The sequence below is a fragment of the Lentzea albidocapillata subsp. violacea genome (assembly GCF_900100275.1).
GTDB classification, from domain to species: Bacteria; Actinomycetota; Actinomycetes; order Mycobacteriales; family Pseudonocardiaceae; genus Lentzea; species Lentzea violacea.
On the sequence record NZ_FNET01000010.1, the window covers coordinates 1 to 56,122 of the forward strand.

The window sequence follows — 56,122 nt, forward strand, 5'->3', positions numbered from 1 at the left end:
GGGACCTCCTCCAGCGTCGCCACGATCACCTCTTCGACCTGATCGACCGTGATCGACGGCGGCCGGCCCGGCCGTTGTTCATCGACCAGGCCGTCCAGCCGATCCCGCAGAAACCGCCTGCGCCACTTCGTCACCGTCGTCGGATGCACCCGCAGATCCTCGGCGATCCGCGTGCCCGGCACACCATCCGCACACGCCAGCACGATCCTGCACCGCTGCGCCAGCACCTGCGAGGACTTCGCGCGCCGCGCCCACCGCTGCAACGTTTCCCGCTCCTGCTCGGTCAACGTCACCTCAGCAGGAGGACGTCCAATCCGCGCCATCACCCCACCATAGATTTACCCAGCGGATTTCAGGCGCAGGACACTAGTCGTCTCGCGCATGCATATTTCGGTGAAGACGTGGCCCTCGGGGATCGCGCGGAAGGACTCCTCGGTCCGGACGGTGGCGGAGAGCATGATCTTGCCGGTCCCGGTCCACTGGGACCCGGTGCCATGAAACGATCGTCGAGGTGAGTCTCATGACGCCCGAGTTGGTGCGGACGACGAGTGGGACGGTGAGGTGTCTGCGGTGCGTTCTCCTCACGAGTGGACCAGGATCTGTGTGCCGCCGGCTGGCATCCTGGACGGGCAGTGGATGTCACCGATTGGCGGGAGCAACTCGAGGCCAGCGGTGAGGTTCGAATGCACCGGGCCGCGGCGGAGTTCTTGGTCGAGTTCGGCGGGCCGAACGTGGAGATCGATGGTCCGGGTAGCTCGTCCGCTCGTGAGCCGTTCGAACTCGATCCCGGGCTCTGTGTCGGCGAGGAGGACCGCTTCGCCGGGTGGGGTGCGGACGTGGGATGTTCGTTGTTCCCGATCCGCGAACTCGATCAGGGGCGCTTTTTCCTCGGTATCTCTGAGGTCGGGGAGGTCTTCTTGGTGGAGACCTGGGTGGCCACCTTCGGGGTTGGTGACGCCGCGTTGGAGAGCCTCATCCTTGGTGTGGTGCCACAGAAGCGTCTTAGGGGTGTGCGAAGGTGACACCTGATCAGATCGGCAGCTAAGCGCTCAGTCATCGATTGTTGCAGCCATGTCCGTGCCAATAAGGGCATGGAGTTGAACGTCGTGAAGCTGCATGTAACTGCGCTGAACGGTAGTCAACTGCGCTTGTTTTTGTGCCCTTGTGTTTCCGCACTGGCAATGTGAGGGTCAGCGGTTCGAGTCCCCTCAGCTCCACTTGCAGGTAGAACCCGTTTGATCGAGCGAATTCGCTGGTCAGGCGGGTTTCTTGCCGTTCTGGGTGGATCTTGGGTGATCGTCTGTTGATCGTGTTGCGGTGATCCTATGGAGCAGTTCTGGAGCAGAATTCTCCGGCTTGATCGCGTTCGGCCGGATGGATCTCGGTGTTCGTGGTGCCCCATTGACTGATGGTGTGAGGGACACCGGCATTGGTTACGCTGCAAGTGGTCCGGAGACGTGGCGTTGTGATGGTTGCCCGGTTCGAGTCCTGGTACGCGCACAGCGAAAGGCCCCCTCCGGCGCGGCGCACGGAGGGGGCCTCGTCGTTCACTCGAATCAGGCCGGCACGAGGGTCCAGCGCTGGTTCGTCTGGCCGTGCACGCCGTGGACACCGATCCAGGCACCGTTCTGGACGGCGTTGTTCATCGCGTCCGCTGCCTTGCCGTTGAACACGTTCTCCAGCACGTAACTGCCATCGGGCTGGGCGACGAAGACGAACTGCTGCGAGCCGCCGTGGTGGCAGTCGTACTGGACGAGCGGCGTGCCGTTGATGTGGCCGGTGCCCTTGACGTCGAGGCACTTGCCGGACATCACGTTCTTGAGCGCGTACCGCTTGCCGCCCAAGCCGACGAGGTCCCACGCCATCTTGCCGCCACCGACACAGTCCCACAGCTCCTGGCCTGCGAAGTTCGCGAGCGCACCCTGGTTGGGCTGGTCCCACACGCCAGCGGTCTGCATGCAGCGACCGGACTGAACGCCCTTGAGCTGGTAACGGCCGACGGACACCGTGCTCACGTCGGAGCGGTGCACCGGGTTGATCAGGCGCCAGCGCTGGCTGCCGTCGTTGGTGTTGCCGTAGGTGACGACGTGGGTGGCGTTCTCCTTGCCGCCGTCCTTGGCCGTGGCGTACTTGCCGCTGCCGACGTTCTTGATCTGGTACGAGCCGTCGGTGTTCTCGACGAACGTCCAGCGGTGGTAACCGTTGTTGACGTCGCACGGGTACTGGCGCACGAGGTCGCTGTGGCCGTCCAGGCACTGCTGGGAGTTCAGGTTCTGCAGGAAGAACTCACCGTTCGACCAGGCCTTCAGGATCCACAGCTCCTTGGCGGCGGTGCGGTAGCAGTCCCACAGTTCGTTGTACTGGCCGTTCTCGACCGCCTGCGCGTCGGCACCGGCAATCTGGACGCAGCGGCCGGAGAGCTGGCCCTTCAGCTGGACCACCTGGTAGTGCGAGGGCTTGATCACGTCCTTCTTGGCGGCGTCGTACCGGCCGAGGTCTATGAACGCGTTGCGCGCGTTCAGATCTCCGGCGAGCGCGGCGGTGGCGGACGCGAGGAGGTTCGGCATGTAGCCATCGACGCGGGCGGCGTCGATGATCTCCTTGATCTTCTTCGCGGTCTCCGCGGCACGGGCGGCGTCCTGCTCCGCGACGTCCTTCTGGTGCGCGGTGTGGATGCCGGTGAAGATGTACGTCTTGATCTGCGCCAAGTCGTGCGTGCCCAGCGCTGCGTTGGCTGCGGCCTTGACGAACTTCCGCGCCAGCGGGGCGTTGTAGATCTCCCAGGTGAACTCGGAGTCGGTCAGGTTCGCGAGCACCGGGGTCAACGTCCCACCTGGCATCACGACCTGCCAGGCGTTGCCGCGCGCCTTGAGGTTCTTCTCCTTCTCCAACTGCTCCAGCTTCTCGCGCTCGGCAGCTTCCCGGCGGCGCTGGACGTCGACGTTGTACGCGGTCTCGATGCCGGTGACGACGAACGCCTGGCGCTGCTCGTCCGTGGATGTGCTGGACAGCACGGCGGAGGCCTGCGCCTTGATCTCCGGCCACTCGGTGCCGTTGGTCTTGATGAACAACTGGGTGACGAACTCGCTGAGGTTCGCGTCCAGGTAGTACGGCTCCACGACGGTCCAGCCGATGCGCTCCGCCGCGCGGACCCGCTGCCGGTGCCGTTCGTCGGTGACCGGGATCGCCCGGACGTCCTCGCGGAACGCGCGGTGGATGCCGGCGACGATGAAGTCGTAGCAGGCGTTCTCGTCGACCTCGTCGGAGAGCGCCTTCAGCGCCTCCTTCTTGATGTTGCTGTTGAACGGCGCCTTGTTGTAGATCCAGATGACGAAGTTCAGGTCCGCGAGCCGCGCTTCCCTGGACCCCACCGACTCACCGATCGTGCTCGCCGCGGCGACCCGCTGGTCGAAGTCCGACACCTGCGTCGCGCTGAAGCTGACCGTGGACACGCTGGCCGGCGCCGACGGGTCGACCCCTGGCGGAGCGGCGAGCGCGGGAGAGGCGAACAGGCCGCCCGCCAACGTGATGGTGACCGCGAGTGCGGCGACTGCCCGCACGCCGAGGCCACCCAGACTGCGTCTGGACAAGGTAAATCCCCCAGGATTCGTGGTGTCGGCATCTGCCCTAAGCGCGGCGTGGACCCCGCGGGCCCGCGTCACTCGACTCTCCAGTCGTCGGATGCCGGGTGGAACTTTGCACCCTCTCTGCCCGAATCGCAACGCGCCGCGATCTGGGTTGCACAACTGTCGGTGTCGCTGCGACCACAGCAGGTGCTAAGAACTCCCTGGGCAATTCGGCCCACTGGGTGAGTTCCTGGGGGAACACATGAGACGTCACACACTCATGCCTGCATTACTGGCCGCGGTCCTCGCGGCGGGCGTCACCGGAACCGTCCTCACCGCACCCGCAGTTGCACAGTCGGAGGTCATCAGCACGTCGACCTCCGCGCTGGCCGCGTCCATGCGCGAGCTCGTGTTCCAGATGTCGTACAACGCCGCTCTGCCGTCCGAGGTCCGCGACGCCGCCTACGTGGCCGTCGTCGCCAACGACGAGGCGAAGATCCGCGAGTTCATGCGCGTCGGCTACGGCAAGGCGATCAACCGGGCCAAGGCCAGGGAGGCGCTCAACCTGCAGGTGGTCAGGGAGATCAACCGGACCGCGATCCCCGGCAGCGACGTGCACGGCACGTCAGGAGAAGCTCTGCGCGGCTCGGACAACGCCAGGGAGTCGTACGTCCAAAGTGGCTATGACGAGGCCAGGGAACGGGACCGCGTCAACGACAACAAGCGGCAGGAACGCCTGGCGCGCCTCGCCGAGGAGGACCGCGACTACGTGATCTTCCTCGCCGCCAACGATCCTGGCCTCCAGGTCCGAGCGGCGGCACAGCGCGCGCTGCACGGCGGCGACGACCGGTCGATCGGCCTGTTCTTCTCCTACGAGTGGAAGATCGGTGCCGAGCTCGACGCCGAGCGGTTCGTCCGCACCGCCACCGAGCAGAGCCGGCTCTTCCACGACAAGATCCGCGCACTGACCGAGTCCGCGCAGGCCGCGGAAAAGGCCGAGCGCGAGTCGAGCGGCGAACTGGCGCGCAAGCACCGCCTGGAAGCCAAGGAGACCTGGGGACAGATCGACAGCGAAGCCGGGCAGTCTTCAGTGGACTGGCTGGCGGAGAAGGGAAAGGCGGACGCGCAGGCCGACGCGTGGGCCAGGGTCGCCGAGTACGCCCGCGGCGCGCAGTCGGAGCAGGACTGGGCCGAGATCATCGCCAGGGCCACGGCTTCCGGCTCCTCGTGGCGCGACACGGCCGACTCGTTCCGCGCGCAGGCCGCCAAGTGGCAGGAAATCGCGGAACAAGCTCGCAAGGCGGCGAAGGACGCCGCCGAACGCGATCTGGGGGATCGCTGACCATGAAAAGAAGAGCATCCAGCGCCACCTCGTTGTGGCGCAGATCAGTCGTGCCCATCTGCGCCGCGCTCGCTCTCACCCTCTTCGGTGGGACGGTGCACGCGACCGCCGCGCCCCAATCGGTTCCGGTGCTGCAGGCGGCCGCGAACAACGACCCTCCTCCACAGGAAGTGGACGAGGAGTACGAGTTCTACAAGATGCTCATCACCGACATCTCCGAACGCGCGGAGGATGTCGAGGTCCGTGACGCGGCCAAGGCGGCGCTGGCGGTCAACACCAAAGAGAAGCTGATCTGGTTCCTCGACCACGGCCAAGCGGAGGCACAGGCACGTGCCGACACGCGCAAAGCCGCTGAGAAGGCGGAGAACCGCCGCAAGGTCGAGGAGTGGGCGCGCACCGGTGGCCCGAACGTCCGCTCGGGGGCTCAGGCCGCGCTGAACGCGGGCGATCAGGCGATCAAGGACTTCGTGGCCTACGGCTACGAGATCGCCCTGAAGCGGGACAAGCAGCAGGCCGAGGACGACAAGGCCGAGCAGGACCGCATCATCGCCCGCGTCCGCGACATGGTCGCGATGGGCGGTCCGCAGGTGAAGATCGAGGGCGAGGCCGTCCTCGCGAGCAAGGACTACGCGCGGATCCGCCAGTTCTACCTCACCGACTACCACGAGGCGAACAAGCGCGACCACGCGTTCCGCGCGGTCATCCAGAAAGCCCTGGAAGACCGTAACAGGGCGATCACCGAACTCGACCAGCTCGCGCGCCGCGCGGCAGCGGTGGCAGCGGCACGGGCCGAGATCATCCGCGCCAACATCGACGCGGTCAAGCACCTCGAAGACGTCACCTACACCATGAAGCGGGCCGTGGAAGCCGCCCACCGCTCGGACCAGATCTTCCGTGACGACAAGCCCGGACGCGCGCACGGCCAGTTGGGGCGCAACGAGCTCCTCGACGTCGAACGCGCCAAGGCCGAGCGGGAGTCTGCTGACGCCGACCGCATCGCACTCGCGTCAGTCGACGCGACCGGACGGGCCCGTGCCGCCGGAGCCAAGCTCGTCGACCTCGGTGTGACCGACGGCCTCGACTGGGCCCGGGTCACCATCGGCATCGGCAACGCGGTGGACGCGGCCGCGCTCGCCGCGGAAACCTCGGCACACGCGACAGTGGCCACCCTGGCCGACAGCCGCGCGCTCGACGCCGACCGCAACGCCCAAGAACACGCCCAGAACGCGGCCAAGTACCGCGCGGAGGCCGAACGCCAGGCGGCCAAGGCGGCCGAACTCGCCGAGGCGGCGAAGAAGCAGCGGGACATCGCACTCGCCGCGCGTGACCGTGCCGAGCGGCAGAAGAACATCGCCAACGCGAAGGCGGCGGAAGCGCAGTCCCATGCCACCAACGCGCGCAACCACCGGGTCAACGCCCAGAGCGCCGCACGCAACGCGGCCGTCACGGCGGCCGCGGCCCACGCCGCGAACGCCGAGGCCGCACGCCTCGCCGGTGACCACGACGCCGCGATGGCCAAGATCCGCACCTCGGAGACCGAGGTCCGGGTCATCAACGGGATGCACCAGGCCCGGTTGATCAACCTGGAGAACTTCGAGCTCAGGCTCACGGACGCCGAGGCACGCGCCAGGGAACGCGGCGAGAACGTCGAGGAGGTCACCAGGGAGATCAGGGGGCAGCGCGACGCCGCCCGCGGTGCGGCGAACGAGTCGGCCGGCTGGGCCAGCAGGGCGGCCGCGTCGGCGAGCGCGGCCAGGGAGTCGGCACGACTGGCAGCGGCAGCCGCCCAGGGAGCGCGCACAGCGGCGAACAACGCGACCAGGGAAGCCGTCACCGCCCGCCAGGCCGCCGACGAGGCGTACCGGATCACGGTCGAGACGGTGAACGTCGCGCTGGGCGCCCAGGCGTCGGCCGAGATGACCCAGCAGGAGGCGGAAGCCGCTGTCCACGAGGCGAACCAGGCCGTCTACCAGTCCGTGATCGCGGACAGGGCAGCGTCGGCCGCGGCAGCGTCCGCCTCGCTCGTCATCGACTCCTCACGGGCGGCGGAGGCGGTCCTCAAGCCGTACGCCGCGATCAACGCCGACGCGCGCAGGGCACTGGAGACCGTCTCCGAAGCGTTGATCATCAGCGAGGAGCAGTCGCGCCTCGCCAGGGAGAAGGCCGACGAGGCCGCGGCGGCCGCCGTCAGGGCGACGAAGGCCGCCGACGACGCGCTCCTCGAAGTGAAGCCCGCGTACGAGGCGGCCGCCCGTGCCGCCCAGTCCGCGAACGACGCCACGCAGTACGCCCAGACCGCGAACGACGCGGCCAACCAGGCCGTGGCACACGCGACGGCGGCGCACAGCGCGGCCGGCACCGCGACCCGCTGGTCCAACACCGCGAGCGCGGACGCCACGCTGGCCGGCAACGCCGCGGCGGCAGCGAGTGCCTCTGCGGCGAGCGCCGAGCGGGCGGCAGTGTCGACCGAGCACATCTACAGCATGGCTCGGGCGAACGCGGACAAGGTGCAGGAGTTCCTGCAGCGGGTCGTCGACCAGATCGAGTCGATCCACGAGTACCGGGTCCGGCTCGACGCGGCGGAGCAGATCGCGCGGGAGGAGGCGGCCAAGAAGGCCGCCGAGATGAACCTGCAGCTGGCCAAGGGCATCTGGACCGTGGACCGGTGCCTGGACAACCCGTTCCTGCACTTCGAGGACTGCCAGCGCGCGGCAGGCAAGATCGAGGAGTTCGCCAAGTACAACGCCAGGGTCTACGCGGACGCCGCGGTGGCGACGTTGAACGCGGCCGCCCGCTGCGGTGCCGGTGACCAGGATGCCTGCAACCTGCTGCGCTCGGGGCAGGACAAGCTGTCCCAGTACTACAAGGGAATCGGCGAGGGCGTCATCGAGGGTGCCAAGGGCGCGCTCGACGGTCTGCTCACCGGCCTCACCTGCATCGGTGGCTCCGTCTTCGCGGCGGACTACCGCGCGTGTCAGGAGATCTCGAAGGGTCTGCAGTACACGCTCGAGCACCCCTACACGCTCATTCACCTGGAAGAGTGGCGCGACAACCCGGCCAAGGCCCTTGGTCTGACGTTCTGGGACCTCGGCACCGCGGTGGCCGGCGCGTTCAGCGGTGGTGCCGCCGCGTCGACCAGGGTGCTCGGTGCATTGAAGAACGTGCTCGGCAAGGGTGTCGGCAAGGTTCTCAACAACGTCGTCGACCTCAGAAGCGTCGCGGTGAAGCTCCACGACAGCGTTCCCGTCAAGCTGCCCGGTTCGGTCGCCGAGATTCTCTTCCCCAAGTTCAAGCTCGAGAACGGCATCGGCAAGCTCGAGAACGCGGTCGTCTCGATCGACGGACGGCTCTACCGCCTGGAGTCCTACTCCCAGCGGCTGGAGGGTGACCTCACCAACCTCAACGGCTCGGTCGTGCGTCTCGAAGGCGGCGTCATCCGGCTCGAGAACGGCATGGCGAAGCTCGATGACGCCAAGCTGAAGGTCGAGCCCTGTGGGCCGGCGGGCGGCTGCGAGGGGCTCTACAAGACGCCTCAGGTCGTGGACGGCGAGTACCGGCACGACATCGGCGCCCTGCAGATCCGGATCAAGGCAGAGAACCTCACCTGGGGCAGGGAGGAGCTGCGCAAGGCCAAGCTCAACGAGCCGGACATCACCAAGGACGTGAACGCGCTCGCGGAGATCACCGGGGGCAGGCGGGAAGGCATCGGCTACGAGCTCAAGAGCGAGTCGTCCTTCCTGCGCAAGCAATTCGAGGAGACCGAGGGCGACACGTTGCCGCCTGCCTCCATCAAGGCGAAGATGAACGACTCGGTCAGGTACACCTACGTCTTCGATCCGAAGGTGTACGCCGACTCGGTCAAGCGGGTGATCACCGAGTTCACGAAGAAGGGCTACACGAAGATTGCGCTGAAGAACTTCTGGCTCCGCAACCAGGAGGGCCTCCCGGAAGGCGCCCCGCCGAGAAACGGTTACCCCGGCATCAACATGACCTGGGAGTCGCCGAACGGGCAGCTGTTCGAGCTGCAGCTCCACACCCCGCACGGCTACGCGCAGAAGGTCAGGGAGACGTCCTTCTACGAGGACCGGCGCGCGTACCGAGCGGCCGCGGACGCGATCAGGTCCAAGGCTCACGCGGAGGGTCGCAACCTCACGCTCCACGAGTGGGCCCAAATACAGACCTATGAAAACATGATCGAGGACATCAAGGTGGAGTCGGCGAAGCTCTTCTCGTCGGTCGAGCCTCCGGAAGGCGCGATCAGGATTCCGCAGTTCCCGGCCAAGTGACAGTGCTGTGATGGTGTGTGTCCCTCGTGCTCGCGCGGGGGACACACCACCTCCTGATGAAACGAGACACAGGTGCAACGGCAGTACGAGTACTTCGCCATCGTCGACAGCGTTCATCCGTCACCGGAGGAGCCTGCGGCGATGTGCCGCCGGTGGGTGGACGACGACGGGCAGGTGCACGAGGAGGCGTTCCTGATCACCCTCACCTGGATGCCCAGCACCATGCTGACCGTGGCGAGGCCCGGCAGGGTGCACCGCGTTGACGCGGCGGCGGCGGACCGGTTCGAGCAGAACCTGCGCGACCGGGCACCACGCGGCGAGACCGAAGACGTGCGGTACACCTACCTCGCGTGGGTGGACGGAGAGTCCACTCAGGACGATCCCACCGGCCTGCTCAGGACGTGGCCGGCGCCGCGGGGCATCGAGAGGGAACAGCGGTACACGCCGGGCTCCGGCTGGGACACCAGCTACGTCCGGGATGACTGGCACCGCGGACGCTACGACGGCAGGTTCGACCGGATCGACCAGGAAACCGCCGAGCAGATCATCCAGATGTGGGAGCAGCGCCGCGCCGAGCAGGGCTGATCACTCCTGCGGGTCGAGCGGGGGGCGATCCGCGACACACCCTCCGCCGTGTTGCCGAACGCCGTCGTGGTCTCCCCCGTCTTCGGCTGGTGCGCGCTCAGGAACGACACCCCGCGTCCCTGCCGACGAGCTTCACCGCGTTGCCCGTCGGGCGCAGCCAGAACCCCAGCCCGTTACGTCGCGCCGCTTGCTGACCCGTTCCGCGATCAGGGCGAGGACAGCGAAACCGCCGTTGCAGTAGGAGAAACGTTCGCCGGGCGGGAACTGCTGCGGAACCCACCCAACACCGCAAGGTACTGCTGGGCGTCGCGCAGGTCCTGCACCGGCGCGGGCAGCAGGTACGCGGTGAATTCGGTGATGATGTCCTCGTCGAGGTAGTCGCCGATGCCGGAACGGTGCGCTAGCAGGTGTTCGACGGTGACGGCGTCACCGATCGACGGCAGGTCGGCGCCGAAGATCTCGCAGACGGGCGTCGACAGGACGAGTTCGCCTTCTCGATCAGGGTCACACAGCCAGCGCGGTCAAACCCTTGCCGCCGTTGGCGATCGCGAACCGGGTGCCGACCGTGCTCGGGATGTCGTAGTCGCGGTGTGCCTGCCCGTAGACCTGGGCGAACACCTGACCGTCGCGTTCGATCCGCACCACACCGCAGAAGCTGGTTCTGTGAGCGAGTTCGTCCCGTTACATGAGTCCACGGTGACACCAGGGGCGGCTTGATCGTCCGCGATTTCCGCACGCCGTTGTCGACTGGGCTGTGGTGGAGCTGCGGAAGTTGCTGTCCACCAAGTAGGTCAGGAGAGGCCGGGCAGTGGTCGCAGGCAGATGTCCGCGGCCTCTGCCGCCTCGACACCGAACATGCGCAGCAGGTCCTCCGCGACGAGGTCGGCCGCCTGCGCGTCGTCGCGGTCCGGGTGGTCGTGCAGCAACTGGCCGAGGGTGAGCATCGCGCCGGTGACCACGACGAGGGCGAGGTCCAAGTCGCGGACCTCGGTGAACCTGCCCGCGCGGACGGCCTCGGCGATATCGCGGCGGGCCCGGCGAGCCAATCCCTGACCTGTGCCGGCCAGCAGCAAACCGTTGTGCAGCAGGACCTTGCTCAGCTCAGGCTGCCTGCGGTGCAGCCGCCCGGTGAGCCGGAAGCTCCGCGCGAACACCTCCGCCTGGTCCTCGATGTCGTCGCCCAGCGCGTCCAGCGCGTCGCCGAAGGTCTCCAGCGCGTCCTCGACAGCGGTCTGGAAGAGCTGTTCCCTGGTCTCGAAGTGGTTGTAGAACGACCCCATCCCCACGTCGGCGAGCTGGGTGATCTCGAGGATCGGGATGGCGGTCCTGCCCTCCGCGATGCAGGTCTGCGCGGCGCGGACGAGGGCCGCGCGGGTGCGCGCCTTGCGTCGATCCAACCGGTTGTGCGTCTGCTCCGCCATGCCGTCACCCTAGCGCGCCCCGTCATTCTTGACGAATTCGTCATAACTGCTTGACTGACTCAACGCTCACAGGTGACGATTGCGTCAACTTTGGGGGGAGCAGTCGATGGGCAACGATCACACCGGACTGCACGGCGAGCGGGGCGCGCTGGCGGGAGAACATCCGGGACGTGCGCCCGATCCGATCGTCAAGGGTGCACGACCTCGCGTGACTGGAGTTCGAGAAACCCGACCTGGCCAAAGCTGAGCTGTTCGCGCACGCCTTCGGTTTCACGACCTCGCTGCGCACGGCGGACGAGCTGTACCTGCGCGGCACCGAACCCGGTGCGCCCTGCGTGCTGATCCGCCGCGGCCCGCGATCGGCGTTCGCCGGGCCCGCTTTCCGCGCCGCCGAGGCGACCGACGTGATCCGGCTCGCGGGCGCGACCGACCGGCGGGTGGTGAAGCTGCCGGAAAAGCCTGGGCGGGGTGGCCGTCGAACTGGCCGACCCGAGCGGGCTGCGTGTGCGCGTGGTGTCCGGCACTCACGACCTCACGGCGCAGCAGCCGCAGGAACCGCTCACACTCAACTTCGGCACCACCGCGTTGCGCACGAACGCCGCACACAACGGCCGGTTCGCGCACCTGCGCGAGTGCAGCGTCTCGGGCACGTGGTGTGGCAGACCACGAAGTACCGCGAGTCCCTGGACTGGTACCTGGGGCACCTCGGCCTGATCGTCAGCGACTTTCTGTACTACCCGAGGCAGCGCGAGCGCGGTCCGGTGATGAGCTTCATCCGCTGCGATCGCGGTGGCACCCCTGCCGACCACCACACGCTGGCGTTGACGCTGGGTCCGGCGAACCGGTACGTGCACTCGGCCTACCAGGTCGCCGACCTGGACGCCCTGGCCGCGGGAGGTGAGTACCTGCGCGAGCTCGGCTACGACCGTTCGTGGGGCATCGGCAGGCACATCCAGGGCAGCCAGATCTTCGACTACTGGCGCGATCCCGACGGGTTCCTGGTCGAGTACTTCAGGGACGGCGACCTGTTCGACCACACCCTCGACCCCGGCTGGGCACCGATGACGGCCTCCGGCCTCGCCCAGTGGGGACCGCCCGCCACCAGGGACTTCCTCGGCGTGAAACCGGGATCGCAAGCCCTGCGCGAACTCCGTGCCATCGTCAACGCCCTGCGCCAGGACAACGAGTGCGACTTCGAGCGTCTGCGCGGACTTCTGAAAGTAGCCACGTCATGAACCTCTCCGTGCTCCGCACCTCCACCGCCTGGTACGTGATCACCGCCGGTGGCGCCGCGCGGATCGAAGACAACGGCCTCGACGACCGCCGAGCTGCTGGCGGATCGCGCGTCGATCATCGCGACGAAGTCCACAAAGGACACGGTGCCCGTCGAGTCGCTCGACCTGATCTCGCCGATCTCCGCGCCGTGCCGGGTGGTCGCCCAGATGACCAACTTCGCGTCGCACGTCCGGGACGCCGGCCTGAACCCCGCCACCGTGCCGCTGACGTTCTTCCGCAAGTCGTCCGGCTCGATCAGCGGACCGTTCGACGACATCGTCAAGCCCACCCACGTGCGGCTGCTCGACTACGAGGTGGAGATCGGGCTGGTCATCGGCCGGGAGGTGCCGGTGGGAACGGAGATCACCGAGCGGAACCTCGCCACGTACGTCGCCGGCCTGGTGGTCACCAACGACGTCTCCGCCCGCGATCTGCAGCTGCCGAAGACCCAGTTCTACGAGTCCAAGTCGTACCCGTCATTCACCCCGGCCGGCCCATTCCTGGTGCTGCTGGACGCCGGAGAACTCGCGCGGTTCGCCGACCTGCGGCTGCGCCTGTCCGTCAACGGCGAGGTCCGGCAGGACATGACCGTCGGCGCCGACATGATTTACCGGCCGGTGCGGGCGCTCGCCGCGCTCACCCGCTTCCAGCGCCTGGACGCCGGCGACCTGGTGCTCACCGGTACGCCGGTCGGTACCGCGCTCAGCGCACCGCCCAAAGCCGTGCAGAAGATCACCTCGCTGCTGCCCGACGCGACCAGGTGGAAGCTCTTCTTCTCTTCTCAGGCCAAGAACCCGGAGTACCTCGCCCACGGCGACGTCGTCGAGGCAAGCGTCGCCACCTACGACGGCGCGATCGATCTCGGCACCCAACGCACGGTTGTGAGGTACGCCCGATGAGCGACGAGCTGCTTTGGCCCGACCGTACGGCGATCTCCGTGCTGCCCGAGGCCGAACGCTGGCAGGAACCGGCGTCGCTCACGTTCGCCGGCCTGTTTGCCGACGTGCACCGCTACGCCAACCTGTTGCACCGCAGGGGATCCGGCGCGGGGACGCCGTCGCGCTGATCGCTCCGAACTGCGCGCAACTGGTCGCCGCGACGCTGGCCGCGCGGCTCGCCGGCATTGCCGTCCCGCTCAACGGGGCCCTGTCCCGGCCGCATCTCACCGAGCTGCTCCGCCGGTCCGGTGCGCGCGTGCTGATCGCCGCCGGGCCGGACCTCGACCCTGGTTTCTGGGACACCGCAAGACATCTGGCCGGAGAACTGGACACGATCCTGCTGTCTCCGACCGGAGTCACCGGGTCGACACCCGGCTTCGGCTACCTGCACGAACTGGCCGCCACCGAGGACGCCGGCGCGTTCGCCGGTGAGCTGCCCCGGTCAGACGACCTCGCCGCCTTCTTCCACACCGGAGGCACGACCGGAACCCCGAAACTGGCCGCACACCGGCACCGCAACGAGGTCGCCGACGCGTGGATGCCGGCGGCCTGTTCGCTGTTCGAGACCGAGTCCGTGGTGTTCGCCGCGCTCCCGCTCTTCCACGTCAACGCTGTGGTCGTCACGCTGCTGGCGCCGTTGTTCAAGGGACAGCACGTGGTCTGGGCCGGCTCGCTCGGGTACCGCGACTTCGCGCTGCACCGCGAGTTCTGGCGGATCGTCGAGCGCTACCGGATCAGCACCATGAGCGCCGTGCCCACCGTTTTACGCCGTGCTGGCACAGGCGCCCGTGGACGCCGACATCAGCAGCCTGCGTTTCGCCATCGTCGGCGCCTCATCGCTGCCGCTGCCGTGCGGCAGAACTACCGGCACCACACCGGTATCGCGCTGCTCGAAGGCTACGGCCTCACCGAAGCGACCTGCGCCAGCGCGCGCAGCTTCCCGGACGCGCTTCGGCCGGGTGCGGTCGGGCAACGACTGCCCCAGGACCTCATCATCCGCGGCGGCCACAACGTCGACCCGGCCCTCATCGAGGACGCACTGCTCGCTCACCCGCAGGTCACCGCCGCCGCGGTCGGCAGACCGGACGCGCACGCCGGCGAGGTGCCGGTCGCCTACGTGACGCTCACGCCCGGCGCGACGGTCACCGAGGACGATTTCCTCGCCTGGGCCGCGGCCCAGGTACCCGAGCGGGCCGCGGCGCCGAAGACCGTCACTGTGATGGACGCGCTGCCCGTCACCGCCGTGGGCAAGCCCTACAAGCTCGATCTGCGTGCCGATGCGACCCGCCGCGCCATCGCCGACGCGCTGCGCGAGACAGCTCCGGACTCCACAGTGGACACCCGGATCGACGACGGATCCGTCGTCGTGACGGTGACCGTTCCCGCGGACAGCGACCAGGCGGCCGTGAAAGCCGCACTCGGTGCCTTCACCGTGCGCTGGGACCTCCGCGTTTCCACCCTGTCATGAGCACACAACAGGTTCCGGTCGTCGTGGTCGGCGCGGGCCCGACCGGCCTGACCGCTGCGACGCTGCTCGCCCTGGCCGTGCCATGGCCTTCGCCTGATCGACCCACATGCGGGTGCTCGCCGAGTTCCGGCGCGGCTCCGGCCGGCACGGCCACCAGGCCGGCAACCCGGTCCGCCGGCTCGTGGTACCGAGGCTGCCCGCCCTCAGCCGGCGCGTCCTCGACAGCGAGACCGCTGCCCTGCACCGGTCGAGCCTCATCCTCCGCCCACGCCTGCGCAGAACCCTCGCCGGCCGCCTGTGCCCCAGCACAACGCTGGACGACGGCCACCGGTTCGATGAACTCGCTCATGGCCGGTTCGTCGTCGTCACGCCCAGGTGCCGCCCGCTCTGCAGGCGGAGGTGCAGCGCCGCGGCGGACTGTGCCACACCCCACCCACCGGACGGACCTGCACCGGTGGCTGTCCCGGGGCGTGCGAAGGCCCTCATCGTCCGGCCGGACGGCATCGTCATGCGAGCCGCGCGTGACCTGACCGAACTGATCGCGACCCTGCCCCACTTCCACACAACGGCGACGCCTGCCGGCTACGGGCGTGACGCGATCGAGGTGGCCGGCCAAGAGCACCATCGCCGGCGCGCATAGCGCGAACGTGTGTGTGATCAGCGTTCGCCCACGGCGTACCGCGGTTGTCACGGGGTGACGACCAGGCGGCCGACCACCGAGCCTTCCGCCAGGCTGGCCAGTGCCTCGTTCACCTGGTGCAGTGGGTATTCGGCCTGGACGTGGCCGCGGAGCTTGCCCGCGGCGGCAAGTGCCATTACCTCGTGTGCATCGGCGAGGGTGGCGCCGACGGAACCACGGATGATCGTTTCGCGGACGATGACCTCGATGATGTCCAAGGTGGCGGGGGCGCCGGTGTAGCCGACGAGGACGACGCGGCCGCGGGTGCGGGTCATGCGGACCGCCTGGTCTGGGGTGGAGGCGTTGCCGACGGTGTCGATCACCACGTGGCAGCCGCCGCCGGTGTGGGCGAGCACGGCGTCGACCGGGTCCGTTGCCGACGGGTCGATGGCCGTCGTGGCGCCATAGGCGATGGCCTGGGCGCGGCTGGGGCCGTGGGGGTCGATGGCCAGGACGGTGGCTCCGCGTGCGACGGCCACCTGGACGATGGCGAGGCCGACGCCGCCCGTGCCGATCACGATCACGACCTCGCCCGCGGCGACTTCGGCTACCGAGTGGACGACCCGGACCGCGGTGGTGCCCGAGCAGCCGAGGACGGCGGCTTCGGCGAACGACACCTGCGGGGCGATCGGGACCAGGGAGCGGGCCGGGGCGAGGTAGTACTCGGCGAGTCCTCCGTCGGTGTCGAAGCCGACCTTGGCCACCGGAGCGGGACAGAGGTTCTCCGAACCGGCCGCGCACCAGTCGCACCGCCGGCAGCCGTCGTAGTAGTAGGCCAGCACGCGGTCTCCTGGCCGAGTGGTGACGTCCGGGCCGGTCTGGACGACTTCGCCGGCGATCTCGTGGCCGAGCACGAACGGCAGCGGTGGCGCGATGGCGGAGCCGGTCGCGAGGTGCAGGTCGGTGCGGCACAGACCGGCCGCGCGCACCCGGATCAGCGCCTGCCCCCGGCCGGGCACGGGGCGCGGCCGGCGTTCGACGACCAGTTTCTCGCCGAGGTGGTGCAGTACCGCTGCTTGCATAGAGTAGTCGGGCACGCTGGCTCCAGCTGTCGGAGTGATCTTGGAAACACTCGAACGGACCATGATCGCACTTTCATTAGCTGCGGCTTTACCCGCGTGTGAACTGTTCGTGGTGATGCTGTCACACCATGTAACAGCCTCAATCGTGGGAATGTCGGCTACTGTGCGTACGCAATATCAGTGCCCGATAGTTTGTGGCGGAGGTTCGGTGGAGTTCGACTCGTTTCACCAGGCGTACCCGGCCATGTTGCGTCAGCTGGCCGACGAGCCCACGTACCGCAACGCGCCGCGGGGCTTCGCCAGCCGGGAGACGCTCGGCGTCCGGTACGTGCTGGGCGAGGCGGACCAGCGCATCCCGGTGGTCCCGGCGCGACGGCTCAACATCGTGTTCAACTTCGCCGAGGCGCTGTGGTACCTGTCCGGCCGCGACGACCTGGACTTCATCGCCTACTACGCGCCGAACATGCGCAAGTACTCCGCCGATGGTGTGCGGCTGACCGGCACGGCGTACGGGCGGGCGATGTTCGACCCGGACGGTGGCGTGCACCAGTGGACGGCCGTCGCCGACGAGCTGCGCCGTGATCCGGACAGCAAGCGCGCGGTGCTGCAGATCTTCCGGGGCGAGGAGATCCGCGTGCCCGGCAATCCCGACGTGTCGTGCACGCTCGGCCTGCAGTTCTTGTTGCGCGAGGGTGCGTTGCACTGTGTCGGGTTCATGCGTGCGAACGACGTGTACCGGGGCATGACCAGCGATGTCTTCTCCTTCACGCTGGTGCAGGAGTTGCTCGCCCGTGAGCTCGGGGTACCGCTGGGCACCTACACGCATCTGGTCGGCTCGATGCACCTCTACGAGCCCGACCACGACCGCGCCCGCGAGGTGCTCGCCGATCCGGCGGCCTGGGAGGAGCCGGCGCACCGGTTCCCGTCGATGCCCGACGGGGACAACTGGCCGCACGTGCGGCAGGTACTCAGGTACGAGGAACACCTGCGCCGCAACCAACTCCGCCTCGACGACGATCTCGACGCCCTGGGACTGCCCGGTTACTGGGCTCAGGTGGTGCTGATGTTCGAGATCCACCGCCGGGTTCGCCACGACGAACCCGTTGCCACCGAACTGCTGGACCGGCTGTGGCCGCTGTACCGCGAGCTGGTCGGCCAGCGGTGGCCCCGGCTGAGCGCCCCCGCCCTCGTGACGCGCTGAACGAGAGAGAAACCATTGAGCACCAAGTGGAAGGAAGCGGTCGCCGTCGCGACCGGCTTCGACGCCTACGATGACCTACCCGAACGGCTCATCGGCTACCCCGCCGTGTTCGCCTCGCTCGGCATCGGCACGCCAGAGGTCCGGACCGTCCTGGACTACGGCTGCGGGCCGGGCAAGGTCGCGAACCGGGTGGTGCAGGCCAGCGATGCCCGCGTCGTGGCCGCTGACATCTCCCCGCACATGCTGGAGATCGCCCGCCAGGACCGGCCGCACCCGCGCATCGACTACCACCAGATCGACAGCGGCAGGCTCGAGTTCCTCAGCGACTCCACTGTGGACGCCGCGATGTCCTGCTACGTGTTCATCAACATCGGCGATCTCCAGGCGTTGCACGACATCGCCGGGGAGGTGCACCGCGTGCTGCGTCCCGGCGGCCGATATGCCGTGCTGGACACGAATCCCGGTACCACCGGAGTCCGCTTCTCCACCTTCCGCAGCGGCGAACCGGGCCGCGACTACGCCACCGGCGAACGCCGCCAGGTCCTGCTCGACCAGCCCCGCGGTGGCGTGCTGGAACTGATCGACCACCACTGGCCGCGACAGACCTACCTGGATGTCCTGTCCGCGGCCGGGTTCCGCGACATCACCGTCCGCGAACCACTGCTCGATCCCGCCGATGCCTCGTCCGGCGGGCCCGCGCCCGCCGAAGCGACCCGTTCCCCGTTCCTCGTCGTCACCGGAGTCAAGTAGATGAGCACCGCATCCCGCAGCGTCTTCCTCGCCGGCCCGTTCAAGGCGCTCGTCGACGACACGGGCACCATGCGCCCGGCGGAGAAGGCCCGTTTCGAGTCGCTGATCGAGGGGCTGGAGCAGGCCGGCTACCTGGTGCACAACGCGCACCGCCGCGAGTCCTGGGGCGCGAAGTTCCTCACCCCGGACGAGTGCACCAGGCTGGACTACGACGAGATCGCCTCGTGCACCGTCTTCGTCGCGTTCCCCGGTGCCCCGGCGTCGGCGGGCACCCACATCGAGATGGGCTGGGCGTCGTCGATGGGCAAGCCGATCGTGTTGCTGCTGGAGGAGAACCAGGAGTACGCCTTCCTGGTGCGCGGCCTGCACACCGTCGCGGACGTGACCTACCTGACGTACTCGGCGGACGAGGATCTCGCCGGCCAGGTCGTGCGCAAGGTCGACGAGCTCGCGGCGGGTGCACTCGTATGAGCACGCTCGCCGACGAGTTCGACGGCTTCATCATCGACCTCGACGGCGTGGTCCACCTCGGGTGGACGCCGTTGCCCGGTGCCATCGACACGCTGACCACGTTGATGGCGCTGGGCAAGCGAATCGTCTTTCTCACCAATGATCCGCGCTACGGCCGCGCCGCCGTCGCCGCACGGCTGCGCGGCCTCGGCGCCGCTGTGGACGACGACTCGGTGATCACCTCCGGCTGGGCCGCGGCCGTCGCGGTCGCGGCCGCCGGAGGTTCGGTCTACGTGATCGGCTCCGACGAACTGTGCGCCGAGGTCCGCGCCGCCGGGGCACCCGTCGTCGGCGCCGCGGACGCCGGACGGGCGGAGAACATCCTCGTCGGTGGTCACAGCGGCTTCGACTACGCCGAACTGACCGCGGCCTGCCGCGCGGGAGACAACGGCGCAAGGCTGTTCGCCACCAACCGCGACGCCACCTTTCCCATGCCCGACGGCCCCTGGCCCGCGACCGGCGCGATCCTGGCCGCTGTCGAGACCGCGCTCGGGCGCCGGGCGATCTCCATCGGCAAACCCGAAACCGGCATCTTCACCATTGCCCGCGACCGCCTCGGCGTGGACCGCGTCGCCGTCATCGGCGATCGCCCCGACACCGACATCGTCGGCGGACGCCGCGCCGGATTGGCCACCATCCTCGTCCAGGACGGATCTGCTCTGCCGCTGCCCGCCGGCGACCATCGGCCGGATCATGTGATCCCTGATCTGGCCGGTCTCGTCTCCTGACCTGCTGTGCCCCAATGGCGTCATGCTCCGGGTGGAACGGCAATGCTCCTCAGGTTGAACTCGAGGCCGAGCTGTTCCGTCAGTCCGGACACGGCGATCTCGGTGACCAGGTCTCCGCTGGCGCGGTCGAACCGCTTGATCCTGATGGGTGTCGTGCCGTCGAACGTCTCCTGGATCAGGTGAATCGACTGCTCCGTGAAGGCTGCCTGGCTGGACGAGTTGACGCCTGAGGCGAGGCCGGTGTCGAACCGCGGCACGGTGACTCCCGACGCGATGCCGGTACTCATGATCCGGCCATCGCCGGCGAGCCATTCGAGGTGACCGTCTCGGACTGCCCGTGCGTCGTAGGACTTCTGGGAGAACGTTTCGGGGTCGGACAGTTCCTCGCTGATGGGGCGTCTCTGCGCGTCGACGAGGGGCCGTTCGGTGTACTCGCCGGTCCTGGTGTCCCAGGAAACGACGGTCATGTGGGGCTTGCCGTCGGCGTCGGCGTAGTCGGAGAGGAACGTGACCACACCGTTGTGACACGGCACGTGGCGGTTGTGGTCTCCCGCGTCGAAGGCTGCTCGCCAGGCGAGGACTTTTTCGCGTCCCTCGGTCGCCGGATACAGCTGGGAAAGCAGCTCCGGTTCGGCGGCGGTGTCGACCTTCGAGCGCATACCGGGAACGCCGGCCGATGCCGGGAGATGAGTGCCCGCCTGAGTGGCGATTCCATTGAGGACACCGCCGCACAGCGCGTTCATGTAGTAGTTTCCTTCGACCTGGTAGAGCTGCGAACCGGCCCCGGTCGTGACGGCCACCTGATTGGTGTACCCGGAGTCGGAGAAGCCTTCGTTGTAGACCGCCAAGAAGCCCTGGTCGTCGGGTAGCGCGAAAGCCGACTGTTGCAGCGACGACTTCTTGTTTTCGAAGCTGACCAGTCCGTCCTTGCCGAGGATGTAGTCGCGGGTGTCGTCACTGAAGAACAGCCCGCGCCCTGACCACGCGATGTGCGGCTCGCGCATGCCGCTGGTCTCGATCAGCTTCTTGCTGCCGTCCGCCTGCACCAGAACCAGATAGGCCGGGCGACTCTCCGCCGTGCTCGTCCCGGCCTCGGAGTCCGGACTGAGGTAGAACGCGAGGACGGTGTCGCCGAGCTTCGCCTCAGCGGGCTTGATGATCTGGGTCTTGGCCGCGCCGTCGGGTGTGGTGCAGGCCGTCAAGGCCAGAACGGCACCGGCAGCGAGTGCGGCGAGTCGGGGCAGGGGCACCGTTGAGTCCTCTCGTGCGGGCGTGCGGTGCGGCCTGCGCCCGGCAGGCCGCACCGCACACTGGAATGTCGTTACCTGCGGGTGCTGTAGATGACGGCGCTGCCGTCGTTCTTGATGTCGTCGGCGTGCACGGCTGTTCCGCCGTCGTGATCGAGGTCGACGCTTGCGGCCAGGTAGGCCCGCCACACCAGCTCGGAGCTGTTCAGCTCATGGTCGCCGTTGTACTTGTTCTTGTTGGAATGCGTGTCGAACGGCTTGCCGCGGAGCTTTCGGTAGGCGTAGTCGGCCGCCTTGTCGCGGTTGGCCTGCGTCGTCCTGACGAGCATCTTGTGGACGGGGCCGCACTTGGTGAGCGTGGCCGCCGTGCGGGCCTGGCTCCTGCTGCCTGGTCCAGGCGCCTCCACGACGATCTTCGTCGTGTAGTAGACGCCGACGTGGTTGCGCGTTCCGCGGTCGAGCTTCGCGTAGGAGTGGAAGATATCCCCCTTGTACCGCGAGTTTCCGACCTTCACCTTCTCGGTGCAGTCGCTGTCGGAGGAAATGCCGGTGTTCGGTGCAGCCTGTGCGGGTGCGACGAGCAGGCCGGTCAGCGCCGTTCCCGCCATCACGCCGGCCGCAATGGACGAGGCGAGAATTCGGCCGATTTTCGACATGTGTACTCCACTCTCAACGTGCCGGCGTGATTCAGCTACCTGCGGGTGCTGTAGACGACGGTGCTGCCGTCGTTCTTGATGTCGTTGGGGTACACGCCGGTTCCACCGTTGGAGTCGAGCTCGATGCCCGCGGTCTTGTAAGCCCGCCAGACCAGCTCGGAGCAGTTCAGGAAGATGGAGCCGTTGACCTTGTTCTTGTTGAAGTCGAGGTCGTAGAACCTTCCGCGCAGATCGTTGTAGGCGTAGTTGGCTGCCTTGTTGCGAGTGGTCTGCTTGGCCTTGACGTACATCTTGTAGACGGGGCCGCACTTGTTCAGCGTGGCCGCCGTACGGGCCTGGCTCCTGCTCTTCGGTCCAGGGGCCTCCACGATCGTCTTCGTGGTGTAGAAGATGCCGACGTGGTTGTGGGGGACGACGGTCTTGGCGTACGAGTGGAAGATGTCGCCCTTGTACCGCGAGTTTCCGACCTTCACCTTCCTGGTGCAGTCGGCGTCGGAGGCAGTGCTGAAGTCCGAGTCCGGCGCGGCCGTCTCAGTGGCCTGCGCGGGGCCGGCGAGCAGGCCGGCCATTGCCGTTCCCGCCACCACGCCGACCGCAATGGATGAAGTGAGAAACCGCCCGATTTTCCCCATGTGAGAACCCTCTCCGGTTGCCTTTGTCGCTTTATCGAGCACATTGCTCTCATCGGGAATTCCCCGACGCTGCGAATAGTGGCACGTGCCGGAATACGGCGAGTACACGCCGGGAATACGCGGCCGCTCCGCCTGCACCGTGCACCGACGCGCTGGGGCGTGCGTCACCTGCGACTACAGTGTCCGAGTCGAGGGGGCGCGATGAGGTTTGGGATCCTGGGACCGCTGGCGGCGTGGCGAGAGGACGAGGAACTCGACCTCGGCACCCCCAAGGCACGAGTGCTGGTGGCGGTGCTGCTGAGCCGAGCGGGTCACCCGGTTTCGGAAGATCAGCTGGCCGCGGCCCTGTGGGGGGACAACCCACCGAAGAGCGCCACCAAGAACATGCAGACCTACGTTCATCGGCTCCGGCGTCAGCTGGGTGATCCGGCTCGCGTCGTACGGCGAGGCGCCGGGTATCTGATTCAGGCGGACAGGGGCGAGCTCGACGCCACGAGGTTCGAAGACCTGGCCCAGGCGGGGCAGGTGGCGGAGACCGCCGACGCCCTGGACGAGGCATCGCGGCGGCTGCACGAGGCGGTGCGGCTCTGGCGGGGGCCCGCGTTCGCCGGGATGGCCGATGTGCCGTTGCTGGCCGCGGAGGCCGCGCGGCTGGACGAGGTCCGCCTGTCGGTGCTGCAGTCGAGGATCGCCGTGGACCTGAAGCTGGGACGCCACGCCGAGATGCTGGGCGAGCTGACCGCGCTCGCCCGCGCTCACCCGCTGCGAGAGCGGCTTCGCGCCCAGCTGATGCTGGCGTTGTACCGCTGTGGCCGCCGGGCGGACGCTCTCGCCGAGTACACGCTGGCCCGTACGACCCTGATCGAGGAGACCGGCCTGGACCCGGCCGGCGAACTGCACGACCTCCAGCAGCGGATCCTCAACCAGGACCCTTCCCTCGACCTCGCTCCCCGCGTCGCGGCCACGCTCACGAACGCGCCGAAGACGCCCACCCCTGCCGAGCTGCCGCCGGACATCCCGGACTTCACCGGCAGGGACGACGAGGTGGCCGACCTGGAAGAGACCCTCACCGCGCCGAGGCCGGGTGCCGTCGCCGTGGCCTGTATCGCCGGTCTGGGGGGCCTGGGCAAGACCACGCTCGCCGTGCACGTCGCGCACCGGATCGCCGGTCGTTTCCCCGACGGCCAGCTCTACGTGGACCTTCGTGGCGCCTCCGCCGAACCTGCCCGCCCGGAGGACGTGCTCAGCCGGTTCCTGTTCGCACTGGGCATCAGCGGCAGCGGTATCCCCGAGTCCCTGGACGAACGCGTGGCGTTGTTCCGGAGCTGCCTGGCCGGTCGCAGAGTCCTCCTGCTGCTCGACAACGTGGCGGGGGAGGAGCAGGTGCGGCCGCTCCTGCCAGGAGGGCCCGGCACGGCGGTACTGCTCACCGGACGTGTGCGGCTGGTCGGTCTCGAAGGCGCGAGCCTGCTCGAACTCGACGTCCTGCCGTCGGCCCAGGCCATGAAGCTGATGCGCACCATCGTCGGCGACCAACGCGTCCAGGACGATCCGAACGCGGCTCGGGAGATCATCCGGTTGTGCGGTCACGTACCGCTGGCGGTGCGCATCTCGGCGGCAAGGCTGCTCAGCAGGCGGCAGTGGACGCTCTCCCACCTCGCCGGCGTCCTCGGGGAGGAACGACACCGCCTGGACGAACTCGTGGCGGGCGACCTCGACGTCCGCGCGGGGTTCGAGATGAGCTACCGGATGCTGCCCGCGGGTGCGCGGCAGGCCTTCCGGCTGGCCGGGCTGCTCGACGCGCCCGACTTCGCCTCCTGGGCGGTGGCGGCGCTCCTCGACCTTCCGGTGCGACAGGCGGAACGCGAGATCGAAACGCTGGTCGACGCTCATCTGCTGAACCTCACCGGGACCGACGAGACGGGCCGACTCAGGTACCGGTTCCACGACCTGATCCGGTTGTACGCGCGCGAGCAGGCGCGGCGCGAGGACGCCGAATCCGAACGTCGTGCCGCGCTCGCGCGGGCCTTCGGCGCGTGGCTGGCGCTGGCGGAGGTCGCGTCGGAGCGTGTCCCGGGTCCCTTCTACACGCTCATGCACAGTGACGCGGCACGCTGGCGGCTGCCCGCGGCCGTCTCCGACTCGCTGCTGGCCGACCCGATGGCCTGGTTCGGTGCGGAACACGCCGCCTTGATGGCGGCGGTCGCCCAGTCGTGCGAGGAGGGTCTGACCCAGCTCGCCTGGGATCTGGCGGGGTCCACCGAGACGTACCTCAACGTGCGCGGTGTGTACGACGGCTGGCAGCGCATGCACGAGCAGGCCATCGCGCACTGCCGGGAGACCGGTGACAAGCGCGGTGAGGCCGTGCTGATGCGCGGTCTCCTGCACGTCACCACGTGGAACTCGCCGCCGGGCCCCGGACCGGCGATGACACGGATGCGGGCCAGTGCCGCACAGCTCCTCGAACTGTTCACCACGCTGAACGATCCACTCGGGACAGCCGACGCCCTGGCGACTCTGGCCTGGAGCATGACGGCCGACGGGAACAGCGCCCAGGCACTCGGCCTGGCGGAGCGCGCGCTGCGGATGGCCACCGACGCGGACTACATCGAAGGCCAGGCGCGGGCCTATCACGCGATGGCGATCATCCACGGCGAGGACGACCCCCATGGGGCACTCGCGGTCCTGGAGAAGGCCGCGAAGGTCGCCGAGATGCTCGGCAACCCCCACTACACCACGACGATCACCCAGTTCCTCGGCGCGGCGAAGTCGTTCTCCGGCGACGTCGCGGGCGGCCGGGCACTGCTGGAAAGCTCGCTGGAAATGGCGCGGCGCCTGAACTATCGCTATCTGGAGACGTTCTCGCTGCTCTACCTCTCGAAGCTGTTCGCCGCGGTGGGTGACGAACGAGCCAGGGCGACCGCCGAGCTGACGCTGGCCTACAGCGAGGACGGCAACTTCGGCCACTACCTCGCCGACGCGCTCAGCGTTCTCGGACAGGTGGACCTGGCGGAGGGCGACGTTGCCGCCGCTGTCAGCGCCTTCGAGCGTTCGGTGCGGGTTTGGCGAACTCGCGGCTCGATTCCCTACCTGGCAAGGACACTCCGTGCCCTCGGCGACGCATACGGCGCCGCCGGCGATCACCTCAAGGCCAGGGCGGTCTGGGAAGAGGCACGCGAACTGTTCCGCGGGATCTCGCACGAGGAGGGCTTGAGATCCCTGAACGCCCGGCTCGGGTGAGAGGTCCGAGGCAGGCCGGACCGTGCGGGATCCAAGTGAGGCACGTGCCGATCGGCACCCCTGGCGGCATGACTTCCGGCCTTCGATGTGGCCGGTCGGGACTTCGGGGCACGGTGGTGGTGTTCCTAGCGTCGGTGGCGTGGCTGACAACGAGATGTTCTTGCCCAGGTTCGGTGCCGTGTGCGGGGTTGTCCTCGCCCTGTCGATCGGTGTGCCGGGGGCGGTGGAGGCTTTCACCGGGGAGACGGCGTTCACCAGTGCGGTGATCGGGCTGGGGACGGCGTTCGGGGCGCCCGCGGTGCTGGCGTTGCACGGGCACCAGGCGCACGCGTCCGGGAGGTTCGGGGCGTTCGCGTTCGCCGCGAACCTGCTGGGGCTGGGGTTGTTCACCGGGGTGGCGTTCGCGTTGAACCTGGTGATCTTCTTCCTGGAACCGGGGGCGGTCGCGCCGCTGACCCAGGTGGTGCTGAAGGCCGGTTCGTTGGTGTTCGTGCTCGGCTCGGTGCTGTTCGGGGTGTCGATGGTGCGGGCGAAGGTGTTTCCCGCTGTGCCGGCGTGGGGGTATGGGGTCAGCTTCGTGCTGCTGGCGGTGTTCGCCGTGCTGCCGGACACGCCGTTGTCCGCTCTGGTCCACGTCGCGTGCGCGGTGGTGCTGGTGTGGCTTTCGATGACGGTGTGGTCGGCGCGTCCGGCACTAGCCTGAGCGGCATGTTCACCTCGCGACCGGCGTTCTGGGTGTCGCCGGTGATGTGTGCCGCCGTGCTGGTCGCGGGGGTGTATGCGGCTGTGTCCGGCCTTGGCGACACCAACGTGCCGCTGCTGGTCGGCGGGCTGGCGGTGCTGGCGGTCGTGGACCTGGCCGAGTTCCGGCGCTATCCGGTGCGCACGCCCAGGCGCGTTGCGTTGGTGTTGTTGGCGTTGCGGGCCGTGTCGTACCTGGGACTGGCCTATGTGGACGGTTCCGGGCTGGCGCGGCTGTTGTTGTTGCTCGTGCCGTTCACGGCCTACTTCGCGTTCGGGCAGGGCGTGGCGGTCGTGCTGGCGGTGGCGTGCCTCGGGATGGCCGTGGTGAGCACGCCGGACTGGTACGCCCACGTCGAGCAGGTGTCGGACCTCGTGATGTTCGTCGTGGGACTCGTGCTCACGATCACGATGGCCGCGGTGGCGGTACGCGAACGTGACGGGCGGATCCGGTTGCAGGAGTCGCATCGGACAGTGGCGGAGCTGTCGGCGGCGGCGGAACGGGCTCGGGTGGCCAGGGATCTGCACGACGATCTCGGGCACCACCTGACGGCGATCGTCGTGTTGCTGGAGAAGGCAGCGGTGTTCCACGAGCGTGAGCCGGGCACGGCGAAGGCCGCGGTGCTGGATGCCGAACGGTCGGCGCGGCGGGCGTTGGGCGAGGTGCGCGAGTCGGTGCGGGCGTTGCGGACGTTCCACCTGCCGGCCGCTCTGGACGAACTGGTTGCGGGGCAGGGAGATGTGACGCTGACGGTCAGCGGTTCGCCCGAAGAGCACGAGACCGGCGCGCTGCACGCGTTGTACCGGGCGGCGCAGGAGGGCATCACGAACGCGCGCAGGCACGCCGCCGCCACACACATCTCCGTCTCGGTCGAGCTCGACGCCGAGCGGGCGCGGCTGACCGTGGCCGATGATGGACGCGGCATGGGTGCGGCGGCGGAGGGGTTCGGGTTGCTCGGGATGCGGGAACGGGTCGCGCTGGCCGGCGGGCGGGTCGACCTCGCCAGCACGCCGGCGGGCACCCGGCTGACCGTCACGATTCCCGTCGCGGGGCTCGCGTGACGCGCGTGCTGGTCGTCGACGACCAGCGGCTGATCCGGGAGGGCATCGCGTCGTTGCTGGGCCTGCAGCCCGGCATCGAGGTCGTCGGTACCGCGGCGGACGGGCACGAGGCCGTGGAGCAGGCCGTGACGCTGGCTCCGGACGTGGTGCTGATGGACGTGCGGATGCCCGGCCTCGACGGGGTCGAGGCGGTGGCGTTGCTGCGCAGGCGCGCGCCCGGCTGCAAGGTCGTCATGCTGACCACCTTCGACGACGAGGACTACGTGGTGCGCTCGCTGCGCGCTGGTGCGACCGGCTACCTGCTCAAGGACCTGCCCTCGCAGGAGCTCGCGGCGGCGGTCAAGCTCGCCGCGGCGGGCGTGGCGCAGTTCGACCCGGCCGCGGCGGCCCGGCTGGCGGCGGTGCTGGACCGGTCGGAGACGCAGCGCGAACCGTTGACCGTGCGGGAGGCCGAGGTGCTGCGGCTGGTCGCGTCCGGGGCCACGAACAAGGAGATCGCCGAACGGCTGAACCTGTCCGAGGGCACGGTGAAGAACCACATCTCGCGGGTTCTCGGGAGGCTCGGGTTGCGTGACCGCACGCAGGCCGCGCTTTACGCCCAGTCGAATGGACTTGTGTAACGAGGTGTGGCAAAGGTCGTGATGTGGCGGCCATGACCGTTTCCCCTCGTGCGGCGGGCTCGATGTGAAACCCGCGCCCGTCGTGGCACCGCCCGTGGTACCCCAGCCGCAACCGGCACCCGCACCGCCGCCCGCCGCGTTCCCTCGACCGGGACAACGACGGGGTCGCCTGTGAATAGCCGGAAGCCGCGCTGCAGCACCATGACTTCAGTGGCGCCCTGACAGATCGGTGGCTGCGGGTGTCAGCGGTATGTCAGCGGCGCTCGGAATTCTCTGACCCATCGAAGCTTCCCCTGCACAGGCCGGGGAGCCTGTGGAGCGAAAAGGGTCAAAAGTGCTGAAGAAATTCACCTTCGTGGCATTGATGGGCGCGCTCGTCAGCGCGTCCTTCGGCGCCGGTGTCGCCACCGCGGCGACCGATCGCAACGGCTCCTGCGAGTCGGGCGAGTTCTGCCTGTACTACAACAGCGACAACGCCGGCTCGGTGTCCGACTTCGCGGGCTCCATCGCCGACTACGGCGACACGCAGCCGAGCTGCTACGAGTTCAAGAGCGCGGGCAACGGGCAGGGCGTGTGCGTCAAGAACAACGCCGCGTCGGTCTGGAACCGCTCCACCAAGGCCGTCACGGTCTTCTACAACAGCAACTACGGTGGCGCGAAGCAGACGTTCGCGGCCGGCGCCAAGGGCAACCTCAAGGCCGAGCTGAAGAACGAGAACGCCTCGCACCGCTTCGGTGACGCCGGTGGGGACCCGGACCCGTCGCCGGGTGTCTACCCGCCGCCGGAGACCAACCCGCACCCGTCCGCCACGGCGCGGGCGCCTCAGGCCACCAAGCGCACGCAGTTCATCGACGACCAGATCGCCTCGAAGACCGGCGAGAAGCAGTGCTGGGTGGGCGGCTACCGCAGCTACGAGTCGTCGACGAGCAACCACAACACGGGTAACGCGCTCGACTGCACCATCTCGAACGCGATCGGCACCCACCCGACCGCGGCGCAGAAGGCCCAGGGCTGGAAGCTGGCCTACTGGCTGCAGAAGTACGCGTCGAAGCTCGACGTCCGCTACGTCATCTGGCAGGGCAAGATCTGGAGCGTCGCCCGTGCGTCCGAGGGCTGGCGCACCTACAACGGCGGTAGCGATGTGACCAGTGGTCACTACGACCACGTCCACGTGTCGGTCCAGAACCCGTACGGCGACTGATCTGAGTCGTTGAAGAAGGCGAGCGCACGCCCGTGCGCTCGCCTTCTTGGCGTTTCAGGTCCTCAGGTCGTGGACGATCAACGACGCGGAGAGCAGCCGGATGTCCGTCGGGTCGGCTGGGTTGTAGCCGGTGAGCTCGGCGACGCGGCGCAGGCGGTAGTTGAGCGTGTTGCGGTGCAGGTGCAGTTCGTCGGCCGTGCGGTGGCGGTTGTGGTCGCTGTTGATGAACGTCCGCAGCGTGTGCACCAGGTCGGGATGCTCGGAGAGCCGGTCCAGCACCCGTGCCAAACGCTTGCGGCCGGGGCCGGGGCGGCAGAGCTGGTACTCGAGCAGCACGTCGTCGAGGACGTACGCGCCGGGCTGGCGGCCGAGGCGCTGGGCGAGTTCGGCGATGTCGGCGGCCTGCCGGGCAGCCGCGGGGATGTCCTCCCTGCTCTCCGCCGCCGCGATCCCGCCGATCAGGCCGGTGCCGGCGGCGGTGTGCAGGGCGCGGACCAGGTCGGCGGAGTCCTCCAGTTCCTGGTCGAGGCCCTCCTCGGTCGTCGGCAACAGCACCGTGCCGCCGTCGTGGTCCAACGCGGAGAGGGCGTGCTTGGGCAACTCGGCCCGTAGCCGTCGCACGAGCCCATGAACGGCGAGGCGCGCGTCAGCACCATCGGCCACCGACGGTGCCTCGACGCGTACGGCGACGACGACGTGGTGACCGGACAGCTCCAGCCCGATCCGTTCGGCGAGCGGCTCGGCCTCCCGGCCGGTCAGCAGGGCCGCGACCAGCGCACGGCCGGCTTCGCGGCGTTCGGCGTGCAGGGCCTGCTGCTCGGCGAGGTACGACCCGGCCACGGCCGGCACCGCGACGCTCAGATACCGCAGCAGCGCCGGCACGGTCGCCAGCAGGTCGGGAACCTCCTCGGGCTCCGCGACGGCGGCCATCGCCTCCCAGCCCACGGTCGCCGCGACGTGGTAGGTGCTGAGCACGATGTCGAGCGGGACGCCCTGCTGGGCGCGCCGCACCGCCGTGGCGATCTGCATGTCCAGCTCCTCGGGCGCCGGTGGGCGCTGTTCCCGGAGCGCGCGCAGGAATACCTGCAGGTGACGGGTCACCGCCTCGGTGATCTCGCGGTCGACCAACTGGTGCGGCAGCTGCCGGTACGTCGCGGATCTGGCGAAGAACGCCTCCAGCACCTTCTCGGCGATGTGCGGGATCTGGGTCGCGACACGGTCGTAGAGCGGCGCGTCGGGAGCAGGTGCGGGGATGTCGACCACCGCCAGAGGCTTGCGCATCCGCGGGTCGCAGGCGATAGCCCGATCGAGTCCTTCTCGGCTGGTTGTCTGCACGAAAGAGGGGCGCCCGCGTTGTGCACGTGCCTCAAACATTTGACCCTATCGAGTGACGGGTGATGAGGATGACCGCCGCTCACAGCCACAATCGGGTGTTGTGAGCAGCGTCGAAGAATGCATGAAGTTATTGCTGCGCAGCGGGTTTCGGCGGACGGTCGTGCGTGATCACTTCACGTGCGTCAACGCCGTGATGTTCAGACGCGTGTGGCGTGGCACCAACGAGACGGTGCTCGCGTACTCGGAGTCGGAGGCCCTGGCCTATCGCGTGGCCGAGGGCGACGCGGACCCCACGGACCCGTTCGTCGTCGATCCCGATCTGACGATGTGGCAGTGCGGGGGTGAGTTCCTCGACGTCGCGGGCCAGTTGCTGGAGCTACCGGCCGCGCCTGGTCACTCGACGTTCGAGGCGAGGTAGTAATCTCGGCTGGTGGGTGAGACCGTCCGGATCGGAGTGTTCTACGACGGCACGTGGTTCGCCTACCTGAGTGACTTCTACGCGACAGCGCACCCCAGGGGAGCGCGCGTCTCTCTCGACGGCCTGCACGACGCGTTGCGCTGGTACGTCCACACCGAGACGGGTCGTCCGCTGGACGAGTGCGTGGTCGCGGAGGCCCACTACGTCCGCGGTCGCATCGAGACCCCTGCCGAGTCCTTCGACCGGGTGCTGGCCGCCGCCGGCATCACACGGCACGACCTGCCGCTGCACAACGGCAAGGAGAAGGGTGTCGACGTCCTGCTCGCGCTGGAGGCGTGGGACCGGGCGACGACGGTGCCGTTGCAGTGGGTCGTCCTGCTGACCGGTGACTCGGACTTCGCCCCGCTCGCGGAGCGGCTGACGGCGCGGGGCGTGCACGTGATCGTGCCGGTGGTGGACATCATGACGGTCAACGCGCCACCTGCCTGGACTCCGCGCACTGCCGCGCCGCTGCGGGCCGCGACGCCGTTCACGCCCGGTTTCGACCAGCTGTTCGCGCCCGGTGACCAGGCCGACTACCCGCTGCGGCGTGCCTTCGTGCGGTCGTCGCAGGTGGCGGCGTCGCCGGTCGGAGCACCGCGCGGGCGCCGGAAGGGCACCGTGGCGACGTGGAAGACCGGTCAGGCGCACGGGTTCATCACGGACACCCGTGGCGGGTCGTGGTTCGTCTCGCGCGACGAGCTCCCGAACGGGCTGACGCTGCTGCTCGCGGGCACGCCGGTGTCGTTCACCGGGTCGCCCGCGCCGATGCCCGGCCGCAAGTACCCGAGGGCGCAGGCCGTCCGGCCCGAATGACTTTTGTCATCCCTAGGTCGTGACGCTGCTTCACTACTGACGAGAGCCGGTTCCGGCCAGGCTCGACGCCATGGAAACGGTGCTCGGAGTACGAGGGGCGCGGCACCACTACGGTGCCACGCAGGCGCTGGACGGCGTTGATCTCGACGTCGGCGCGGGGGAGTGCGTGGCGCTGCTCGGGCCGAACGGCGCCGGCAAGACGACGCTGGTGAACCAGGTGATCGGGCTGCTGCCCGCCAGGGCCGGTTCGGTGCGCGTGTGCGGTGGCGACCCCCGCGTCGCGTCGACCCGCCGGCAGCTCGGGGTGGTGCAGCAGTCGCTCGGGTTCCCGAACACGCTGAAGGTGTCCGAGCTGGTCGTCGGGGCCGCGGTGCGCGCCGGGAAGCCCCGTGCGGCGGCCGGACCGGTGATGGCCGAGCTCGACCTGACCGAGCTGGCCGGGCGGCGCGCGTCGAAGCTCTCCGGCGGCCAGAAGCAGCGGCTGCAGCTCGCCATGGCCCTGGTCGCCGATCCGGCGCTCCTGGTGCTGGACGAACCGACCGCCGGCCTGGACGTGCCCACTCGCCGGCGGTTCTGGCAGATCCTCGCCGAACGGCGTGAGCGCGGGGCCGGCGTCCTGCTCACCACGCACCTCATCGAGGAGTCCTCGGCCGTCGCCGACCGCGTGGTCGTGCTCGACCGGGGCCGCGTGCTCGCCGAGGGCACGCCGGACGAACTGGTCGCGCGGCTGCCGGACCGCACGGTGATCGCCCGGACGGTCCTCGGCTTGGAGCGCCTCCAAGCGCTGCCCGGTGTCGTGTCGCTGCGCAACGACGGCGAGCACGTCCGTCTTGGCACCCGTGCGCCGGAGGCGTTGTTGCGGGTGCTGCTCGCGCAGGACCCCGGCCTGACCGATCTGCGGGTCGAGGGTGCGGGGCTGGAAGAGGCAGTGGCGGGTCTGATCGAGAGGGGTGTGGCGTGAACACGAAAATCTTCGGTGTGGAGCTCGCGGACGAGCTGAGGGGTATCGTCCGCGAACCTGCCGCCCTGTTCTTCTCGATCATCATGCCGGTGGGGTTCTTCGCGCTCTTCGTGTCGCTGTTCGGGAAGTTCAGCGCCGGCGGGGTGTCCGCGGGCACCACGATGATCGCCACGTTCGGCGCGTTCGGCGTGATCTCGGTCGTGCTGCTGAACCCCGGCATCGGCGTCGCGTCCGACCGGGAACGCGGCTGGCTGCGGGCGAAGCAGGTGTCCGCGGTGCCGATCAGCGTGACGCTAGCGGCGAAGGTCGTGGCGGCACTGCCCTACGCGGCCGGGGTGCTGGTCGCGATGACGGCGACCGCGGCCGTCACCGGTTCGTTGACCGCGCCGTTGCCCGCGTTGCTGCGGGTGCTCGCGGTGCTGGTGGTGGGCGCGCTGCCGTTCGCGTTGCTGAGCCTCGTGATCGGGTTCCAGGTCGGCGCGGGTGCCGCGGCCGCCGTGCTCAACGCGATCCTCATCCCGGCGTCCGTCCTTTCCGGACTGTGGATGCCGCTGGAGATCATGCCCGCGTTCTTTGGCGACGTCGCGCGGTTCCTGCCGACCTACCACCTGGCTGAGCTCGCCCGCGCCCAGCTGACCGGTGGGCCCGTCCTCACGCACGTGCTCGTGCTGCTGGGCTTCGCGCTGGTGGCTGCGACGCTCGCGGCCGTGTCGTATCGTCATGCGCGGTCATGAAAAAAGTCGCTGGGCTTTCCCACTGGTTGCACCTGATCTACCTGGGGAACCTGCTGTGGGCACCGATCTTCGACCCGGCCACGGACTGGGTGGACTGGGCGCTCGTCGCCGTCGTCGCGGTGGCCTTCGTCCCGATGTACGTGCTGGCCCGGCAGCGGCCGGATCGCGTCCGCTGGTGGTGTCTGGTGCCGACGGTGGTGCTCGGCTCCCTGGCGACGCCGTTCAACACCGGCGCCGCCGTGCTGTTCGTCTACGCGGCGGTGTTCGCGGGCCTCTCGGAGTCGCGGCGGGTGGCGATGCGGTGGTTCGTCGCGCTGACCGCGCTGATCTGCCTGTTCGGCGTGGTGTCGGTGGTCGAGATGCCGTACCGGCTGTGGGGGCTGCTGCCGTCGCTGATCTTCCTCTGGCTGATCGGCATCCTCGAGGTCGAGTGGTCCGAACGCAGCCGTGAGGCCGCCGAACTGCGCATCCGCACCGCGCGGATCGAGCACCTCGCCACCCTCGCCGAACGCGAGCGCATCGCCCGCGACCTGCACGACCTGCTCGGCCACACGCTGACCGCGATCGTCCTGCGCGCCCAGCTCGTCGCCGCGGATCCGGCACGGGCCAGGGAAGAGGCGGCGGAGATCGAACGGACGGCCCGCGCGGCGCTGGGCGAGATCCGCGACGCCGTCAGCGGGTGGCGCAGCGCGTCACTGGAGACCGAACTGGAGGCGGCGCGTGCCGCGTTGTCGAGCCTCGGCGTCGAGGTGACCGTGCGCAGGGATCCGGGGCTGGTGATCGTCGGCTCGACCGAGCACGAACTGGCGCTCGCGCTGCGGGAGGCCGTCACCAACGTGGCCCGGCACGCACACGCCAGGACGTGTCACATCGGCGTCGAGGCCCGCGACGGTGAGCTGCGGCTGGTGGTCGCCGACGACGGTGTCGGCGGGCACGCGCCGGAGGGCAACGGGCTGACGGGCATTCGGGAGCGGATCGCCGCGCTGGGCGGTCTGGTCGCGCGGACGGTCTCGGCGGGCACCACCGTCACGATCGCCGTCCCGCTCAAGGTGGCGACGTGATCAGGGTCGTGCTGGCGGAGGACCAGGCCATGGTGCGCGGCGCGTTCGCCCAGCTGCTGGACCTGCAGCCCGACGTCACGGTTGTCGCGACGGCGGGGGACGGCGACGAGGCGCTCGCGGCCGTGGCGGAACACCGGCCCGACGTGCTGCTGACCGACATCGAGATGCCCGGCCGGACCGGACTGGACGTCGCCCAGGCGCTGAGCGAGCGCGGCGACCCCACCCGCGTCCTGATCATCACGACCTTCGCCCGCAGCGGATATCTGAGGCGCGCGATGGACGCCGGGGTCGCGGGATACGTGCTGAAGGACGCGCCGATCGCGGACCTCGTCTCGGCGCTGCGCCGCGTGCACGCCGGCGAACGCGTCGTTGCCGCCGAGCTCGCGATGGCCGCGTGGGACAGCGCCGATCCCCTGACACCGCGCGAACGCGAGCTGCTGCAGGAGGTCACGACGGGCGCGAGCAACGCCGACATCGCGGCCCGGCTCAACCTCGCCGAGGGCACGGTCCGCAACTACCTGTCGACCGCGATGGCCAAGCTCGGCGCGCGCAACCGTTCCGAGGCGGCGAACACCGCGCGCGAACGGGGCTGGCTCTAACCTTTGCGCCGCACCATCTCGCCGATCCAGGTCGGCGCGAACGGTGACGTGCAGCCCGGCGGCGTCGGGTAGTCCTTGAGGACCTCCAGGCGTTCGCCGATCTCGATCGCGCGGGCGCGCAGTGAGGGGTGCTCGATCCCGATCTGCGCCAGGCAGTGGTTCATCGCCCACTGCAGACGTTGCGGGGCGTCCTTCATGTCCTTCTCGACGATGTCGAGCAGACCGTGCAGGTCGAGCCCCTCCGGCTGCTTCGTCACCCGGTCGACGGTCAGCGCCCAGCCCGCGCTCGCGACCACCGGGTCCGGGTCGGCGAACCACAGCACGCGCAGTTCCTCGGTGTGCGGGTTCTTCTTCACCACGTAGTTCACGAGCCAGTCGTGCACCTTGGGGCGCTCGGCCTCGCGCAGCATGGTGTCGAGCTCGTCGCGCCCGAACGCCTTGGGGCGGCAGATCAGCAACGCCAGCAGCCGGGCCGCGGTGTCGCCCGTCGCCCACAGTCCGAGCGAGAGGTCCTGCTGGGTCTTGAGGCGCTTCGCGATCGCGCGGAGCTTGCCGAGGTTCACGCCGTGGTCGTCGCCGTGCTTCTCGTTCACCGCGCGTGCCTTGGGGTCGTCGAGCGCCGCCAGTTCGGCCATCAGCCCGGCCACCGTGTCGTCTGCCACCGCTCGACCTCCCGTTCGTCACCCGACAGCCTACGAGAGGGCGAAGCCCACGCCGCGGTGTGAATCGTCCACTTCTCACCGCCGGCCACCACTAACGTCGACAGGCGAACGTTCGTCGAGCCGAGGGAGGCGCGTGACCGGGCAGATCGTGCGTCACGCCGGCCGGATCGAGGCCGTCCGCGTGCGGTTCGCGGCCGTGCACAAGGCCAGCGCGGTCGTCGTCGGCGACGAGACCGTGTACGGGCGGCTGTGCCGGTGGATCATCCACGCCGTCCTGGAGAAGCACGCCCGGCAGGACGAACTGGTCTCCTACGTCGAGGAGAACCTGCGCCTGATCGTGGCCGGGCTGTACGACCTCTACGGCGTGCGGGCACCTGATCCCGATCCCGTGCGCGAGGCCGCCGTGCCCTCGCTGGTCGAGCCGGTCGAGGACTCCGTGCGGGCCGCGATGGAGCAGATCAGGCCGTTGCGGGACGTGCTGGACGACCTCACCGGGCTGCCGGACGTCATCGCCGCGCACGCGAAGACCTGGTACAACATCGCGGCCGAGCAGCAGGACATGGCCGACGAGCTCGAAGCCCTCCTGGAGCAGGACGCCCCGCGGTGGAGCGGCGCCGAGGAGCACCTGCGGCTGATGGGTCACAACATCGACGCGATCCGCGGGCTGAGCTCGGTGTCGGCGGCGTTCGGGGAGATCACCGAGAGCGTCGGGGTGCTGGTCGCGCAGACCCGGCGGCTCGTGCGGGAGCTGGTGATCAGCCTGGCCGTGGCACCGACGGACGCGACGCTGTGGCGGCTGGCGTGCCGGATCGCGGTGTACGGGGTGGCGCTGGAGGCCACCCTCACGCACCTGGAGGACCGGCTCAGCGGCTAGCGCGGCGGCGGGCGAGCTGCGGCAGGAACCACATGTAGACGCCCGTTCCCATGAGGACGAACAGCGGCAGCAGCGGCACGTACGACACCCACACCACGGAGCTGTCGACGGTCAGGGCGACCGCCGTGAACACGACGGTGGCCATGAAGACCATGCTCACCACGCGGTGGAACTGACGGATTCCCTTGCTGCCGGCCATTTTCTCGGTCCTCCCGGTCGTTGTTGGGTGCAACGGTAGGAGCGGCGGCCCGGCCGTGCTTCTCGATTCCTGACCAGCTTCGGAGGGGTTCAGCGCCGCCGTTGGGCGTGGCGCAAAATTTCCTGGCGCGAGATGTCGATCCCGGCGTCTACCGTTCGACGCACTGATGACAGCAAGTACGAACACCGAGGAGAACCAGATGCGTACCCTGATCGCCACCGCCTTCGTCTCGCTCGACGGCGTCGTCGAGGATCCAGGCGGCGAGCCCGGTCACCGCAGCTCGGGCTGGACCTTCCAGGACATCGAGTTCGACGAGGCCGCCTACGAGATCAAGGGCCGTGAGCAGGACGAGGCCGCGGCGATGATGATGGGCCGCGTCAGCTACGAGGTGTTCTCTCCGGTGTGGCCGACGCTCGACTACTTCCCGAAGTACAACGTGCTGCCGAAGTACGTCGTGTCCAGCACGCTGAAGGACGACCAGCTGGTCGACAACTGGGGCGACATCACGATCCTGCGCTCGCTGGACGACGTGGCCGCGCTGAAGGAGACCGAGGGCGGGCCGATCTCCATCCACGGCAGCGCGACGCTCAACCGCAACCTCTCCGACGCGGGCCTGATCGACCGCTACCACCTGCTGGTGTTCCCGGTGCTGCTCGGCGCGGGCAAGCGGATGTTCAGCGAGACCGACAAGGCCAAGCAGATGCTGAAGCTCGTGGAGAGCGAGTCGTACTCGAACGGCATCCAGAAGCTGGTCTACGACGTCGTGCGCTGACCTCAGGCGCACTCGCGCACGGCGGCCACGACCCCGGCGAACGAGTCGACCAGCCAGGTCGGGTTCGCGCCGAGCAGCTGGTCGACGCCGTGCACGCCGTAGGTCACGGCGATGGACGCCATGCCGGCTCCGTGCGCCATGTTGATGTCGTGGGTGGTGTCCCCGACCATGACCGCGTTTCGCGGGGACACCCCGAGCCTGCGCAGCACGAGGAGACCGGATTCGGGGTCGGGCTTGGGTTTCGAGACCTGGTCCGCGCCGACGACGACGGAGAACTCCTCGCGCAGACCGGCCGCGGTGAGCAGGGCCTCGGCGTTCCCGATGTACTTGCTCGTGGCGACGGCGAGCCGGAAACCGTCGTCCCGCAACGACTGCAGCCCGTCGTACACGCCAGGGAACACCAGCTGTGTCGCCAGCGGCAGCACGATCTTGCGGAACGTCGCCTGGTAGAGCTCGACGCAGGCGGTGACGACCGGCTCGTCCTCGGACGTCCCGAGTATCTTCGCGAACGCGGCGGGCAGCGGGAGCCCGATCGTGGCGTGAATGGTCGGCGAGTCCACTGTGGGCAGATCGAGCTGGGCGAACACCGCGGCGAACGTCGTGACGATCCCGCGCGGGGAGTCGACGAGCGTGCCGTCGAGGTCGAAGATCGCGCACCGGTTCATGCCGGGACCTCCTTCGCGTGGGCGGCGGCGAGTTCCCCCGCGACCTCGGCGGTGTTGACCATCACCGCCGTGGTCGCTTTCAGGGAGTCTGTCTCGTCGTCGATCGCGTCCACGGGCTTCGTCGGTGTGGTCACGAGGAACGAGCCGGGGTTGCCGAGTGCCCAGTGGCTCTCGATCGCGCGGGCCATCACCCGTGGATCGTCGACGCGGTGCGGACTGGGCAGACCCGAGGTCCCGAAGTAGAACGCGGGGAAGTCGTCCGACCGGTAGGCGACGACCGGAACGCAGTGCGTGTCCAGGAACTCCAGCGTGAGCCCGAGGTCGAGGGTGTTCCGGGCACCCGCGCAGACCACCGCGACCCGCGAGCGGGTGAGTTGCACGAGGTCGGGGGACAGGCGCCGGGCACCTCGGTGCACGCCGCCGATCTCCGCGCTGGACAGGAACTTCACGCCCGCGAGCCCGGCCGCGACCATCGACGCCGAGACCGTCGCCACCCCCGCCGTCCCGCGAGCCAGGATGACCGCCAGGTCCCGGCTGTCCACGACGGACACCCCTGGTGCAGCGGCGAATCTCTCGATGTCGGTCTCGGAGAGGCCGACGAGGATCCGGCCCTTGTCGACGCCGATCGTGGCGGGGACCGACCCGTTCGCCCGCACCGCGTCCTCGACCAGACGCGCGGTCTCGGCACTGTCCACACCGGACCTGAGCACGTCCGACGTCAGCGCCACGACGGGCTGGCCCGCCGTGATCGCCTCGGCCACTTCCTCGCTGTACACCAGGGGAATGCGCATCGGCACCTCAGTAGCTCGGGGTCTTGCGCAGAAGGTGGTTCCGTTCCACGATCTCCGGCTCGTAGACCTGGTCCTGCCACGCCTGCTGCTCGACCGGTTCCAGGGCGATCGACACGACACCCCCGGCACAGCCGAACGCCCGGGTAACCGCCTCGGTGATGGCCGAGACCAGCTCGGACGTCCGCTCGTCGTCGAGCGATGCAGGGAAGTGCTTGATGTTCACGTGCGGCACGCGAGCCTCCTCACGACCGGCCTCCCGCGATGGCGAGCGTCACGGCCTTGGTGACGGCCGCGATCAGTTCGGCCATCTGCTCGCCGGACAGCAGCACCGGCACCCGCGCGGCCTCCTCCTGCACGGTCGCGGTCTGCCGCATGGACGCCAGCAGCTCGTCGATGTCGGGCTCGCGCAGCAGGCTGTAGTGGTCGGCCCGCAGTTCGACGACCACCGGGTCGTTGACCGAGAAGCCCTCGCTGCCCTCGATGAACGAGTAGTCGTCGCCCTGCGCCTTGAACACGGCCAGAGGCGCGGTGATGGTGCGATCTTTCAGTTCGCCGAAGGTGTACTTGAAGGAGAACGTCTCGGTGACGATCCTGATGATCCGCCGCACGAGCTCGCTGTCGAGGTCGCGGAACTCGCCGCTGACGAACGCCGCGAAGCTGTCCTCGTCCCGCGCGACCTCCAGGCACCGGGCGAGACGGGCATCGGTGATGCTGCCCGCGAACACCGAGAAGAGGATCGTCACGAACGCGCTGTTGTCGTAGGAGGCCTCGTCGCTGTCCCGCTCCGTTCGCACCTTCGGCGAGCCCGGTGCGATCAGGAAGAGGTTCTCGACCTGCTCGCCCGCCTGTTCGAGCTGGTAGGCCGTCTCGAACGCGAGCCGAGCGCCGAAGGAGTAGCCCCACAACGTGTACGGGCCCTCCGGCTGCACCTTCTTGATCGCCTCGATGTCGGCGGCGGCCATCTCGCGGATCGTGCCGTACGGCGTCTCGCCCTCGTTGATGCCGTGCGCCTGCACGCCGTAGAACGGGCGCTCCGAACGACTTGCGAGCGTACGCAGGTTCATCGGGTAGCCGCCGAGGCCCGGCCAGCAGAAGACGGGAGCACCGTCCCCGTTGGGCTGCAACGGAACCAGCCGGGAGATCGGGCCCTCGTGCAGGCCGTCGACGCGCCGGGAGAGCTGCTCGATGGTCGGCGACTCGAAGAGCACCTGCAGCGGCAGGCTGGTGCCGAAGTCCTTGTTGATGCGGTTGACCAGGCCGACCGCGATCAGCGAGTTGCCGCCCGTCTCGAAGAAGTCGTCGTGCGTCGAGACGGTCTCGCGCTTCATCAGCTTCTTCCACATCTCGCTGATGCGGCGTTCGGTGACGGTGCGCGGCGCGACGAACGGCCGGTCCTGGTCGTCGACGTTCGTCTTGTCCGACGCGGTCAGGGCCTTGACGTCGATCTTGCCGTTCGCGGTGACCGGCAGCGCGTCGAGCACCACGACCTTGTTCGGGATCATGTAGTCAGGCAGGAAGTTGACCAGGTCGTCGCGGATCAGCTCGGCCGGGCCCTTCATGTGGACGACGTCCTCCTTCATGCCGGGGCTGCGACGCTGGTCGTAGGAGACCTTGCCGCCCAGGAAGAAGTACGACGGGCCGTCCTTCTCGCCGGCCGCCTTCAGGATGTCGCAGATGCGCTTGGCCGACGGGAGGTCGTTGTTCGTCTTGGAGCTGTAGCCCGACGACATGAAGCCGAGGTCGACGTCGTTGGCGGACAACCGATGCATGGTCCGGCCGAGGTCGATGTAGCGCCGCCACAGCTCAGTGGACCGGCCGATGACGCTGACACCGAAGCTCGCGCGCTCGTACACCGCCTGGTTGATCGCGATGACGTGCTTGCGCAGCACCACGTCGTCGGACACCCGCTCGAACTCGCCGCCCGCGTAGCGGTACTGGCCGCCGGGCAGGTTCGCGACGCGGCCGGGGTGCGTCTGGACGTAGATGTCGACGTCGTCCTCGCGGACACCGGTGTAGGCGCACAGCTCGAACGTGCCGAGGTAGTAGTCCTCGTCGGCGACGTCGAGCAGGTCCTTGGTCTCCGGCGTGTACGCGGAGGCGGTGATGTCGAGGCCGTAGCCGGGCAGGACCTCCTCGAAGAGACCGACCATGTGGCCGGTCTCGATCTCCAGGACCTCCTGGATGTTGTTGAGGTACACCGCCTCGATCGCGGCCTTGTGCCCGATGAAGTGCAGCTTCGCCTGTACGTCGAAGCTTTCCTCGAGCGGCCTGATCAGCACGAGCTGGTGGCGCAGCGGGTGGTAGTAGTACAACCCGGCCGGCAGCCCCGCGATGTGGTGCAGCTCAAGGTGGAGCTGGGTCGCGTAGAGCGAACCCGGTGACGCGTAACCGTACTTCGGCAGCAGCCGCTGGTCGCTGAAGTGCGCGCCGAAGTAGCGCAGGATCTCGCCCAGTTCGGAGACGTGGACGGACTTCGGGTCCTTGGAGCCGGCGCCGATCGGCTTGCGTTCCAGCAACCGCGCCAGGTCGGCGCCGGTGACCTGGCCGCCCTCGTAGAAGCGGTAGGACTTGCGCGAGAAGACGACCTTGCGCTGCAGGCAGGAGGCTTCCTCCCCGGGCAGTTCGAAGCTCTGCCGGCCACCGAGATCGTCGCGCACACCGGGGTTCGACAGCTGCGCGCGGACCTGCAGCCGGCTGGACTTCGACTGGTGGTGCGAACCGGAGTTGCCCTGGTCCATCAGGGCGGCTTCCTTGGGGTTCAGCTCGACGCACGCGATCAGGTTCTGGAACCCGGTGCGCTCGTCCTCCTTGACGATCACGGCCGCGTTGCGCACCCAGTCGTGCGTCTCGATAGCGAGCCGGATCTCGTCCAGTTCGACCCGGTAGCCGCGCAGCTTGACCTGGCTGTCCGCGCGGCCGGCGAACTGCACCGTGCCGTCGAGGTTCTGCGTCACGAGGTCGCCGGTGCGGAACATGCCGTCCACGAACCGTTCCCCGGTCAGTTCCGGCTGGTGCAGGTAGCCGCGGGCCACCTGGACGCCGCCGATGTAGAGCTCACCGATCTCGCCGGGTGTGACCATGTCGCGGTTGTCGTCGAGCACCAGGTACGTCGTGTTCGCGACGGGCAGGCCGATCGAGATGGACTTCGGCGCCTCGGCGAGTGCGGCGGGATCGACCACGTACGACGACGAGTTGATCGTCGTCTCCGTCGGTCCGTAGAGGTTGATGAGACCCACGTCCGGCATGTCCGCGAAGAACGCCCGGGCCAGCGTGCGGGACAACGCCTCGCCTCCGCTGAAGACCTGCTTCAGCGAGGTGACGGTGTGGAACTCCTCGGTGTCGATCAACGCCTGGAGCAGCGTCGGCACGCACTGCAGCGTGGTGACGCCCTGCTCGCGCATGGTCTCGATCAGCATCTCGGGGTCGCGGTAGATACCGGGCCGGCCCATCACCACGGTGCTGCCGACGGCGGGGGCCAGGATCTCCCACTGCGCGGCGTCGAAGCTCATCGGCGTCTTCTGCACCACGCGCTTCGTGCCGTCGATGGCGTGCGTGTCGTGCAGCCACAGCATCTGGTTGACGATGCTGCGGTGCTCGATCATCACGCCCTTGGGCCGGCCGGTGCTGCCCGAGGTGTAGATGATGTACGCCAGGCTGTTGTGCGCGGGGGAGAAGCCGTCGTCGAACGCCTCGTCGCAGTCGTCGAGTGTGACGATCCTCGTGGTGGCGGGAGCCAGTTCGGCCAGGCGCTGCTTCAGGGCCGGCTGCGTCACGACGACCTTCGTGCGCGAGTCCTCGATCATGTACCGGAGCCGCTCCTCGGGGTACTCCGGGCTCAGCGGCAGGTACGCGCCACCGGCGCAGAGGATTCCCCACACCCCGACCACTAGGTCCAGTGACGGCTCGACGAACACGCCGACGCAGTCGTCCTCGCTGATGCCGAGCCGCCGCAGGTGCGTGGCCAGCGCGGAACTCTGCTCGAAGAGTTCGCCGTAGGTGATGCTCTGTTCACCGAAGACGACGGCCGTGCGATCGGGGTGTTCCTCGACCTGCTTGCGCAGCAGGTCGGGAAGGCAGCCGCCGTCCACTTCAGCTTCGTGCGACATCTCAGAAATCCCCCAAGCGTTCAGCAGGCGTGAGTCGGTGCGAGCACGTTCTTGGTTGGTCGAAAACGTATGAGTGACGGCTCGAAACCCGCTGGAGCGATCCGCCCTGTGATCAGCCGCAGAGGTCTACCGGAATCGCCTTGAAGCAGGCCGGAATCTCGGTCGGTTCGGTGGCGAACGGTTGCCGCACTGTCCACAATGGTGTTGGGTTGACGCCAACTTCGAGGGCGGGGCCACGAGGATGAATGTGCTCGAGTACGTAGCCGATCGCTGGGATCGGCTGTCTTTGCAAGCGTTTCTGCACGTCAGTGCCGTTGTGCAGTGCACGGTGCTGGCGACGCTGCTCGGAGTGCTGATCGGGGTCGCGGTCTACCGCAGTCCGGCCGGATCCGCGCTGGCCACGGCGTTGGCGAGCACGATTCTCACCATTCCGTCGTTCGCTCTGCTGGCGTTGCTGATCCCGGTGTTCGGCCTGGGCGCGGACACGACGGTGGTGGCTCTGGTGCTGTACGCGTTGCTGCCGATCGTGCGCAACACGATCGTCGGACTGGCCGGTGTGGACCCGGCTGTGAGCGACGCCGCAAGAGGGATCGGGATGAGCAGACTCGGGGTGCTCGCGCGCGTCGAGCTGCGGTTGGCGTGGCCCGCGATTCTGGCCGGGATGCGGGTCGCCACGCAGATGCTGATGGGCATCGCGGTCATCGCGGCGTACGCGAAAGGGCCGGGGCTGGGATCAGAGGTGTTCTCCGGGCTCGCGAACGCGGGCAGTGCGAACTCGATGAACCAGGCCCTCACCGGCACGATCGGTGTGGTGGTGCTGGCCCTGCTGCTCGACGGAATCTACGTGCTGGTCAATCGTTTCACCGTGTCGAGGGGCGTTCGTGGCTGAAAAAGGCATCGAGATCAGGCTCGACCACGTGACGAAGCGGTACGCGGGGCAGAAGGCGGCGGCGGTCGACGACTTCTCGATGGTCGTGCCGGCCGGGGAGATCGTGGTGTTCGTCGGGCCGTCCGGCTGTGGCAAGACCACGACCATGCGGATGATCAACCGGTTGATCGAGCCGACGTCCGGCACGATCACGATCGGCGGCGAGGACGCGCTGAGGATCGACCCGGACGATCTGCGACGGCGCGTCGGTTACGCGATCCAGCAGGCTGGACTGTTCCCGCACTTCACCGTGGCGCAGAACATCGGGATCGTGCCGGGGTTACTGGGCTGGGCCAAGAAGAAGACGTCGGACCGCGTCGACGAGATGATGGATCTCGTCGGGCTCGACCCCGGCGAGTTCGCCGGCCGCTTCCCTCGGCAGCTCTCCGGCGGCCAGCAGCAACGGGTCGGCGTCGCGCGGGCACTGGCCGCCGATCCGCCGGTGCTGCTGATGGACGAACCGTTCGGCGCGGTCGACCCGATCACGCGCGGGCACCTGCAGGACGAGTTGTTGCGGCTGCAGAACGAGCTCCACAAGACGATCGTGTTCGTCACGCACGACTTCGACGAGGCCGTGAAGCTCGGCGACCGGATCGCGGTGCTCGGCGACCGGTCCACGATCCTGCAGTACGACACCCCGGACGCCATCCTGGCCAATCCGGCGGACGACACGGTGGCCGGGTTCGTGGGCGCCGGCGCGTCACTGAAGGCGTTGACGCTCATGAGGGTGCGCGACGTCGAGCTGGGTCAGGCCGTCACCGCACGCTCCGACGCCGCGCCGTCCACTGTGGATCTGGGCGACGAGAAGTGGTTGCTGGTGCTGGACCAGCGCGACCGCCCGTCGCGCTGGGTGCAGTTGAACGAGCTGAGGCGCGTGACCTCGCTGGCCGGTGCCGGACGTCCGGTGCAGGACTCCGTGACACTGCAGTCGACGTTGCGGGACGCCCTCGAAGCGATCGTGAACGAGGGCGGCCGGGCGGTCGTCACGGGTGGCCGCGGCGAGTACGTCGGCACCGTCGATCTCGCGACCGTGACCGACGTCGTGCAGCAGCGGCGGGCGAACTCGTGACGGCCGGGCGGATCCGGTTCTGGGCACAGCCCGTCGCGGTACTGCTGATCGTCGGCGGCGTGCTCGCGTGGGTGTTCGGTGGTGAGCTGACGGCGACCGAGAAGAGCACGCTGAACGCCACGTCGTTGCTGACCGCGCTGCGCGACCACCTGGCGATGACGGTCGTCGTGACCGCGATCGTCGTGGTGGTGGCGGTTCCCGCGGGCATCGTCGCGACCAGGCCGTGGGCCCGCTTTCTCGCCCCGGTGTTCCTGGCGGTCGCGAACGTCGGCCAGGCCGCGCCCGCGCTGGGCGTGCTGGTGCTGTGGTTTCTCATCACGGGTGCCTCTGGAGGGCTGTGGGTGGCCGCGCTGCCACTGGCGTTCTACTCGTTGCTCCCGGTGCTGCGCAACACGATCGTCGGCATCCAGCAGGTCGATCCGTCCCTTGTGGACGCCGGTCGCGGCATCGGCATGTCGGCGTCGGGCGTGCTGTGGCGCGTGGAGTTCCCGTTGGCGACACCGCTGATCCTGGCCGGCCTGCGCACCTCGCTGGTGCTCGCGGTCGGCACGGCGACGTTCGGCCTGTTCGTCAACGCGGGCGGGTTCGGGTTGCTGATCGACACCGGCTACAAGCTGAGCCTGACGAAGGTCCTGGTGACCGGCTCGGCCCTGGCGGCGGGTCTCGCGCTGCTGGTCGACTGGGCCGGCGCGGTGATCGAGCAGCGGTTCGGCCCCAAGGGGGTCGTGTGAAGAAGGTGTTGCTGGTAGCGCTGTTGTTCTTGTCCGCCTGCGGACTGGACGTCAACAGCGCGTTGCCCTACAAGGTACTGCCGGGTTCCATCCAGCCCGACCGGTCACTCCAGGGCGTCGAGATCACCGTGGGGTCCAAGGACTTCACCGAGAACATCCTGCTCGGCTACCTGGCCGAGATGGCGTTGTCCGCGGCCGGTGCGGACGTGATCGACCTGACCGACCTCAAGGGCTCGCAGACCGCGCGCCAGGCGCTGCTCACCGGCGAGGTCGACGTCACCTGGGAGTACACCGGCACGGGCTGGATCAACTACCAGGGGAACGAACTTCCCGTGCCCGGCGGTGAACAGGCGCAGTACGACGCGATCAAGAAGGCCGACCTGGAGAAGTTCGGCGTCGAGTGGCTCGCCTACTCACCGCCCAACGACCAGTACGCGTTCGCCGTCACCGAGGCCTACGGCGAGCAGCACGGCCTGAAGACCACCTCCGACCTGGCGGCGTTCCTCACCCGGAACCCGGACCAGGCGGTGTTCTGCCTGGAGACCGAGTTCACCAGCCGCCAGGACGGTTTCCCGGCGGCGCAACGGACCTACGGCTTCCCGACCACCGAGGTGAAGAACTTCGGCATCGGCACCATCTACTCGGCCGTCGCGGGCGGCACGTGCCCGGTCGGCGAGGTGTTCACGACCGACGGCCGCATCGCCGCACAGAAGCTCCGCGTGCTGGAGGACGACAAGAAGGCCTTCCCGCAGTACAACGTGGCGCCGACCGTGCGCGCGGAGTTCCTCGCCCGGTATCCGCAGATCCGGGGCCCGCTGGAGAAGGTGAGCGCCGCGCTGACCAACGACCAGATGATCGAGCTGTGCCGTCAGGTCGACGTGGAGGGCAGGGACGCGGGCGAGGTGGCGCGCGACTGGATGGTGTCGAAGGGGTTCATCCGGACGGAATGATCACCGCATCGCCCGTCCGACCGGCGGCAGCACCGACACCATCGACGCGGCCAGCCACAGCATCAGCGCGATGCCCGGCACGATGATCAGCGTGCCGCCGTGGTTGATCGTCAGCCGGACGATCGCGAAGACGTAGTAGGCGCTCACGAGGAACCCGAGTCCGGCGAGAACCCAGCGCGCGAACCCGAGCCGCGCGATCACCAGCGCGGCGAGCAGCAGCACCACACCACCGGCGACGTAGGTGGCCACGATCGCCGGGTCGCCGTTGGCGATGAATCCGCGCCCGAACGCGAGCCCCAGCAACGCGACGGCGGCCTCCGGGGTCTGCCGGATGCCCAGGCCGTCGGCGGAGTTCAGTCCTGCCAGCACGAAGCACAGCACGGCGACGAGCAGCCACAGCCCACCCGCGAGGAACGCCGGCGCGACGCTCGGCCGCAACGGCTGCCCCCAGCCGGGCGCCGGGCCGTAACCCGGACCGTGTCCCCGTGGTGGTTGCTGCGGCTGCCAACCCTGGTTCGGATGCACGGCCGTCACCCTACGAGCCGCCAGTCCGTGCCGCAGCGAATTCAGTGTGGCTTGTCGGCGTCGGCTGAGTTCCTGCGGTCGGTGTGGCCCAGGGAACGCTCCGGCGCCACCCGGTCGCGCACGAGCTGCTTGAGCACGGCGAGGTCCGGGAAGCCCTCCTGGGCCTTCCGCGACCACAGCGTCTCGCCGTCGAGCCGCACGTCGAACACGCCCCCGGTGCCGGGGATCAGCGCGACCTCACCCAGTTCCGCGGTGAACGTGGTCAGCAGCTCCTGAGCGGTCCACCCGGCGCGCAGCAGCCAGCGGCACTGGGTGCAGTACTCGATCTCCAGCCGCGGTGTCCTCACCTCTGGGTCCTGACGGACTCGCCGGAGCGGGTCGCGTCCTTGCCCCAGCTGGCCAGCAGCTGCAGCGCCTCGGCGGACGGCGTGCCGGGCTCCGCGTGGTAGGTGGTGAAGAACAGGTCCGGCTCGCTCGGCATCCGCAGCGTCTCGTACGACAGCGTCATCTCGCCCACGAGCGGATGGCGGAGCACCTTCGTGCCGAAGGACTTCTCCTTGACGTCGTGCTTGGCCCAGAGCTGCCGGAACAGCTCGCTCTTCACCGACAGCTCCCCGATCAGGGCGGTGAGCTCCGGGTCGTTCGGGTAGCACCCCGCGTCCATCCGCAGGAACCCGACGACGTCGGCGGCCTTGCTCTCCCAGTTGACGAAGAGCTCCTGGTAGGACGGCTGGAGGAAGATGAAGCGCGCCCAGTTGCGGTCGCGCGGCTCCAGCTCGGCCCAGTCGCCGAACAACGCCGCGGCCATCGGGTTCCACGCGAGGACGTCCGAGCGGCGCCCGCCGATGTAGGCGGGCACGCCGACGTTGTCGAGCAGGTGTTTCAAGGCCGGCCGGACCCCGCGTGAGGTCTTTTTCTTCTTCTTGTTGTCGCGCGGGCAGGCGGCCAGGTTGCGCAGGTGCGTGTACTCGGCCTCGTTGAGCCGCAACGCGCGTGCGATCGAGTCCAGCACCTCGTCCGAGACGTTGCGGCCGTTGCCCTGCTCGAGACGCGTGTAGTACGCCACCGAGACGCCCGCGAGCTGCGCCAGTTCCTCACGGCGCAGGCCCGGCACCCTGCGGGTACGGCCGTAGCGGGGCAGCCCGACGTCGTCGGGGGACAGCCGCGCCCGGCGGCTGCGCAGGAACTCGCTCAGCTCGGTGCGCGGGTCGACGTCCATGCACCCGAGTATTCCCGGCCTGGGCGAACCGTGCCTGCTACTGCTGGTGGTAGGCACGCCAGTCGTACGAAGAACAGGTGTCTGGGTAGCTCTCCCGAAGCGGAGCAGTGTCCTCAGCGACACGACAACGAGGAGAGAACCTGATGAGCACCGTCGCTGCCTACGCCGCTCCCGCACCCAAGGCACCGCTGGAGCGCACCACCATCGAACGTCGCGCGGTCGGCGCGCACGACGTCCTGATCGACATCAAGTTCGCGGGCATCTGCCACTCGGACATCCACCAGGTCAACGAGGGCTGGGGTCAGGGCATCTTCCCGATGGTCCCGGGCCACGAGATCGCCGGTGTGGTCGTCGAGGTCGGCTCCGAGGTCACCCGCCACGCCGTCGGTGACCGCGTCGGCGTCGGCTGCATGGTCGACTCGTGCCGCGAGTGCGACAACTGCCTGCGCGGCTCCGAGCAGTACTGCACGGGCGGCAACACCATGACCTACAACGGTGTCGACCGCCACGGCGACGTCACCTACGGCGGCTACTCGAAGCAGATCGTCGTCGACGAGAACTACGTCGTGCGGATCCCCGCAGGACTACCGCTGGACGTGGCCGCGCCGCTGCTGTGCGCGGGCATCACCGTCTACTCGCCGCTCAAGCACTGGGGCGTCGGACCGGGCAAGAAGGTCGCCGTCGTCGGCCTGGGCGGGCTCGGCCACATGGGCGTCAAGATCGCCGCCGCACTCGGCGCCGAGGTGACCGTGCTGTCGCAGTCGCTGCGCAAGAAGGACGACGGGCTCAAGCTCGGCGCCCAGCACTACCGCGCCACCAGCGACCCGGCGACGTTCACCGAGCTCGCCGGCACGTTCGACGTGATCCTGTCCACGGTGTCCGCGCCGCTCGACTTCGGTGCCTACCTCGGGCTGCTCAGGACCGACGGCGCGATCGTGAACGTCGGCGCGCCGGAGGAGCCGATCTCGCTGAATCTGTTCGGGCTGCTCGGCGGACGCAAGACGCTCGCCGGCTCGATGATCGGCGGCATCGCGGAGACCCAGGAGATGCTGGACTTCTGCGCCGAGCACGGCCTCGGCTCGGAGATCGAGCTGATCGGCGCCGACGAGATCAACACCGCCTACGACCGGGTGCTGGCGAGCGACGTGCGGTACCGGTTCGTGATCGACACCGCCACGATCTGAGGACTGCGCCGTGCCTGCTCAGCTCGGCGGGCACGGCGTCCCGGTCGCGTAGGCCTTCCACGTGATGGGCACCGCGGACGACGAGGTGCTGATGGGGTTGCGCAAGGCATGGCCGACCGCGTTCATCTTCAACCCCGGCGGCCAGATCGGTCCGCACGAGAGCACGCGCGAGCAGGGCGAACGGTGGCTCGCCAACGGCGCCGACCTGATCAGCTACGGCCGCGCCTACCTGGCCAATCCCGATCTCGTCGAACGGTTCCGGCTGGACCTGCCGCTCGTGAGCACCGACCGCGAGACCTGGTTCCAGACCCCGCACGGTTACGTCGACTACCCCAGCTATCAGCACTGAAGCGCGCGCAGCAGGTGGTCCACCAGCCGTTCGAGGTAGTCGGGCTCGACCTCGGCGCGTCGCACGGACAGGCGCCAGTAGACCGGCGCCGCGACCAGGTCCAGGGCGATCTCGAAGTCGAGGTCCGGTGGTAGCTCGCCCCGGTCGATCGCCCGTCGCAGCGTCACGGCACCGAGCGCGCGCCGGGGTTCGCCGATCGTCGCCGCGATCGCCTCGGACAATGCCGGAGTGCGGACGGCTTCGGCGGTGAGATCGGGCAGGATCGTCGCGAACCTCGGGTGCGTCAGCCAGTCGTGCACCGCCGTGACCGTGGCCAGCAGATCGCCGCGCAGCGAGCCGGTGTCCGGAACCTCGGCCAGTGGCACGGAGAACTCCGACAGCGCCGCGACCACCATGTCCTGTTTGGACGGCCACCGCCGGTACAGCGCGCTCTTGCCGACCTCCGCGCGCTTGGCCACCGCCTCCATCGACAGCCGGCCGTAGCCGTGCAGGGCCAGCTCGTCGAACACGGCGTCGGTGATCGCCTGCGTCACGTGGGGCTGCAGGACGGCGGCGCCGGTCGGGGTGCGCTTGGTCATGACGCACATCATAGGACTGGACGAGACGGTCCCGTCCCGCCTACTGTTGTGGACGGGACGATACCGTCTCGTCCATTTCTTTCGGAGGAGCTTCCGTGGACCTCATCCCGAGGGCACTGCAACTGCTGCTGGACAAGGACATGATCGGTTTCGCGGGCCTGTGGGCCGAGGACGGCGTGGCGGAGTTCCCGTTCGCCCCGCCCGGCTGGCCGGCCAGGCTGGAGGGCCGTGCGGCGGTCGAGGACTACGTGCGCGACTACCCGAAGATGCTCGACATCCAGGGCTTTCCGAAGCAGGTCGTGCACCGGAGCACCGACCCGGACGTCCTGATCGCCGAGTTCGACGCCGAGGGTGTCGTCGTCGCGACCGGCAAGCCGTACCGGGCCTCGTACATCGTGGTCATCACGACCCGCGACGGCGAGATCGCGCACTACCGCGACTACTGGAACCCGCTTCTCGCGCAGGAACTGGCATGACCGCGTTGATCATCGGAGGCACCGGCACGACCGGCAGCCGCCTTGCCTCCCTGCTGCCCGATGCCCGCGTCGGCACCAGAAAACCGGTGCTCCCAGGCCACGTGCGGTTCGACTGGGACGTGCCGGCGACGTTCGAGGGTGCCCTGGAAGAGGTAGATCGTGTCTACCTGATCCCCCCGATCGGAGTCGTCGACCCGGTTCCTATGGTCGAGTCGCTGCTCGCTCGAGCGCGGCTCGTGCGGCGAGTGGTACTGCTGAGCTCGTCCGCGGTGCCGGAGAGCGCCACGGGGATGGGCGCTCTCCCCGCACTCGTGCGCACCCTGCCGGAGTGGACGGTGCTGCGGCCGTCCTGGTTCATGCAGAACTTCACCGGCGACCACCCGCTCGCAGCCGGGGTCCGGGCGGGCGAGATCGTCACGGCCACCGGAGCCGGCAGGGTCGGGTTCGCCGACGCCGCCGACATCGCCGCGGTGGCGGCGCGCGCGTTGACGGATCCGTTGCCGCACAACACCGATCACGTGATCACCGGTCCGGAGGCGCTGAGCTACGCCGATGCCGCCGCGATCATCACCGGCGTCACCGGGAAGCCCGTCCGGCACCGGTCGGTCAGCACCGCCGAGATGACCGAACGGATCGCCGAGGGGCTGCCCCGCGACTTCGCCGCCCTCCTCGCCGGGCTCGACGAGGACATCCGAGGGGGAGCGGAGGACCGGGTCACCACGACCGTCCAGGACGTGACGGGCAGGCCTGCCGGGTCGTTCCGGGACTTCGTCAGGCGAACGTTCAGCGCGTAGGGCCCGTCGTGACTGCCACCGGTCAGCGCCGGGCGAGATCCGGCACGCGCTCGTACCCGGCCCACTGACCAGCGGACACCGGGGTGATCTTGGACGAGTTGAGCGTCGCGATCTCGGCGGACCCGACCACCCACAGCTTGCCGTCGAGCAACAGTCCGACCTGACCCGCCGGGTTGGTCACCGCGGGCGCGCCGGCCGGCACGGTGAACGCGAGCTTCAGCGCGTCGACGCCCTGCGGCCGGGTGCCGAGCACGCCGCGGGCGAACTTCTCGGCCACCGAACGGCGCTCGAAGCGCATCACGTTGCCACCCACGACGACGTCGAGCGTGCGTTCCGGCGACGGCACCGCGAGGCCGTTGAGCGCCTTCGCCTCGGTCGCGGTGACGCAGCCCTTGAGACCGACCGCGTCGAGGCCGAAGTGGGAGATGTTCGTCGGTCCGGCCGGACCCTCGACGGTGCCGCGCAGCACGTCCAGCCCCACTCGCGCGCACGGGTCCTTGGCGTCCACCGGAGCGTGGCCCTCCGGCGTGCGCAGCAGGCCGGGGCCCTCCTTCCAGGCGCCGGGGATCAGCACGGCCTCGAACGGGTGGCGGGTGAAGTCCCTGTTCCAGAACGTGATCGTGGTGCCCTGGTCGGTCTCGTGGGCGATGGCGAACGACGACACCGCCTCGATCCACATCCAGTCCGCGCTGAACGCCTCGACCACCGAGCGGGTGCGCGGGCCGTTGTTCGACGTCACCGGCTTGAAGCCCCGCGTGCCGAGTGCCTCGACGCCCTTGGTGAACGTCGGGTCCTTCGAGCGCAGCACGTACTGGCCGGCGCCGTTGTGGTGCGAGGCGAGGCCGGTGGTGTCGGTGAACATCAGGTACACCCAGCCGTCGACGTAGATCGCCGACTGCTGGCCCGCGCCGTAGGTGTTCTCGCGAATGTTGTCGCCGGCGGGCGCGATGATCGACTGGCCGCCCGCCTCGCGCGTCCAGGTGATGCCGTCCTTGCTGGACGCGACGCCGACCGAGCTGTGGTTTGCGTGGTCGGTCTGTGCCGCGCCCGTGTAATACATGTAGTAGACGCCGCCGATTTTGATCAACGACGGGTCGCAGGTGTGCATCGCGTCGAAGCTGCCGCCACTGCCGGAGAAGACCGGGACCGCCGTCGAGAACGGGCCGCCGACGGCCGGGCCCTCGCTGTAGAGGATGTCGTCGCCGCTGGGCGCTGCCGCGCCCAGCTGGCTGCACCACCACGCGCGCACCTTGCCGTTGTCGACCATCACGGCGGGCGCGTAGTTGTACGGCGCGTCCGCGGCCCCGGCGATGACCGTGCCGGCGCTCTGGCGGCCGTTCTCGACGCTGAGCCTGATCTTGTCCCGGGGAGGCGCCGGCGCGGGTGCCTTCGTCGTCGACGCGGGCTTCTGCTGCTCGAGCGGTGCTCCGACCGGGTCGCCGATCGCTGCGTTGGTGCACGCTGTGACCGCACTGACCAGCGCGAGCGCAGCGAGTAACGCGAGAGGTCGACGACTCAGGGACACTCACCCATCATAGTGATCAAGTCCTCCGTCCGGGTGAAGTCCGCCGCCTGGCCGCCGTCAGCACCGTGATTCCGCTGACCAGGAGCACGAATCCCGCGATCGAAGGCGCCAGCGCAGACGCACCCGTGCCGGCCAGCCGCTGCGGCCGGAAGGCGAGTGGCGGCACCAGGTCCTGAGGGGCCTGCACGACCGGCGGCGGACCGGCGGGCCCGGGCTGCTGCGGTAGTGCTGAGCAGGACGAACCCAGGGTCAGCGTGAGGTCGTCGAGCTTGTCACCGGCCCCGTAGAACCCGGCGAACGCGTCGGAGTTGGTGAGCGTGCTCCGCACGCCTGTGATGGTGAGCACACCCCCGCCGACGGTGGTCTTCGCGGCGGCGAGGTCCAGGTCGGCGAGCTCGACCCCGGTCAGCTTGGTCGGCTTGCCGGGCGTGGGGCCGCTGGTGACGAGTTCGACGTCAGCCGAAAGCGTGCCCTTCGCGTCCTTGACGGCGACCTTCGGGTTCGCCAGGTGGATCGTGAAGAAGTGGCCGGGGTACGTGAACGTGATCGTGCCGCCGAACGCGACCTCGAACTGCGTCGCGGACGTGTACCTCGCCTCCTTGAACGGGTACCGGTGCGCGCCGGTGGTCACGCCGTTGGTGTTCGGGGAGGCGTCGACGTCGGTGACGACGGCCCCGTTCGCGCCGGTGATGCTGTTGCCGCTGCCCTTGCCGACGTACTCGCGGAAGCTCTTCTTGAAGCCCCACAGCAGCGTGCCCTTGGTGATCGAGGTGACCTCGCAGCCGGCCGCCTTGACGGTGTAGGTGGCATCGGCCGTGCGCCGGGAGCTGAGGCCGGTGGCGGTGAGCGTGTGCCGGCCGGGTGCGGCGGTGGCGACGAGTTCGCCCGCGACGCCGCCTTCCTGGTCGGCCGCGAAGGTCGCCCGGCCGTCGAGGATGACCTGCTCGCCCGCGCTGAAACCCTGGCCGGTGAAGGAGAGCGTGCCGTTCTGGGGGATCTCGGCCTGGGCGAGCGCGAGGGTGGGGGCGGCGACCGGGTAGGTCATGGTCGCGGGGGCCAGCGCGGTGTTCGCGGGCAAGTTCAGGGCCGTGCTGCCCTTTTCGGTCAGTTCCAGCTCCATCCGGAGCGTCGCGGTGTTGCCGTTGAAAGTGGGCTGACCGGCTTTGATGCCGGCGAACGGCACGGTGACGCCGTTGACGTCGACGGTCAGCGTCTTCGCGCCGAGGTCGACGCGGGGCGTGGTGATGCGCGCCTTCGGTGCCGCGAAGTCGATCCTGCCGCCGAACTCGGCGGTGGTCTGCGTGCTGCTCGTGTACGGCCAGGTCTGGCCGGTGGTGCCGGCGCTCGGGGTGCCGTTCCAACTCGCCACCACCGGCCAGTGCAGGCTGCCCTGCCGGGGCTCGGACGGTGAGGTGACCCCGGTGAACTGCAGGGGCACGACGAGGTCGTTGCCCATGTCCGGGTTGTCCCAGCTGAAGATCATCAGGTAGAGCTGTTCGGCCGCCGCGCTGAACTCCTCGCTGCCGGCCTTGTAGGTGGCCTTGACAGTCGGGGTGGCCTGCCAGGTGCCGTCGGGCTTGAGATCGATGCCGACCGCCCAGTTCTCCCTGAGCAGCTTGGAGTACTGGCTCGTGGTCGTCGTCCTGCCACGCCACCCGTCGCGCTTCGGGCCGACGCGGACGCCCCAGCCCTTGCCGTCGTTGGCCCTGGGGTCGAATCCCGTGCCGGTGATGGTGATCTTCTCGCCGGCGGGGTCGAGTGCGCTGACGTTCGGCGAGACGGTCACCGACGGCGTCATCTGTTCCTGGGCCACGGCCGGTGCCGCTGTTGTCAGAGCCGCGGCGGTCGCGAGCACCGCGAGTGTCCTACGCATCGGTCTTGCCCCTTCTGAACCGCAGCCACCACACGAGGCCCGCCGCGAGCAGCACGGCGGCGCCGATGCCGCCGGGGATGAGCCAGCCCGGTCGTTCGTCGGGGCCGGCCTGTGCCGCGGGCTGGACCTCAGGCTGAGTCGTGGTCGTCGTTGTAGTTGTTGTCGTCGTGGTGGTGGTTGCGGTCGTCGTCGGGGTGGTCGTTGTTGCCGGTGCCGTCGTTGTCTGTGGTGCGGGCTGGTCCGGGACTTCGAACTTGATCGGCGTGAACGTCTCGTTGTTCGCGTTCACCACGCCGTGCGCGCCGATGGTGATGACGCCGCAGGTGACCTTGAGACAGTCCACTTCGGACACCACGCCGTCACGTCCGGCCGCCTTGAACCTCGCACCGGGCACGTTGAGCTGCGCGCTCCACGTGCCGTCGGCGTGCATCGTCCCGTTCGCGGCGTGTTCGGTCTCGCCGCCGGGGAAGGAGATGAACCTCTGGTAGCCGTTGTTGTCCTTGGCCTCGCGGTCCTGGACGTAGCGCATCGTCGTGCCGGACGCGCCGCCCTGGCTGGGCCGCCACTGCTCCGACACCCAGCCGAAGAACACGTAGACGCCGCCGTAGCCGTTCTTGACGGACTGGAAACCGCTGCCGCGCAACGAGAGCGTGGTCGCGTACTCGGGATCGGCGCTGGCCGGCGCGACTGACACGCGCGCGCCCTGCGCCTGGGCCGGT

The 56,122-nt window shown here is 68.9% G+C and carries 57 protein-coding genes and 1 pseudogene (1 of these 58 cut by a window edge); 35 read left to right on the top strand and 23 right to left on the bottom strand.

Annotated features, from left to right (window positions below; genetic code table 11):
* The coding region (locus tag BLR21_RS22150; protein ID WP_143027823.1) for a helix-turn-helix domain-containing protein at positions 1–323 on the bottom strand (323 nt) is incomplete at its 3' end.
* A 264-nt stretch (positions 324–587) separates the two neighbouring features.
* Between BLR21_RS22150 and BLR21_RS22155 the strand changes: the two genes are divergently transcribed.
* Positions 588–1,022, top strand: a complete 435-nt coding sequence (locus tag BLR21_RS22155; protein WP_090007834.1) for an SUKH-3 domain-containing protein — start codon at positions 588–590, stop codon at positions 1,020–1,022.
* Between the two features lie 534 nt (positions 1,023–1,556).
* On the opposite strand, the gene BLR21_RS22160 is transcribed toward BLR21_RS22155, so the two are convergent.
* Complete coding sequence (locus BLR21_RS22160; RefSeq protein ID WP_143027824.1) at positions 1,557–3,590, bottom strand: RICIN domain-containing protein; 2,034 nt, start codon at positions 3,588–3,590, stop codon at positions 1,557–1,559.
* A gap of 256 nt (positions 3,591–3,846) precedes the next feature.
* Here BLR21_RS22160 and BLR21_RS22165 point away from each other — a divergent pair, with 256 nt between their 5' ends.
* The 3 genes from BLR21_RS22165 to BLR21_RS22175 all read left to right on the top strand — a co-directional run bounded on the left by BLR21_RS22165 (position 3,847) and on the right by BLR21_RS22175 (position 9,779).
* The gene (locus BLR21_RS22165) at positions 3,847–4,908 is read left to right on the top strand and encodes a hypothetical protein (RefSeq protein WP_090007838.1); all 1,062 of its coding nucleotides are present in this window, start codon (positions 3,847–3,849) and stop codon (positions 4,906–4,908) included.
* Between the two features lie 2 nt (positions 4,909–4,910).
* Positions 4,911–9,194, top strand: a complete 4,284-nt coding sequence (locus BLR21_RS22170; RefSeq protein ID WP_090007840.1) for an ALF repeat-containing protein — start codon at positions 4,911–4,913, stop codon at positions 9,192–9,194.
* 72 nt (positions 9,195–9,266) lie between these two features.
* Positions 9,267–9,779, top strand: a complete 513-nt coding sequence (locus BLR21_RS22175; protein ID WP_090007842.1) for a hypothetical protein — start codon at positions 9,267–9,269, stop codon at positions 9,777–9,779.
* Positions 9,780–10,283: 504 nt separating this feature from the next.
* On the opposite strand, the gene BLR21_RS43220 is transcribed toward BLR21_RS22175, so the two are convergent.
* The 3 genes from BLR21_RS43220 to BLR21_RS43905 form a co-directional block, all read right to left on the bottom strand.
* Positions 10,284–10,424 (bottom strand): beta-lactamase family protein, encoded by a 141-nt coding sequence (locus BLR21_RS43220; protein WP_218130930.1) that lies wholly within the window; start codon positions 10,422–10,424, stop codon positions 10,284–10,286.
* Positions 10,425–10,570: 146 nt separating this feature from the next.
* Positions 10,571–11,200, bottom strand: coding sequence for a TetR/AcrR family transcriptional regulator (locus BLR21_RS22180; RefSeq protein WP_090007844.1), 630 nt, complete (start codon positions 11,198–11,200; stop codon positions 10,571–10,573).
* A 188-nt stretch (positions 11,201–11,388) separates the two neighbouring features.
* Positions 11,389–11,724 carry a hypothetical protein gene (locus BLR21_RS43905; RefSeq protein ID WP_256334857.1) on the bottom strand — a complete coding sequence of 112 codons (336 nt, stop codon included), beginning with the start codon at positions 11,722–11,724 and terminating at the stop codon, positions 11,389–11,391.
* A 108-nt stretch (positions 11,725–11,832) separates the two neighbouring features.
* Between BLR21_RS43905 and BLR21_RS43910 the strand changes: the two genes are divergently transcribed.
* The 5 genes from BLR21_RS43910 to BLR21_RS22200 all read left to right on the top strand — a co-directional run bounded on the left by BLR21_RS43910 (position 11,833) and on the right by BLR21_RS22200 (position 15,521).
* Positions 11,833–12,435 carry a VOC family protein gene (locus BLR21_RS43910; protein WP_256334858.1) on the top strand — a complete coding sequence of 201 codons (603 nt, stop codon included), beginning with the start codon at positions 11,833–11,835 and terminating at the stop codon, positions 12,433–12,435.
* A gap of 48 nt (positions 12,436–12,483) precedes the next feature.
* Complete coding sequence (locus tag BLR21_RS22190; protein WP_143027826.1) at positions 12,484–13,374, top strand: fumarylacetoacetate hydrolase family protein; 891 nt, start codon at positions 12,484–12,486, stop codon at positions 13,372–13,374.
* Complete coding sequence (locus BLR21_RS43915; RefSeq protein WP_256334893.1) at positions 13,371–13,541, top strand: hypothetical protein; 171 nt, start codon at positions 13,371–13,373, stop codon at positions 13,539–13,541. The genes BLR21_RS22190 and BLR21_RS43915 overlap by 4 nt, the downstream gene beginning before the upstream one ends.
* A 20-nt stretch (positions 13,542–13,561) precedes the next feature.
* Entirely contained in the window at positions 13,562–14,881 is a 1,320-nt protein-coding gene (locus BLR21_RS22195; RefSeq protein ID WP_256334888.1) for an AMP-binding protein, read from the top strand.
* A 106-nt stretch (positions 14,882–14,987) separates the two neighbouring features.
* Entirely contained in the window at positions 14,988–15,521 is a 534-nt protein-coding gene (locus BLR21_RS22200; protein ID WP_090007846.1) for a hypothetical protein, read from the top strand.
* A gap of 47 nt (positions 15,522–15,568) precedes the next feature.
* Here the strand turns inward: BLR21_RS22200 and BLR21_RS22205 are convergent, their stop codons facing one another.
* Positions 15,569–16,597 carry an alcohol dehydrogenase catalytic domain-containing protein gene (locus tag BLR21_RS22205; protein WP_176929741.1) on the bottom strand — a complete coding sequence of 343 codons (1,029 nt, stop codon included), beginning with the start codon at positions 16,595–16,597 and terminating at the stop codon, positions 15,569–15,571.
* A gap of 193 nt (positions 16,598–16,790) precedes the next feature.
* Here BLR21_RS22205 and BLR21_RS22210 point away from each other — a divergent pair, with 193 nt between their 5' ends.
* Genes BLR21_RS22210 through BLR21_RS22225 form a run of 4 tightly spaced genes read left to right on the top strand, consistent with a single transcriptional unit; the run spans position 16,791 to position 19,771 of the window.
* A complete protein-coding gene (locus BLR21_RS22210; protein WP_218130931.1) occupies positions 16,791–17,783 on the top strand; it encodes a thymidylate synthase in 993 nt (330 codons plus the stop codon).
* Between the two features lie 15 nt (positions 17,784–17,798).
* Entirely contained in the window at positions 17,799–18,533 is a 735-nt protein-coding gene (locus BLR21_RS22215; protein ID WP_090007852.1) for a class I SAM-dependent methyltransferase, read from the top strand.
* The gene (locus BLR21_RS22220; RefSeq protein WP_090007854.1) at positions 18,534–19,004 is read left to right on the top strand and encodes a nucleoside 2-deoxyribosyltransferase; all 471 of its coding nucleotides are present in this window, start codon (positions 18,534–18,536) and stop codon (positions 19,002–19,004) included.
* On the top strand, positions 19,001–19,771 hold the full coding sequence (locus tag BLR21_RS22225) for an HAD-IIA family hydrolase (protein WP_090007856.1): 771 nt from the start codon (positions 19,001–19,003) through the stop codon (positions 19,769–19,771). Before BLR21_RS22220 ends, BLR21_RS22225 begins: the two co-directional genes overlap by 4 nt.
* 20 nt (positions 19,772–19,791) lie before the next feature.
* On the opposite strand, the gene BLR21_RS22230 is transcribed toward BLR21_RS22225, so the two are convergent.
* From BLR21_RS22230 to BLR21_RS22240, 3 genes are all read right to left on the bottom strand, one after another.
* Positions 19,792–21,021 carry a hypothetical protein gene (locus BLR21_RS22230; protein ID WP_090007858.1) on the bottom strand — a complete coding sequence of 410 codons (1,230 nt, stop codon included), beginning with the start codon at positions 21,019–21,021 and terminating at the stop codon, positions 19,792–19,794.
* Positions 21,022–21,092: 71 nt separating this feature from the next.
* Positions 21,093–21,674: a hypothetical protein gene (locus tag BLR21_RS22235; protein WP_090007860.1), complete on the bottom strand. Its 582-nt coding sequence runs from the start codon at positions 21,672–21,674 to the stop codon at positions 21,093–21,095.
* A 35-nt stretch (positions 21,675–21,709) separates the two neighbouring features.
* Positions 21,710–22,258: a hypothetical protein gene (locus BLR21_RS22240; protein WP_176929742.1), complete on the bottom strand. Its 549-nt coding sequence runs from the start codon at positions 22,256–22,258 to the stop codon at positions 21,710–21,712.
* A 249-nt stretch (positions 22,259–22,507) separates the two neighbouring features.
* Here BLR21_RS22240 and BLR21_RS22245 point away from each other — a divergent pair, with 249 nt between their 5' ends.
* From BLR21_RS22245 to BLR21_RS22270, 6 genes and pseudogenes are all read left to right on the top strand, one after another.
* Positions 22,508–25,546, top strand: a complete 3,039-nt coding sequence (locus BLR21_RS22245) for an AfsR/SARP family transcriptional regulator (protein ID WP_090007864.1) — start codon at positions 22,508–22,510, stop codon at positions 25,544–25,546.
* 139 nt (positions 25,547–25,685) lie between these two features.
* On the top strand, positions 25,686–26,249 hold the full coding sequence (locus BLR21_RS22250; protein WP_090007866.1) for a hypothetical protein: 564 nt from the start codon (positions 25,686–25,688) through the stop codon (positions 26,247–26,249).
* Positions 26,250–26,254: 5 nt separating this feature from the next.
* Complete coding sequence (locus tag BLR21_RS22255; RefSeq protein ID WP_090008297.1) at positions 26,255–27,349, top strand: sensor histidine kinase; 1,095 nt, start codon at positions 26,255–26,257, stop codon at positions 27,347–27,349.
* Positions 27,346–27,969, top strand: coding sequence for a response regulator transcription factor (locus BLR21_RS22260; RefSeq protein ID WP_090007868.1), 624 nt, complete (start codon positions 27,346–27,348; stop codon positions 27,967–27,969). Before BLR21_RS22255 ends, BLR21_RS22260 begins: the two co-directional genes overlap by 4 nt.
* A 113-nt stretch (positions 27,970–28,082) precedes the next feature.
* Positions 28,083–28,148 (top strand): annotated as a pseudogene (locus tag BLR21_RS44705) (excalibur calcium-binding domain-containing protein); the annotation flags it as partial.
* A 155-nt stretch (positions 28,149–28,303) separates the two neighbouring features.
* Complete coding sequence (locus tag BLR21_RS22270) at positions 28,304–29,170, top strand: peptidase inhibitor family I36 protein (RefSeq protein WP_256334859.1); 867 nt, start codon at positions 28,304–28,306, stop codon at positions 29,168–29,170.
* A 54-nt stretch (positions 29,171–29,224) separates the two neighbouring features.
* Here the strand turns inward: BLR21_RS22270 and BLR21_RS22275 are convergent, their stop codons facing one another.
* A complete protein-coding gene (locus tag BLR21_RS22275; protein ID WP_090007870.1) occupies positions 29,225–30,451 on the bottom strand; it encodes a PucR family transcriptional regulator in 1,227 nt (408 codons plus the stop codon).
* Positions 30,452–30,626: 175 nt separating this feature from the next.
* Between BLR21_RS22275 and BLR21_RS22280 the strand changes: the two genes are divergently transcribed.
* The 6 genes from BLR21_RS22280 to BLR21_RS22305 all read left to right on the top strand — a co-directional run bounded on the left by BLR21_RS22280 (position 30,627) and on the right by BLR21_RS22305 (position 35,133).
* Positions 30,627–30,923: a hypothetical protein gene (locus BLR21_RS22280; protein ID WP_143027828.1), complete on the top strand. Its 297-nt coding sequence runs from the start codon at positions 30,627–30,629 to the stop codon at positions 30,921–30,923.
* 12 nt (positions 30,924–30,935) lie between these two features.
* Positions 30,936–31,778, top strand: a complete 843-nt coding sequence (locus tag BLR21_RS22285) for an NYN domain-containing protein (RefSeq protein ID WP_090007874.1) — start codon at positions 30,936–30,938, stop codon at positions 31,776–31,778.
* Between the two features lie 70 nt (positions 31,779–31,848).
* Positions 31,849–32,739, top strand: coding sequence for an ABC transporter ATP-binding protein (locus BLR21_RS22290; RefSeq protein WP_090007876.1), 891 nt, complete (start codon positions 31,849–31,851; stop codon positions 32,737–32,739).
* Entirely contained in the window at positions 32,736–33,473 is a 738-nt protein-coding gene (locus tag BLR21_RS22295) for an ABC transporter permease (protein ID WP_090007878.1), read from the top strand. Before BLR21_RS22290 ends, BLR21_RS22295 begins: the two co-directional genes overlap by 4 nt.
* Positions 33,470–34,534 carry a sensor histidine kinase gene (locus BLR21_RS22300; RefSeq protein ID WP_090007880.1) on the top strand — a complete coding sequence of 355 codons (1,065 nt, stop codon included), beginning with the start codon at positions 33,470–33,472 and terminating at the stop codon, positions 34,532–34,534. The genes BLR21_RS22295 and BLR21_RS22300 overlap by 4 nt, the downstream gene beginning before the upstream one ends.
* Positions 34,531–35,133 carry a response regulator transcription factor gene (locus BLR21_RS22305; protein WP_030481479.1) on the top strand — a complete coding sequence of 201 codons (603 nt, stop codon included), beginning with the start codon at positions 34,531–34,533 and terminating at the stop codon, positions 35,131–35,133. Before BLR21_RS22300 ends, BLR21_RS22305 begins: the two co-directional genes overlap by 4 nt.
* On the opposite strand, the gene BLR21_RS22310 is transcribed toward BLR21_RS22305, so the two are convergent.
* Complete coding sequence (locus BLR21_RS22310; RefSeq protein WP_090008303.1) at positions 35,130–35,768, bottom strand: DNA alkylation repair protein; 639 nt, start codon at positions 35,766–35,768, stop codon at positions 35,130–35,132. The two genes, BLR21_RS22305 and BLR21_RS22310, sit on opposite strands and share 4 nt — an antisense overlap.
* A gap of 160 nt (positions 35,769–35,928) precedes the next feature.
* Between BLR21_RS22310 and BLR21_RS22315 the strand changes: the two genes are divergently transcribed.
* Positions 35,929–36,669 carry a hypothetical protein gene (locus BLR21_RS22315; RefSeq protein WP_090007882.1) on the top strand — a complete coding sequence of 247 codons (741 nt, stop codon included), beginning with the start codon at positions 35,929–35,931 and terminating at the stop codon, positions 36,667–36,669.
* Here the strand turns inward: BLR21_RS22315 and BLR21_RS22320 are convergent.
* Positions 36,659–36,868 (bottom strand): hypothetical protein, encoded by a 210-nt coding sequence (locus BLR21_RS22320; RefSeq protein ID WP_090007884.1) that lies wholly within the window; start codon positions 36,866–36,868, stop codon positions 36,659–36,661. The genes BLR21_RS22315 and BLR21_RS22320 overlap by 11 nt on opposite strands.
* Positions 36,869–37,067: 199 nt before the next feature.
* Here BLR21_RS22320 and BLR21_RS22325 point away from each other — a divergent pair, with 199 nt between their 5' ends.
* Entirely contained in the window at positions 37,068–37,640 is a 573-nt protein-coding gene (locus BLR21_RS22325; protein ID WP_090007886.1) for a dihydrofolate reductase family protein, read from the top strand.
* Positions 37,641–37,642: 2 nt separating this feature from the next.
* On the opposite strand, the gene BLR21_RS22330 is transcribed toward BLR21_RS22325, so the two are convergent.
* The 4 genes from BLR21_RS22330 to BLR21_RS22345 are packed head-to-tail and all read right to left on the bottom strand — an operon-like array spanning position 37,643 to position 43,202.
* The gene (locus BLR21_RS22330; RefSeq protein WP_090007888.1) at positions 37,643–38,305 is read right to left on the bottom strand and encodes an HAD family hydrolase; all 663 of its coding nucleotides are present in this window, start codon (positions 38,303–38,305) and stop codon (positions 37,643–37,645) included.
* Complete coding sequence (locus BLR21_RS22335) at positions 38,302–39,096, bottom strand: pseudouridine-5'-phosphate glycosidase (protein WP_090008305.1); 795 nt, start codon at positions 39,094–39,096, stop codon at positions 38,302–38,304. The genes BLR21_RS22330 and BLR21_RS22335 overlap by 4 nt, the downstream gene beginning before the upstream one ends.
* 7 nt (positions 39,097–39,103) lie before the next feature.
* Positions 39,104–39,328: a tautomerase family protein gene (locus BLR21_RS22340; protein ID WP_090007890.1), complete on the bottom strand. Its 225-nt coding sequence runs from the start codon at positions 39,326–39,328 to the stop codon at positions 39,104–39,106.
* Positions 39,329–39,338: 10 nt separating this feature from the next.
* Positions 39,339–43,202, bottom strand: coding sequence for an amino acid adenylation domain-containing protein (locus BLR21_RS22345; protein WP_090007892.1), 3,864 nt, complete (start codon positions 43,200–43,202; stop codon positions 39,339–39,341).
* Positions 43,203–43,443: 241 nt separating this feature from the next.
* On the opposite strand from BLR21_RS22345, the gene BLR21_RS22350 reads away from it, so the two are divergent.
* From BLR21_RS22350 to BLR21_RS22365, 4 genes are read left to right on the top strand one after another with little or no spacing between them, the layout of a single operon-like run.
* Positions 43,444–44,091, top strand: a complete 648-nt coding sequence (locus tag BLR21_RS22350) for an ABC transporter permease (RefSeq protein ID WP_090007894.1) — start codon at positions 43,444–43,446, stop codon at positions 44,089–44,091.
* Complete coding sequence (locus tag BLR21_RS22355) at positions 44,084–45,199, top strand: ABC transporter ATP-binding protein (protein WP_256334860.1); 1,116 nt, start codon at positions 44,084–44,086, stop codon at positions 45,197–45,199. The genes BLR21_RS22350 and BLR21_RS22355 overlap by 8 nt, the downstream gene beginning before the upstream one ends.
* The gene (locus BLR21_RS22360; protein ID WP_090007896.1) at positions 45,196–45,930 is read left to right on the top strand and encodes an ABC transporter permease; all 735 of its coding nucleotides are present in this window, start codon (positions 45,196–45,198) and stop codon (positions 45,928–45,930) included. The genes BLR21_RS22355 and BLR21_RS22360 overlap by 4 nt, the downstream gene beginning before the upstream one ends.
* A gap of 5 nt (positions 45,931–45,935) precedes the next feature.
* Entirely contained in the window at positions 45,936–46,880 is a 945-nt protein-coding gene (locus tag BLR21_RS22365; RefSeq protein WP_090008310.1) for a glycine betaine ABC transporter substrate-binding protein, read from the top strand.
* Here BLR21_RS22365 and BLR21_RS22370 read toward each other — a convergent pair whose 3' ends face one another.
* The 3 genes from BLR21_RS22370 to BLR21_RS22380 are packed head-to-tail and all read right to left on the bottom strand — an operon-like array spanning position 46,881 to position 48,624.
* Complete coding sequence (locus BLR21_RS22370; protein WP_143027829.1) at positions 46,881–47,405, bottom strand: hypothetical protein; 525 nt, start codon at positions 47,403–47,405, stop codon at positions 46,881–46,883.
* A 41-nt stretch (positions 47,406–47,446) separates the two neighbouring features.
* Positions 47,447–47,752 (bottom strand): Rdx family protein, encoded by a 306-nt coding sequence (locus tag BLR21_RS22375; protein WP_090007900.1) that lies wholly within the window; start codon positions 47,750–47,752, stop codon positions 47,447–47,449.
* Positions 47,749–48,624, bottom strand: a complete 876-nt coding sequence (locus BLR21_RS22380; protein ID WP_090007902.1) for a helix-turn-helix domain-containing protein — start codon at positions 48,622–48,624, stop codon at positions 47,749–47,751. Before BLR21_RS22380 ends, BLR21_RS22375 begins: the two co-directional genes overlap by 4 nt.
* A gap of 143 nt (positions 48,625–48,767) precedes the next feature.
* Here BLR21_RS22380 and BLR21_RS22385 point away from each other — a divergent pair, with 143 nt between their 5' ends.
* A complete protein-coding gene (locus BLR21_RS22385; protein WP_090007904.1) occupies positions 48,768–49,808 on the top strand; it encodes an NAD(P)-dependent alcohol dehydrogenase in 1,041 nt (346 codons plus the stop codon).
* Between the two features lie 61 nt (positions 49,809–49,869).
* A complete protein-coding gene (locus tag BLR21_RS22390; RefSeq protein ID WP_176929743.1) occupies positions 49,870–50,157 on the top strand; it encodes a hypothetical protein in 288 nt (95 codons plus the stop codon).
* Here BLR21_RS22390 and BLR21_RS22395 read toward each other — a convergent pair.
* The gene (locus tag BLR21_RS22395; RefSeq protein ID WP_218130932.1) at positions 50,148–50,735 is read right to left on the bottom strand and encodes a TetR/AcrR family transcriptional regulator; all 588 of its coding nucleotides are present in this window, start codon (positions 50,733–50,735) and stop codon (positions 50,148–50,150) included. The genes BLR21_RS22390 and BLR21_RS22395 overlap by 10 nt on opposite strands.
* 95 nt (positions 50,736–50,830) lie before the next feature.
* Here BLR21_RS22395 and BLR21_RS22400 point away from each other — a divergent pair, with 95 nt between their 5' ends.
* Together BLR21_RS22400 and BLR21_RS22405 are read left to right on the top strand one after the other, a co-directional pair.
* Entirely contained in the window at positions 50,831–51,211 is a 381-nt protein-coding gene (locus BLR21_RS22400) for a nuclear transport factor 2 family protein (protein ID WP_218130933.1), read from the top strand.
* The gene (locus BLR21_RS22405; RefSeq protein ID WP_090007908.1) at positions 51,208–52,005 is read left to right on the top strand and encodes a Rossmann-fold NAD(P)-binding domain-containing protein; all 798 of its coding nucleotides are present in this window, start codon (positions 51,208–51,210) and stop codon (positions 52,003–52,005) included. The genes BLR21_RS22400 and BLR21_RS22405 overlap by 4 nt, the downstream gene beginning before the upstream one ends.
* Positions 52,006–52,027: 22 nt before the next feature.
* Here BLR21_RS22405 and BLR21_RS22410 read toward each other — a convergent pair whose 3' ends face one another.
* The 3 genes in view from BLR21_RS22410 to BLR21_RS42655 are tightly spaced (at most 16 nt apart) and all read right to left on the bottom strand, a layout consistent with a single transcriptional unit that may run on beyond the window.
* On the bottom strand, positions 52,028–53,530 hold the full coding sequence (locus BLR21_RS22410) for a glycoside hydrolase family protein (protein WP_090007910.1): 1,503 nt from the start codon (positions 53,528–53,530) through the stop codon (positions 52,028–52,030).
* Between the two features lie 16 nt (positions 53,531–53,546).
* On the bottom strand, positions 53,547–55,403 hold the full coding sequence (locus tag BLR21_RS22415) for an HtaA domain-containing protein (RefSeq protein ID WP_090007912.1): 1,857 nt from the start codon (positions 55,401–55,403) through the stop codon (positions 53,547–53,549).
* Positions 55,396–56,122, bottom strand: the 3' portion of a protein-coding gene (locus tag BLR21_RS42655; RefSeq protein WP_256334861.1) for a hypothetical protein. 26 nt of this gene lie beyond the right edge of the window; 727 of the gene's 753 nt are visible here — the last part of the coding sequence; the start codon falls outside the window, past its right edge; the stop codon is at positions 55,396–55,398. The genes BLR21_RS22415 and BLR21_RS42655 overlap by 8 nt, the downstream gene beginning before the upstream one ends.

Excerpts from the sequence above, each read along its gene's own strand:
- BLR21_RS22165 (WP_090007838.1), top strand. The coding sequence starts at position 3,847 with ATGCCTGCATTACTGGCCGCGGTCCTCGCGGCGGGCGTCACCGGAACC.
- BLR21_RS22170 (WP_090007840.1), top strand. The coding sequence starts at position 4,911 with ATGAAAAGAAGAGCATCCAGCGCCACCTCGTTGTGGCGCAGATCAGTC.
- BLR21_RS22180 (WP_090007844.1), bottom strand. The coding sequence starts at position 11,200 with ATGGCGGAGCAGACGCACAACCGGTTGGATCGACGCAAGGCGCGCACC.
- BLR21_RS43915 (WP_256334893.1), top strand. The coding sequence starts at position 13,371 with ATGAGCGACGAGCTGCTTTGGCCCGACCGTACGGCGATCTCCGTGCTG.
- BLR21_RS22200 (WP_090007846.1), top strand. The coding sequence starts at position 14,988 with ATGCGGGTGCTCGCCGAGTTCCGGCGCGGCTCCGGCCGGCACGGCCAC.
- BLR21_RS22220 (WP_090007854.1), top strand. The coding sequence starts at position 18,534 with ATGAGCACCGCATCCCGCAGCGTCTTCCTCGCCGGCCCGTTCAAGGCG.
- BLR21_RS22225 (WP_090007856.1), top strand. The coding sequence starts at position 19,001 with ATGAGCACGCTCGCCGACGAGTTCGACGGCTTCATCATCGACCTCGAC.
- BLR21_RS22235 (WP_090007860.1), bottom strand. The coding sequence starts at position 21,674 with ATGTCGAAAATCGGCCGAATTCTCGCCTCGTCCATTGCGGCCGGCGTG.
- BLR21_RS22245 (WP_090007864.1), top strand. The coding sequence starts at position 22,508 with ATGAGGTTTGGGATCCTGGGACCGCTGGCGGCGTGGCGAGAGGACGAG.
- BLR21_RS22255 (WP_090008297.1), top strand. The coding sequence starts at position 26,255 with ATGTTCACCTCGCGACCGGCGTTCTGGGTGTCGCCGGTGATGTGTGCC.
- BLR21_RS22275 (WP_090007870.1), bottom strand. The coding sequence starts at position 30,451 with ATGCGCAAGCCTCTGGCGGTGGTCGACATCCCCGCACCTGCTCCCGAC.
- BLR21_RS22280 (WP_143027828.1), top strand. The coding sequence starts at position 30,627 with ATGAAGTTATTGCTGCGCAGCGGGTTTCGGCGGACGGTCGTGCGTGAT.
- BLR21_RS22290 (WP_090007876.1), top strand. The coding sequence starts at position 31,849 with ATGGAAACGGTGCTCGGAGTACGAGGGGCGCGGCACCACTACGGTGCC.
- BLR21_RS22300 (WP_090007880.1), top strand. The coding sequence starts at position 33,470 with ATGAAAAAAGTCGCTGGGCTTTCCCACTGGTTGCACCTGATCTACCTG.
- BLR21_RS22310 (WP_090008303.1), bottom strand. The coding sequence starts at position 35,768 with ATGGCCGAACTGGCGGCGCTCGACGACCCCAAGGCACGCGCGGTGAAC.
- BLR21_RS22320 (WP_090007884.1), bottom strand. The coding sequence starts at position 36,868 with ATGGCCGGCAGCAAGGGAATCCGTCAGTTCCACCGCGTGGTGAGCATG.
- BLR21_RS22325 (WP_090007886.1), top strand. The coding sequence starts at position 37,068 with ATGCGTACCCTGATCGCCACCGCCTTCGTCTCGCTCGACGGCGTCGTC.
- BLR21_RS22330 (WP_090007888.1), bottom strand. The coding sequence starts at position 38,305 with ATGAACCGGTGCGCGATCTTCGACCTCGACGGCACGCTCGTCGACTCC.
- BLR21_RS22335 (WP_090008305.1), bottom strand. The coding sequence starts at position 39,096 with ATGCGCATTCCCCTGGTGTACAGCGAGGAAGTGGCCGAGGCGATCACG.
- BLR21_RS22345 (WP_090007892.1), bottom strand. The coding sequence starts at position 43,202 with ATGTCGCACGAAGCTGAAGTGGACGGCGGCTGCCTTCCCGACCTGCTG.
- BLR21_RS22350 (WP_090007894.1), top strand. The coding sequence starts at position 43,444 with ATGAATGTGCTCGAGTACGTAGCCGATCGCTGGGATCGGCTGTCTTTG.
- BLR21_RS22380 (WP_090007902.1), bottom strand. The coding sequence starts at position 48,624 with ATGGACGTCGACCCGCGCACCGAGCTGAGCGAGTTCCTGCGCAGCCGC.
- BLR21_RS22385 (WP_090007904.1), top strand. The coding sequence starts at position 48,768 with ATGAGCACCGTCGCTGCCTACGCCGCTCCCGCACCCAAGGCACCGCTG.
- BLR21_RS22395 (WP_218130932.1), bottom strand. The coding sequence starts at position 50,735 with ATGACCAAGCGCACCCCGACCGGCGCCGCCGTCCTGCAGCCCCACGTG.
- BLR21_RS22405 (WP_090007908.1), top strand. The coding sequence starts at position 51,208 with ATGACCGCGTTGATCATCGGAGGCACCGGCACGACCGGCAGCCGCCTT.
- BLR21_RS22415 (WP_090007912.1), bottom strand. The coding sequence starts at position 55,403 with ATGCGTAGGACACTCGCGGTGCTCGCGACCGCCGCGGCTCTGACAACA.